General features: G+C 72.9%; 52 protein-coding genes (2 of these 52 cut by a window edge). 19 read left to right on the plus strand and 33 right to left on the minus strand.

What is annotated here, in order from left to right:
• The 3 genes in view from ACGFIO_RS03675 to ACGFIO_RS03685 are tightly spaced (each overlapping or abutting the next) and all read right to left on the minus strand, a layout consistent with a single transcriptional unit that may run on beyond the window.
• A protein-coding gene (locus ACGFIO_RS03675; RefSeq protein ID WP_392821517.1) for a class I SAM-dependent DNA methyltransferase crosses the window boundary here: on the minus strand, positions 1-426 show its 5' portion. The gene continues 183 nt to the left of window position 1, outside the view; 426 of the gene's 609 nt are visible here — the first part of the coding sequence; the start codon lies at positions 424-426; its stop codon lies off the left edge, out of view.
• The gene (locus ACGFIO_RS03680; protein WP_392821520.1) at positions 423-1148 is read right to left on the minus strand and encodes a PIG-L deacetylase family protein; all 726 of its coding nucleotides are present in this window, start codon (positions 1146-1148) and stop codon (positions 423-425) included. The genes ACGFIO_RS03675 and ACGFIO_RS03680 overlap by 4 nt, the downstream gene beginning before the upstream one ends.
• Positions 1142-2176 (minus strand): acyl-CoA dehydrogenase, encoded by a 1035-nt coding sequence (locus tag ACGFIO_RS03685; protein ID WP_392821521.1) that lies wholly within the window; start codon positions 2174-2176, stop codon positions 1142-1144. Before ACGFIO_RS03685 ends, ACGFIO_RS03680 begins: the two co-directional genes overlap by 7 nt.
• Positions 2177-2278: 102 nt before the next feature.
• Between ACGFIO_RS03685 and ACGFIO_RS03690 the strand changes: the two genes are divergently transcribed.
• Both ACGFIO_RS03690 and ACGFIO_RS03695 read left to right on the plus strand, forming a co-directional pair.
• Positions 2279-2863, plus strand: coding sequence for a TetR/AcrR family transcriptional regulator (locus tag ACGFIO_RS03690; protein ID WP_392821522.1), 585 nt, complete (start codon positions 2279-2281; stop codon positions 2861-2863).
• A 34-nt stretch (positions 2864-2897) separates the two neighbouring features.
• Positions 2898-3347 (plus strand): SRPBCC family protein, encoded by a 450-nt coding sequence (locus ACGFIO_RS03695; protein WP_392821525.1) that lies wholly within the window; start codon positions 2898-2900, stop codon positions 3345-3347.
• On the opposite strand, the gene ACGFIO_RS03700 is transcribed toward ACGFIO_RS03695, so the two are convergent.
• The 3 genes from ACGFIO_RS03700 to ACGFIO_RS03710 all read right to left on the minus strand — a co-directional run bounded on the left by ACGFIO_RS03700 (position 3317) and on the right by ACGFIO_RS03710 (position 4769).
• A complete protein-coding gene (locus ACGFIO_RS03700; protein WP_392821527.1) occupies positions 3317-3790 on the minus strand; it encodes an NUDIX domain-containing protein in 474 nt (157 codons plus the stop codon). The two genes, ACGFIO_RS03695 and ACGFIO_RS03700, sit on opposite strands and share 31 nt — an antisense overlap.
• Before the next feature lie 14 nt (positions 3791-3804).
• Complete coding sequence (locus ACGFIO_RS03705) at positions 3805-4215, minus strand: RpiB/LacA/LacB family sugar-phosphate isomerase (RefSeq protein WP_392821529.1); 411 nt, start codon at positions 4213-4215, stop codon at positions 3805-3807.
• 92 nt (positions 4216-4307) lie between these two features.
• Complete coding sequence (locus ACGFIO_RS03710) at positions 4308-4769, minus strand: VOC family protein (protein WP_392821531.1); 462 nt, start codon at positions 4767-4769, stop codon at positions 4308-4310.
• Between the two features lie 190 nt (positions 4770-4959).
• On the opposite strand from ACGFIO_RS03710, the gene ACGFIO_RS03715 reads away from it, so the two are divergent.
• Complete coding sequence (locus ACGFIO_RS03715) at positions 4960-5286, plus strand: hypothetical protein (protein ID WP_392821533.1); 327 nt, start codon at positions 4960-4962, stop codon at positions 5284-5286.
• 1 nt (position 5287) lies between these two features.
• On the opposite strand, the gene ACGFIO_RS03720 is transcribed toward ACGFIO_RS03715, so the two are convergent.
• The 7 genes from ACGFIO_RS03720 to ACGFIO_RS03750 all read right to left on the minus strand — a co-directional run bounded on the left by ACGFIO_RS03720 (position 5288) and on the right by ACGFIO_RS03750 (position 16400).
• A complete protein-coding gene (locus ACGFIO_RS03720) occupies positions 5288-6364 on the minus strand; it encodes an AAA family ATPase (protein WP_392821536.1) in 1077 nt (358 codons plus the stop codon).
• 138 nt (positions 6365-6502) lie between these two features.
• On the minus strand, positions 6503-9298 hold the full coding sequence (locus ACGFIO_RS03725) for an ABC transporter permease (protein ID WP_392821539.1): 2796 nt from the start codon (positions 9296-9298) through the stop codon (positions 6503-6505).
• Positions 9295-12447 (minus strand): FtsX-like permease family protein, encoded by a 3153-nt coding sequence (locus ACGFIO_RS03730; RefSeq protein WP_392821542.1) that lies wholly within the window; start codon positions 12445-12447, stop codon positions 9295-9297. Before ACGFIO_RS03730 ends, ACGFIO_RS03725 begins: the two co-directional genes overlap by 4 nt.
• A 4-nt stretch (positions 12448-12451) precedes the next feature.
• Positions 12452-13117, minus strand: a complete 666-nt coding sequence (locus ACGFIO_RS03735; RefSeq protein WP_392822573.1) for an ABC transporter ATP-binding protein — start codon at positions 13115-13117, stop codon at positions 12452-12454.
• 5 nt (positions 13118-13122) lie between these two features.
• Positions 13123-13977, minus strand: a complete 855-nt coding sequence (locus tag ACGFIO_RS03740; protein ID WP_392822577.1) for an ATP-binding cassette domain-containing protein — start codon at positions 13975-13977, stop codon at positions 13123-13125.
• A gap of 130 nt (positions 13978-14107) precedes the next feature.
• Entirely contained in the window at positions 14108-14830 is a 723-nt protein-coding gene (locus ACGFIO_RS03745) for an STAS domain-containing protein (RefSeq protein WP_392821545.1), read from the minus strand.
• A gap of 55 nt (positions 14831-14885) precedes the next feature.
• Positions 14886-16400, minus strand: coding sequence for a serine/threonine-protein kinase (locus tag ACGFIO_RS03750; RefSeq protein ID WP_392821547.1), 1515 nt, complete (start codon positions 16398-16400; stop codon positions 14886-14888).
• Between the two features lie 184 nt (positions 16401-16584).
• On the opposite strand from ACGFIO_RS03750, the gene ACGFIO_RS03755 reads away from it, so the two are divergent.
• Positions 16585-19938: a family 16 glycoside hydrolase gene (locus ACGFIO_RS03755; protein ID WP_392821550.1), complete on the plus strand. Its 3354-nt coding sequence runs from the start codon at positions 16585-16587 to the stop codon at positions 19936-19938.
• Positions 19939-20058: 120 nt separating this feature from the next.
• Here the strand turns inward: ACGFIO_RS03755 and ACGFIO_RS03760 are convergent, their stop codons facing one another.
• Both ACGFIO_RS03760 and ACGFIO_RS03765 read right to left on the minus strand, forming a co-directional pair.
• The gene (locus ACGFIO_RS03760) at positions 20059-21249 is read right to left on the minus strand and encodes a hypothetical protein (protein WP_392821553.1); all 1191 of its coding nucleotides are present in this window, start codon (positions 21247-21249) and stop codon (positions 20059-20061) included.
• Positions 21221-21751, minus strand: a complete 531-nt coding sequence (locus ACGFIO_RS03765) for a SigE family RNA polymerase sigma factor (RefSeq protein ID WP_392821556.1) — start codon at positions 21749-21751, stop codon at positions 21221-21223. Before ACGFIO_RS03765 ends, ACGFIO_RS03760 begins: the two co-directional genes overlap by 29 nt.
• Positions 21752-21979: 228 nt before the next feature.
• Here ACGFIO_RS03765 and ACGFIO_RS03770 point away from each other — a divergent pair, with 228 nt between their 5' ends.
• On the plus strand, positions 21980-22501 hold the full coding sequence (locus ACGFIO_RS03770; protein ID WP_392821559.1) for a sigma-70 family RNA polymerase sigma factor: 522 nt from the start codon (positions 21980-21982) through the stop codon (positions 22499-22501).
• A 112-nt stretch (positions 22502-22613) separates the two neighbouring features.
• On the opposite strand, the gene ACGFIO_RS03775 is transcribed toward ACGFIO_RS03770, so the two are convergent.
• From ACGFIO_RS03775 to ACGFIO_RS03785, 3 genes are read right to left on the minus strand one after another with little or no spacing between them, the layout of a single operon-like run.
• Entirely contained in the window at positions 22614-23831 is a 1218-nt protein-coding gene (locus tag ACGFIO_RS03775; protein ID WP_392821562.1) for a hypothetical protein, read from the minus strand.
• 30 nt (positions 23832-23861) lie between these two features.
• Positions 23862-26669: a BTAD domain-containing putative transcriptional regulator gene (locus ACGFIO_RS03780; protein ID WP_392821565.1), complete on the minus strand. Its 2808-nt coding sequence runs from the start codon at positions 26667-26669 to the stop codon at positions 23862-23864.
• Complete coding sequence (locus tag ACGFIO_RS03785; RefSeq protein WP_392821566.1) at positions 26666-27622, minus strand: methyltransferase dimerization domain-containing protein; 957 nt, start codon at positions 27620-27622, stop codon at positions 26666-26668. The genes ACGFIO_RS03780 and ACGFIO_RS03785 overlap by 4 nt, the downstream gene beginning before the upstream one ends.
• Positions 27623-27685: 63 nt before the next feature.
• Between ACGFIO_RS03785 and ACGFIO_RS03790 the strand changes: the two genes are divergently transcribed.
• The 3 genes from ACGFIO_RS03790 to ACGFIO_RS03800 are packed head-to-tail and all read left to right on the plus strand — an operon-like array spanning position 27686 to position 31326.
• Positions 27686-28399 carry a (2Fe-2S)-binding protein gene (locus tag ACGFIO_RS03790; protein ID WP_392821569.1) on the plus strand — a complete coding sequence of 238 codons (714 nt, stop codon included), beginning with the start codon at positions 27686-27688 and terminating at the stop codon, positions 28397-28399.
• A 45-nt stretch (positions 28400-28444) separates the two neighbouring features.
• Positions 28445-30808, plus strand: coding sequence for a glycoside hydrolase family 65 protein (locus tag ACGFIO_RS03795; protein ID WP_392821571.1), 2364 nt, complete (start codon positions 28445-28447; stop codon positions 30806-30808).
• Between the two features lie 23 nt (positions 30809-30831).
• Positions 30832-31326: a YcxB family protein gene (locus ACGFIO_RS03800; protein WP_392821574.1), complete on the plus strand. Its 495-nt coding sequence runs from the start codon at positions 30832-30834 to the stop codon at positions 31324-31326.
• A 166-nt stretch (positions 31327-31492) separates the two neighbouring features.
• On the opposite strand, the gene ACGFIO_RS03805 is transcribed toward ACGFIO_RS03800, so the two are convergent.
• The 5 genes from ACGFIO_RS03805 to ACGFIO_RS03825 form a co-directional block, all read right to left on the minus strand.
• A complete protein-coding gene (locus ACGFIO_RS03805; protein ID WP_392821576.1) occupies positions 31493-32638 on the minus strand; it encodes a S8 family serine peptidase in 1146 nt (381 codons plus the stop codon).
• Positions 32635-33417, minus strand: a complete 783-nt coding sequence (locus ACGFIO_RS03810) for a hypothetical protein (protein ID WP_392821578.1) — start codon at positions 33415-33417, stop codon at positions 32635-32637. Before ACGFIO_RS03810 ends, ACGFIO_RS03805 begins: the two co-directional genes overlap by 4 nt.
• A gap of 11 nt (positions 33418-33428) precedes the next feature.
• Positions 33429-33758, minus strand: a complete 330-nt coding sequence (locus ACGFIO_RS03815) for a hypothetical protein (protein ID WP_392821581.1) — start codon at positions 33756-33758, stop codon at positions 33429-33431.
• On the minus strand, positions 33742-34380 hold the full coding sequence (locus ACGFIO_RS03820) for a hypothetical protein (RefSeq protein WP_392821583.1): 639 nt from the start codon (positions 34378-34380) through the stop codon (positions 33742-33744). Before ACGFIO_RS03820 ends, ACGFIO_RS03815 begins: the two co-directional genes overlap by 17 nt.
• A gap of 113 nt (positions 34381-34493) precedes the next feature.
• Positions 34494-34751, minus strand: coding sequence for a hypothetical protein (locus ACGFIO_RS03825; RefSeq protein ID WP_392821585.1), 258 nt, complete (start codon positions 34749-34751; stop codon positions 34494-34496).
• Positions 34752-34822: 71 nt separating this feature from the next.
• Here ACGFIO_RS03825 and ACGFIO_RS03830 point away from each other — a divergent pair, with 71 nt between their 5' ends.
• Complete coding sequence (locus ACGFIO_RS03830; protein ID WP_392821587.1) at positions 34823-35569, plus strand: SDR family NAD(P)-dependent oxidoreductase; 747 nt, start codon at positions 34823-34825, stop codon at positions 35567-35569.
• Positions 35570-35598: 29 nt separating this feature from the next.
• On the opposite strand, the gene ACGFIO_RS03835 is transcribed toward ACGFIO_RS03830, so the two are convergent.
• From ACGFIO_RS03835 to ACGFIO_RS03855, 5 genes are all read right to left on the minus strand, one after another.
• Positions 35599-36357, minus strand: coding sequence for a hypothetical protein (locus ACGFIO_RS03835; RefSeq protein WP_392821590.1), 759 nt, complete (start codon positions 36355-36357; stop codon positions 35599-35601).
• Complete coding sequence (locus ACGFIO_RS03840; protein ID WP_392821593.1) at positions 36344-37885, minus strand: substrate-binding domain-containing protein; 1542 nt, start codon at positions 37883-37885, stop codon at positions 36344-36346. Before ACGFIO_RS03840 ends, ACGFIO_RS03835 begins: the two co-directional genes overlap by 14 nt.
• A complete protein-coding gene (locus ACGFIO_RS03845) occupies positions 37882-39120 on the minus strand; it encodes a hypothetical protein (protein WP_392821596.1) in 1239 nt (412 codons plus the stop codon). Before ACGFIO_RS03845 ends, ACGFIO_RS03840 begins: the two co-directional genes overlap by 4 nt.
• A gap of 72 nt (positions 39121-39192) precedes the next feature.
• A complete protein-coding gene (locus ACGFIO_RS03850) occupies positions 39193-40596 on the minus strand; it encodes a dihydrolipoyl dehydrogenase family protein (RefSeq protein WP_392821598.1) in 1404 nt (467 codons plus the stop codon).
• Position 40597: 1 nt separating this feature from the next.
• A complete protein-coding gene (locus tag ACGFIO_RS03855) occupies positions 40598-41113 on the minus strand; it encodes a hypothetical protein (protein WP_392821601.1) in 516 nt (171 codons plus the stop codon).
• Between the two features lie 104 nt (positions 41114-41217).
• Between ACGFIO_RS03855 and ACGFIO_RS03860 the strand changes: the two genes are divergently transcribed.
• Genes ACGFIO_RS03860 through dmpG form a run of 5 tightly spaced genes read left to right on the plus strand, consistent with a single transcriptional unit; the run spans position 41218 to position 45258 of the window.
• A complete protein-coding gene (locus ACGFIO_RS03860) occupies positions 41218-41775 on the plus strand; it encodes a TetR/AcrR family transcriptional regulator (RefSeq protein ID WP_392821604.1) in 558 nt (185 codons plus the stop codon).
• 9 nt (positions 41776-41784) lie between these two features.
• Entirely contained in the window at positions 41785-42534 is a 750-nt protein-coding gene (locus ACGFIO_RS03865) for an IclR family transcriptional regulator (RefSeq protein ID WP_392821607.1), read from the plus strand.
• A 50-nt stretch (positions 42535-42584) separates the two neighbouring features.
• Positions 42585-43343, plus strand: a complete 759-nt coding sequence (locus ACGFIO_RS03870) for a 2-keto-4-pentenoate hydratase (protein WP_392821610.1) — start codon at positions 42585-42587, stop codon at positions 43341-43343.
• Entirely contained in the window at positions 43343-44260 is a 918-nt protein-coding gene (locus tag ACGFIO_RS03875; protein ID WP_392822580.1) for an acetaldehyde dehydrogenase (acetylating), read from the plus strand. The genes ACGFIO_RS03870 and ACGFIO_RS03875 overlap by 1 nt, the downstream gene beginning before the upstream one ends.
• Positions 44257-45258, plus strand: coding sequence for a 4-hydroxy-2-oxovalerate aldolase (dmpG, locus tag ACGFIO_RS03880; RefSeq protein WP_392821611.1), 1002 nt, complete (start codon positions 44257-44259; stop codon positions 45256-45258). Before ACGFIO_RS03875 ends, dmpG begins: the two co-directional genes overlap by 4 nt.
• Positions 45259-45392: 134 nt before the next feature.
• Here the strand turns inward: dmpG and ACGFIO_RS03885 are convergent, their stop codons facing one another.
• Both ACGFIO_RS03885 and ACGFIO_RS03890 read right to left on the minus strand, forming a co-directional pair.
• A complete protein-coding gene (locus tag ACGFIO_RS03885) occupies positions 45393-46307 on the minus strand; it encodes a catechol 2,3-dioxygenase (protein WP_392821614.1) in 915 nt (304 codons plus the stop codon).
• 2 nt (positions 46308-46309) lie between these two features.
• Positions 46310-46648: a 2Fe-2S iron-sulfur cluster-binding protein gene (locus ACGFIO_RS03890; protein ID WP_392821616.1), complete on the minus strand. Its 339-nt coding sequence runs from the start codon at positions 46646-46648 to the stop codon at positions 46310-46312.
• A 119-nt stretch (positions 46649-46767) separates the two neighbouring features.
• Between ACGFIO_RS03890 and ACGFIO_RS03895 the strand changes: the two genes are divergently transcribed.
• From ACGFIO_RS03895 to ACGFIO_RS03910, 4 genes are all read left to right on the plus strand, one after another.
• Entirely contained in the window at positions 46768-47616 is an 849-nt protein-coding gene (locus ACGFIO_RS03895; protein ID WP_392821618.1) for an alpha/beta fold hydrolase, read from the plus strand.
• Between the two features lie 22 nt (positions 47617-47638).
• The gene (locus ACGFIO_RS03900) at positions 47639-48397 is read left to right on the plus strand and encodes a FadR/GntR family transcriptional regulator (protein WP_392821621.1); all 759 of its coding nucleotides are present in this window, start codon (positions 47639-47641) and stop codon (positions 48395-48397) included.
• A gap of 112 nt (positions 48398-48509) precedes the next feature.
• Positions 48510-51329 (plus strand): ExeM/NucH family extracellular endonuclease, encoded by a 2820-nt coding sequence (locus ACGFIO_RS03905; protein ID WP_392821623.1) that lies wholly within the window; start codon positions 48510-48512, stop codon positions 51327-51329.
• 67 nt (positions 51330-51396) lie between these two features.
• Positions 51397-53679 (plus strand): FdhF/YdeP family oxidoreductase, encoded by a 2283-nt coding sequence (locus ACGFIO_RS03910; RefSeq protein ID WP_392821626.1) that lies wholly within the window; start codon positions 51397-51399, stop codon positions 53677-53679.
• Here the strand turns inward: ACGFIO_RS03910 and ACGFIO_RS03915 are convergent.
• Positions 53655-54011 carry a nuclear transport factor 2 family protein gene (locus ACGFIO_RS03915; RefSeq protein WP_392821627.1) on the minus strand — a complete coding sequence of 119 codons (357 nt, stop codon included), beginning with the start codon at positions 54009-54011 and terminating at the stop codon, positions 53655-53657. The two genes, ACGFIO_RS03910 and ACGFIO_RS03915, sit on opposite strands and share 25 nt — an antisense overlap.
• A 98-nt stretch (positions 54012-54109) precedes the next feature.
• Positions 54110-54697, minus strand: coding sequence for a TMEM165/GDT1 family protein (locus ACGFIO_RS03920; protein ID WP_392821630.1), 588 nt, complete (start codon positions 54695-54697; stop codon positions 54110-54112).
• Positions 54698-54828: 131 nt separating this feature from the next.
• On the opposite strand from ACGFIO_RS03920, the gene ACGFIO_RS03925 reads away from it, so the two are divergent.
• Positions 54829-55026, plus strand: a complete 198-nt coding sequence (locus ACGFIO_RS03925; protein WP_392821632.1) for a hypothetical protein — start codon at positions 54829-54831, stop codon at positions 55024-55026.
• Positions 55027-55137: 111 nt separating this feature from the next.
• Here ACGFIO_RS03925 and ACGFIO_RS03930 read toward each other — a convergent pair whose 3' ends face one another.
• Positions 55138-55682 carry the 3' end of a VWD domain-containing protein gene (locus tag ACGFIO_RS03930; protein ID WP_392821634.1) on the minus strand. 1255 nt of this gene lie beyond the right edge of the window, so only the last 545 of its 1800 coding nucleotides appear in the window; its start codon lies beyond the right edge, outside the window — the gene reads right to left on this strand; it ends in the stop codon at positions 55138-55140.

Consider the following 55682-nt stretch of genomic DNA (forward strand, 5'->3'; position numbering starts at 1 on the left):
CGCGACCAGGTCGCCGCCCGGCTCGAGAGCGCGGCGCGTGTTGGTCAGCAGGGTGGCCAGGTCGGCGTCGTCGAAGTAGTAGCCCAGCTCGGAGAGCACGATCAGGTCGAAGGACTCGTCCGGCCAGTCGTGCGGCATCGCGGCCTGGCGTACGCGTACGTGTGTATGGACCTCGACCCGCTCGGCCGCCGTCGCGACCGCGGAGGGCACCACGTCCACCGCCAGCAGCCGGTCGGCCCGGGCGGCCAGACGGGCGGTCAGCATCCCGGTCGAGCAGCCCGGCTCGAAGGCCGACCGGTACCGCCGCCGGGGCAACGCCGCCACCGTCAGGTCGTGCTTGCGGGCGTCGTACCAGCGGTTCTCGAAGTCCCACGGGTCGGTGCGGGCCGCGTACATCCGCTCGAAGTAGCTTCTCGGCGTGGTCACGCGAAGACCACCTCGAACGGGCGGGCGAAGCGGGCCAGCACGTGCGGCGGCAGGATCGCGGCGTCCGCCTCGGCCGGCCCGAGCGGCGCGATCTGACTCTCGAAGGCGGCGATCGCGGCGGCCTTGGCGGCGATCGCCGCGGGCGTGAGATCGACGACGCGGGCCCGGCGCCACGGCACGGAGGGGTCTCCGGGGTGGGCCCAGTGCCAGGTCCAGATCGGATATTCGAGCAGCCGCGCGCCGGTCACCTCACAGGCCCGGGCGGCGGCCCGGCCGACGATCTCGTGATCCGGGTGCCCGTCCCCGCGCCACGTGGCCAGGCACCACCGGCCCGGCGCCAGCAGCGGGACGAGCGCGTCGGTGACCGCCTTCGCGTCGATGCCGCCGTCGGGCTGGCCCAGCCGGTGCACCCGGGACGCGCCCAGCCCGAGCCGATCCAGTGCCTCGGTGGTCTCGGCCCGGCGGATCGCGGCCAGTTCGGAGCGGCTGTGGACGGTCGAGTCCGGGTGCGACGCCTCGCCGTCGGTGACCGCCACCAGATCGGCCGCGCCGAGCATCGCCATCAGGCCGGCCACCCCGAGGATCTCGTCGTCCGGGTGCGGCGCCACCACCAGCGGCGGGCCCGGCGGGTCGAGGTCCAGCGCGGGCCACGCCTTGACCGCGGGCCAGGACGTCCACTCCCGCTCGTCGGTGCCCTCGGCGACGACTATCGGTTTCACCATGTCGGCTCCTCTCCCGTGGCCAGCAGTCGGCCGAGCTGTTCCAGATCACCCTCGGCGTGGCTCTGCCGCAGGTAGACGGTGAGGTCGGCGACCCGGCGGGCGTGGTCGCCGTCGCGGGCCAGCGGTCCCGCGCCCAGGGCCCGGCCGACCCGGTCGAGCACCTCGGTGGCGGCGGCTTCGACGGTCGCGCGTACCCGCAGCGCCAGCCGGTGCGCGTCGGCCCGCGGGTCGGCGTCGATCGCGGCGGCCGCCTCGGCCAGCACCGCCCCGGCCGCCCCGAGCGCGACGTCCACCGCCCCGAGGTGGGCGTACGCGTGCGGTCCGATGTCCTTCGCCGGCCGTGGGGAATTGGCCGCCGCCGGAAAGCCGGCCGTGCCCGGTGAGCCGGCCGTGCCCGGTGAGCCGGCCGCCCTCGGCGAGTTGGCGGGGCGGGGGGAGTTGGCGGGGCGAGGGGCGCCGGTGGCCGCCGCGAGCAGGGTGTCGGCCACGCCGAGGGCGCCGCCGTACCAGCACGCCGCCACGCCGACGCCGCCGTGCCAGAAACCCGGGCGGCCCACGTAGTCGCCGGGGCCGCCGACCGGCTCGGCCGGCGCGTCGGTGAAGCGGATCGTCCGGCTGTCGCTGGCCGCCATGCCGACGGCGGGCCAGGTGCCGTCGAGCGGGAACGCGTGCGGCGCCTCGTTGGCCACCGCGAACAGCCGGATGCCGTCGTCCGCGGCCGCCGTCACCAGGGCGTGGGTGCACCAGGCGGCGCCCGAGCACCACGGGCGGTCGCCGGTCAGGCGCCAGACGCCGCCGGCGTTCTCCGCGCGTACCGACGAAGGAGCCGCCGCCCAGACACCCCAGCGCTCCCCACCGCCAGGTGGTCCCGCGCCGAGCTCGGCGCGGATCGCCACCGCGTCCGCGTGCCCCTCCAGCAGCCGCACCTCGACCAGGTCGCGCCGGCCGGTCGCGGCGAAGTGGCGGAAACGTTCCGCGGTCCCGCCGTGCCCGGGAAGCGGCAGGTCAGGAAGGTTGATGGTCGACACCGCCGGCAGATACCCGGGAGCGCTTCCACTAATCACCCGGGTCGGTTAACTTCTAACGGTGGTAGAAAACCTAACGACGTTCGGCGTACGGGGACCGCGCGCGTGACCCGAGAGGAGCGCCGCGAGGCGAACCGGCGGCGCATCTTCGAGGCCGCTTGGCAGACCGTCGAACGGGACGGCGCGGCGGCGGTGACGATCCGCCAGATCGCCACCGACGTCGGCTACTCCGCGCCCGTCGTCTACCAGCACTACGCCGGCAAGGAGGCGCTGCTCGGGGCGGTGCTGATCGAGGGGTACGCCCGGCTGCACGCCCATCTGGCAGCCGCGGCCGAGCACAGCCCGCCGGCCGAGGCGCTCTATGCCGTCGGGCAGGCGTACCTCGGCTTCGCCGAGCGCAACCCGCACCTCTACCGGCTGATGAACGGCCTGGCCGCGGTGGCGCTCGACCCCGGCGCGCGCAACGCCGCCGCCGGCGGAGTGATCGCGGTGACGAACAGCGTCATCGAGGCCTGGGCGGCCGCGACCGGTGCCCCGCGCCCCGACCCGGCCCTCGCCTGCGACCTGGTCTGGGGCGTCGTGCACGGCATGACCGGGCTCGGCCAGCTCGACGACATCGGCTTCGACCGCGCCCGCCGGCTCGCCGACGAGGCCCTGCACGCCATCACCGACCGATGGGCCCGGTCATGAACCCACCGTCAATCCTATTCGTGAGGAGCATCCGATGACCGTCGACGTCGACCGCGACGCCCAGGTCGTGGTGGAGCACACCACGCTGATCAACGCCCCGCTGGACACCGTGTGGCGGCTGCACACCACGATCGGCGACTGGCCGTCGTGGCAGCCGGACATCACCTCGGCCGCCCTCGACGGCCCGCTCGTACCCGGCTCGAGCTTCCGCTGGGAGACCAGCGGGCTGGACATCACCTCGACGATCAAAGAGGTGGTACCGGGCGAGCGGATCGTCTGGGGCGGCCCGGCCCGCGGCATCGACGGCGTGCACGTGTGGGCCTTCACCGAGGGCCCGGACGGCGTGACCGTGCACACCACCGAGTCGTGGGACGGCCCGCCGGTCGCCGCCGACCCCGGCGGCATGCGCGCGGCCCTGGACGCCTCGTTGGTCGCCTGGCTGGCCGCCCTCCGTCAGGCCGCCGAGAACCCATCCTCCAGGTAGGCCACCGACTCGTCCGCCCGTGCCGTCAGCGCCGCACTGATCCGCCGGGCCAGCAGGCCGGGCAGGCGTTCGGCGGCCTCCCGCTCGGTGCACCACGCCCAGCCGCGCAACTCGTCGGCCGGCAACCGGATCCGGCCGGTCTGCGCCGGCGTCAGCATCCCGCCGTCGAACACCATCATCAGGCCCTCGGTGCGGTCCGGGCGCGGTGGCACCCAGTCGACCACCAGCAACCGGCCCGGCCGCACGGTCAGGCCCAGCTCCTCGTCGAGCTCGCGCACCACCGCCGCGCGGGGCGACTCGCCGGCCTCGACGGCGCCGCCCGGGATCTCGAAATACGGCTGGTAGGTCGGCTCGACCAGCAGCACCCGGCCCCGATCGTCGGTCAGCAGCGCGCCGGCCCCCATCCGTTTGCGCGGCAACGTGGCCGTGTAGTCGCCGGTCACCCGGGCCGGCCCGGTCAGCCGAGGGCGGCGATGTTGGCGGCCTCGTCCGGGTCGGGCTCGGACGTGTCCAGGAACGCCCGGAGCACCTCGACGGCCACGTCCGGTGCGAGTCGTTTGAGACTCATCGCCAGCACGTTGGCGTCGTTCCAGAGGCGGGCGCCGCGGGCGATCCACGGGTCCCAGGCCAGTGCCGCGCGGACGCCCGGCACCTTGTTGGCCGCGATCGCCGTCCCGGTGCCGGTCCAGCACATCACCACGCCGTAGTCGGCTCGCCCCTCGACGACCGCCCGCCCGACGAATCGACCCAGGTCGGGCCAGCTCTGCCCCGGCTCGGGCCGGACGATCTCGTGGCCGCCCTCGGTCAGGGCCCGGACGACGGCCGCGGTGGTCTCGTTCTCGTCATCACTGGCGAAAGCAACCCGCATCCGTTCAGCCTAGGCGGCGTTACGCAGTCCAGCCGGGGCCGCGGCGTGACCCAGAGCGCGCTGGACCGCGAAACACGGCTCGGGCGGCTGGGTCAGCCGGCGTGGGCGGTGTTGACCTGCAGGATCCAGGTGACGCCGAAGCGGTCGGTGAGCATGCCGAAGCCGGGGGAGAACGGCGACGGACCGAACTTCTCGACGATCTCGGCGCCGTCGGCGAGCTTGTCCCACAGCGCGCCGACCTCTTCCGCGGTCTCGCCGCCGATGGCGACGAAGAACCGCTCGCCGGTCAGGGTCACGCCGTTCTCGCGGGTCGTCGCGGTCAGCGGGGCGGCCGGGACGGCGTGGCCGGGGACGTCGTAGCCCATGACGCTGAAGCCGTTGCCGGCGGTGACCTGGCCGAAGACGATCTTGTCGGCGCCGGGCAGTTCCGCGGGCATGCCGAAGTCGCTGTACGCGACCAGGGTGAGGTGGCCGCCGAACACGGACTGGTAGAACTCCAGCGCCGCCCGGGCATCGCCGCGGAAGTTCAGGTGCGTGGTGGTGGTGATCGTCATGGCGATGACTCCCTGTCGGTGTTCTGGGCCGGTGTTGTCCGGCGCTGAACCAAGGGTCGCAGCCATAGGTGTCAGGTTGTGGCACCTTCTTCCGGGACGGTAAGGATCTCCGCGCGCAAGGTCTCCAGTTGCCGCACGGCGGGTGTGCCGGGGGCGGCGAGCAGGGTCAGGAGCTTGAGGTCGGCGCCTGGTGGTGGGCCGGCATCCGCTGGACAACGCCGACCTGTCGGCCGACCTCGACGGGGTGATGCGTGCCCTGGCCGCCCGGCTCGGCATCGATGTTCCGGCCGATCGGTGGGCCGCCCTGGTCGACGCGGCGACCCTTCCCCGGATGCGGGCGGAGGCCGACCGGCTGGTCCCGAACGTGGTCCCGGTCAAGGACCGGAGCGCGTTCTTCCGGGAGGGCCGGTCCGGCGCCGGGGCCCGCGCGCTGAAGGAAGCGGAGCTGGCCCGGTTCCGGCGGCGGACGGCCGGCCTCGCCCCGCCGGACGTGGTCGACTGGCTGTGTCGGCCCTGAGTCACCAGCCCACGTCGCGGGCGATCCGCCGCGCCACGTCGAGGGCGGAGAGATCGTCGGTCGGCACCGGCCGGCCCGCCCCGGAACGGTCGAGTGCCTCCGACTGCCGGACGGCGGCTTCGTGCGCCGCGGCGAGCACGGTGGCGGACGCGCCGCGGAGCTCGTCGCCGGCGATGAGCGGACCGTGGCCGAGGCCGCGCAGCCGGATCCGTTCGCGCAGGGTGCGGGAACTCGCCCGGAGCCGGATGACCGTGACGGTCGCGGCGGGCAGCGCGTCGAGGTAGGGCCGGGGATCGGTGATGTGGCCGTTGACCACCAGGCGGCGGGCGCCCCACCGGTGGAAGAGGGACCACAGGGAGGCGACGTTGGCCGCCTCGAGCCGGACATCGGCGCGATCACCGAGGAAGCCGATCTGCCGCAGATCGACCAGGCCGGCGATGTGCCCGTCGCGGCGGGCCAGCCGGGACAGCTCCCAGCCGACCGTCGACTTGCCGGCCGCGGCCGGGCCGCACAGCAGCACGACCTCGCCGGGTGTGGCCTCCGGATCCGGCCACGGGAGGGCCGCGCGCGGTGGCTGATCGGGCCACCGCTCACGGACCGTCGCCAGCACGTCGGTGACGTCACCGCGGGTGGTGTCCACAGTGGGGTACGCGAAACCGGCGCGATCCAGCGACTCCGCCATCGCGAGAGCGGCCGCGCGGTCCTCGCCCGGCCGGCCCCGGAGCGCCAGCCGGCGGCTCAGCACCGGCAGGTCGCAGCGCAGACGCAGAACGGTGAGGGCGGCCCCGGAAAGAACCTCGGTGCGGATGCCACGCCGCGCGTCGACGAGACCGGAGACGATCAGCGACGTGGCGCCGGCCGCCGCGACATTCGTGACGACCCGGCCCAGGGCGCGGGTCTGCAGCTCGGTCCGGCCGGGGTCGGCGGGAATCTCGGGGTAGCACAGGCCGAGCTGGTCCAGGTCGACATAGCCGGCGCCGGGCCGTTCGCGGAACAGCTCCCAGGCGGCGGTGGACTTGCCCACTCCCGGTGGCCCGCACAACCACAGCACCGGAAACCGGACGACCGGCGCGCTCAACTGACGTCTCCCGGTGGCCCGCACAACCACAGCACCGAAAACCGGACGACCGGCGCGCTCAACTGACGTCTCCCGGTGGCCCGCACAACCACAGCACCGAAAACCGGACGACCGGCGCGCTCAACCGACGTCCGAGTCTCATTCGCCGACGCGCAGGAGTTCGCCCAGCCCCTGACGCCGGCGGGCGGCCGCCTCGGCCCAGCCGGCCACCGGGACCGCCGTCACCAGCACCACGGCCAGAAGCACCAGCGGCCACCACGGCACGGCCAGGACCGGGTCGCTGTCCCAGCCGACCAGCAGCCGCAACGCCAGCGAGCCGAAGGTCAGAACGGCCAGGGCGACACCCAGCAACGGCCCGGCCAGCGCGGCCACGAGCACCGGCGGCAGAAGTTCGACGGCGGCGACCGTACGCGTGTCCCGGAGCCGCAGACCCAGCGTGCGCAACCGGCCCATGGTGGCCCAGCGTCGCGGTGCGCCGGACGCCGCCCCGAGGGCGAAACCGAGCAACCCGAGCGCGACCAGCGTCCCGGCCGACACCCAGGTCAGCGCGATCAGCCCGGCCGTCACCGGCGTGGTGCGCCGCTCCCGGGCGACGTCGGTGCGCGACGTGACCCGGACACCCTGGGCGCCGGCCAGCACGCCGGCCGCACCGGGACCGGACGCCCACAGCGTGTTGGGCTCGATCGGGACCCCGGCCGCGGCCAGCGCGGTGGCGTCCACGTAGACGGCGTCGCCACTGTCGCCGATGGCCGGTGCCGTTCCCACGGCGGTGAGCGCGACGGCTGCCCCGTCCTTGCGCGGGACCTGCAGGGCCACGCCGGGGCGCAGGGTGCCGTCGGCCGATCGGACCAGGGCGGCAACGGCGCCGCCGGAGTGGGCCGCCCCGAGCCGGTCGAACGCGGGGCCGTCGGGCACCGGGGCGTCGTCGAGCAACCGCCGGTACGCGGCCGCGTCCAGCACCACGAGCCGGGTGGTGACCAGCTTGGTCGGGGCGGCCACGCTCGCGCCCTCGGTGATCTGGGCGGTGGCGACGTGCTCGACGCCGGGCGCGGCGGCCACCTTCCGGGCGAGGGCGGTGAGGTCGACACCGGCGGACGGCACGGCGTCCACGCGTACGTCGGCACCGACCGTGCGCCAGGCCGCGTCGGTCAGGCCCCGGCCGGCGGTGGCGCCCGTGGTCAGCGCGAAGGTCGCCAGGCCGGCGGCGGCCACCATGACCAGCGCCGGCAGCGCCTGTGCGGCCCCGGCGGCCTGGGCCGTACCGAAGACGACGAGGGGCCGGCGCGAGCGCAGCGCCCGGCGCAGCAGGAACCGCAGTACGGGTGGCAGCAGCCGGACCAGGACCAGGGCGCCGGCGATGACACCCAGCGCGGGGGCGGCCGCGGCCAGCGCCGACGTGCTCTCCTGGCCGGCGAACGGGTCGAGCGCCCCGGCGGTGGGGCCGGCCGACGCCGGCAGGATCCCGCGCTGCCGGAGGGCGACGACCGCGCCCGCGGCCACGATCAGCACGGCACCCTCGATCGCGGCCCGGCGCAGCGACGCCGTGCGCCGGAGCCGGCGGCGGGCGGCCCGGTTGGCGGGCACGCGGCGGTCGCGGGTGGCGCGGGCGGCCACGGCGATTCCGTACGCGGGCCCGGCCAGCAGCGCCGCGGCGGCCACCGGAAGCGACCACCACAGGGCGATGCCCGGCGTCACCAGCCGGGCCGCGACCAGTCCCACCAGCGTCGCGACGAGCGCCAGCGCGGCCGACTCGATCAGCAGCTCGGTGGCCAGCCCGGGCAGCCCGGCGCCGCGGTGCCGGGCCGCGGTCAGGGCCGGGGCGCGCCGGCGGGCCAGCAGCGCCGCCGCGAGGGCCAGCACCAGCACGGCGCCGGTGAGTACGCCGGCGAGCAGGACCGAGGCCTGGGCGGTGGCCGCGTTGACCCGCATCTGCACGGTCCGCAGCACGTGGTCGAGCTGGGTCAGCCACTGAAGGGAACCGTCCTGTGCGGAGAACGAGCCGGACGTCGCCTGGAGGGTGACGAGCAGGGCGTTGATCGGCCCGGCGGTGGCCGAGTCGAGCTTGGCCGGGTCGGCGTCGAAGTGGGCGAGGCGGTCCAGTTCGTCCTGCTCGACGGCGAGCCGGGCGTCGGGCAGCGACTCGGGGGAGAGCAGGCCGCCGAGCCGGGTGCTGCCCAGGCCGTCGAGCCCGGGCAGCGGGCGCAGCACCCACGGCGTGAGCCGCCACGCCGGGTCGGCCGGGTCGACCGGCCGGAAGATCCCGCTGATCGTCACGATCTTGACCCGCAGCAGTTTGTCCTTCAGCGGGATCCGGTCGCCCGGCTTCAGGCGCAGCGCGGCGGCGGTCGCCTCGGTGACGCCCACCTGCACCGGCCACGGCGGGCTGCCGCTCCGGACGACGAGGTCGGGTTCGTCGGCCGGTGCCGATCCGCGGGGCGGGCCCCCGGCGATCCAGGTGACCCGGCCGGCGCTGAACGCGCCGCGGTTGTCGGACAGGTACGAGTACTGGAACGTGCGGAGCAGGCTGCCGTCGGTGACGTTGAAGCTCGGGCCGCCGGCGGTCATCACCGGTGGTCGAAGGGCCGCGCGCAGGTCCGGGTCCAGGGAGGACTCCGCGCGCAGGCGAAAGACGTCCATCTCGGCCGCCAGGTCCGGTTTCCGCTGGCGGCCGCCCAGCGCGTCGTCGTAGTCCCAGCTGGAGTGGGCCACCACGGCGCCGTCGTCGCCGGCCGAGCGGACCGCGTCGCGGATGGTGGCGTCGGTGGTGGAGCGCAGCAGCGCCGGTGTCGCCCCGGCCAGCAGCGCGGACACCGCGACGACCACGGCGACCAGCAGGAGCAGTCCGACGTCGGCGCGGGCCCGGCCGCGGACGCTGGGCCAGTGCACGACGGGCAGCCGCCCCGCGGCGAGTCGCCACACGACCGGGAGTCTCATGTCGCCACCCGCAGGTGGGCGGCGTCGGCCCGGCGGGTCTGGGCGATGACCACGACGGTCACCGCGAGCGCGCACGCGACGACGAGGAGACCGAGCAGCGCTCCCTCGGCGGCCCACGGCCAGACGCCGGCCGGTGCCGGTATCGGCGTGGCCCCGGTCTCGGCCCGGACCATCGGCGGCGCCACCACCGCGGTGGCCAGCGCCCCGACCAGGGCGCCGGCCAGCAGCAGGGGGAGCAGGACCCCGGCGTGCTGGCCGAGCAGCATCGCCCGGACCTCGCGCCGGGTCACGCCCAGCCCGCGCAACCGGGCCACCTCGACCGCGCGGACCCGCAGGTCGCTGTTCACGTGCAGGACGACGCCGGCCAGCAACAACAGGACGGCGACGAGTACGAGCAGCTGCAGCGACGGCCGCACCCCGGCGCGCGGCGCGCTGCCGGTCAGGCGGGCGGTCTCGGCGTCCCGGGTGGTGACCTGGCCCAGGTGCAGGGCGGCGACGCGTTCGGCCGCGCCGGCCCGGGGCTGCCCGGCCCACCAGGCGTCGATCGGGTAGGTCAGGTCGCCGGCGGCGATCAGCGACCGGGACAGGGTGTCGATGTCGGCCAGGACCGCCGGCGCACCGGGGGCGGCCGGCACCTCGGGGACGACCGCGGTGACCACGATCGGCACCGGGGTGACGCCCACCGGCATGCTGAGCCGCGCGCCCGGGCCGACGCCGAGCTGCCCGGCGACGCGGGCGGCCACGGCCACCGGCACTGGGCCGGGATCGGGGAAGGCGGTGGCGACCAGGGTGCGGGCGGCGGCCTCGGAGCTGACCAGCTGGACGCCGGCCGTCATGGTGAGCCGGCCGGCGGTGGCCGACACGGCCGGATCGGTGAGCATGCCCGACTGCGGCGGCGCCGAGGTGGCCGTCCACGGCGAGCCGGTCGCGGCCCCCGGCACGGTGACGGTCACCGACACCCTGGTGGTCGCCGTGTCCGGCGCCGCCGCGTCCGGGCTGATCGGCAGCGCGATCGCGACCAGCCGCTGCCCGGTGGCGGTGGCGCAGTCCGGCAGCCGGTGGATCCGTCCGTCCAATGTCACCCGCTCGCCGATGCAGGTGCCGCGCAGCCCGGTGGCGTCCTGCAGCACCAGACGCGGGGACACCGCGATCGGAACGTCGCCGGTCGCGGTCCCGGTGATGGTCAGGGCCGTGCCGGGCGCCACCGGGAGGCCCTCGACGCGGTTCTTCGGGGTGAGGCCGGCGCCGACCTGGGACCAGGTACGCCCACCGTCCAGCCGCCCGCGCAGCAGCGTACCGGCGCGCGCTGTGTCTACCGCGACCAGCCGCGGTGGCTGGGTCGCGCCGCCGGTCCACTGGCCCAGGCCCACGCCCCGGTCGACCGCCGGGCTCACCGATCCGCCGGTGGCGGCGGCCAGCGCCGGTCCGTCCCCGGTCACCGGCGGGCCGGTGACCGACACCCGCAGGTCGGTGCCGACGGCCAGGTCGGCCTGGTCGTGCTGGGACCGGTCCCAGGTGGCGCCGAACGCCAGCCCGAACGTGCCGGCCGAGCAGGCCAGGCTGACCAGCAGCCCGGCCGCGACCGCGTGCGGGCGGCGGGCGGCCTCGAACACGGCCAGCGGCAGGACCAGGCCGCGCGCCTTGCGGGCGAGCCGGTCGAGCCCCCGCAGGGCCGGTGGGACCAGCCGCAGGGCCAGGGCCGCCCCGGCGGTGAGCACCAGCGCGGGCGCGGCCACCCGCACGACGTCGGTGCGGGAGGTGGCCGTGTCCGGTTGCCCGGTCAGCTGCCACCACCCGATCGCGGCCAGCCCGGCCAGCAGCAGGTCGACACCGGACCGGGCGACCAGTTCGGCGCGGCGGTGGCGTTCCCCCGGCGCGGTCACCGGCCGGATGGTCAGGACGGCGAGCAGGACCGCCAGCGCGAGCGCGCCCCCGGTGACCGAGAACAGCTGGGCGGCGTTCGTGCCGGGGCCGACGGCCAGCCCGGCGCCGGCCAGCGGCGGCAGGTGGGTGAGGCCGGCGTGCAGCCCGGCCGAGGCCGGCACGGCGATCGCGGCGGCCAGCACGGCCAGCACCGCGGTCTCCACGGCGGCGAGGACGGTGAACTGGCCGCGGCTGACACCGAGCGCGGACAACAGGGTGGTCTCGCCCGCGCGTACCCCCGCGGTCAGCCGGCCGGCCAGGACCAGCGCGGCCGCCGTCAGCCCACAGCCGAGCAGCGCGACCGCGATCACCACGGCGCCGGCCACCCGCCGCTGCTCGCGGGCCTGCTGCATGGTGACCGGCAGCCGGGCGTCGACGCGCTGGATGTTGACCCGGTCGCCGAGGACCCGGCCCAGCCGCCGGCCGGCGTCGTCGAGGCGGATGTCGGCCCTGTTCAGGCCGCGCAGGTCGGCGCGGCTGAGATCGGGTACGGCCACGACCTCCAGCCGGTCCACAACCGAGGGGGTGGCGTACAGGTCGGGGAGGTTGACCAGGAACGGCCCGTACGAGAGAACCAGCTGGTCGGAGACTCCCTCGGAGAAGAAGCTGACCAGATAGCCCTGGCCGCCGAGGGTGTCGCGTTCCCAGCCGGTGCCGGGCCGGGGCCGCACGACACCGACCACGGTGACGTCCAGGGCCGGTGCGGCGTCGAAGGCGCGCTCCTGACCGATCCGGACCCGCTGACCGACAGTGATCCCGAGCATCCGGGCGGTCGTCTCCAGCAGCACCGCCTCGACCGGTGCGGCGCCGGCTCGCGGCCACCGTCCGGTGAGCAGGGTCGCGCGCTGTCGTAGACCGTCCACCCCGGAGAGGTACGTTTCGGCCGGCAGACCGTTCACCTCGGGCGCGGACGGCAGCACCCGCATCCGCGACGACGCACGGACGGTGGTGGTGATCGGGTAGGGCGCGTACGCCTCGGTCAGCACGGCCCGGGTGTCGGCGGCGACCGAGGCGGCCGCCCGGGGCTTCACCTCGACCGTGTACGCGGTGGCCCGCACCTGGTCGGCCGGCCCGCGGGTGGCGACCGACGTGAGGGCCTGCTCGGCCGTCCGGGTCACCAGCAGGGCACAGGTGCCGGCCACGGTCGCGCCGATCGCGAGCAGTGCCACCAGCGTCGCCAGCAGGGGCCATTGGGTGCGTACCCGCCGGATCAGCAGGCTCAGCACGACATCACGCGTCGACCCGCCCGTCGTGCATCCGCAACACCCGGTCGGCCAGCGCCATCATCACCGGATCGTGGGTGGACAGCAGCACCGTGACGCCCTCGGACTCGACCACGCCGCGCAGCAGCGCCATCACGGCCAGCCCGGTCTCGGCGTCGAGTTGCCCGGTCGGCTCGTCGGCGATCAGCAGCTTGGGCGAGGCGGCCAGGGCCCGGGCGATGGCCACGCGCTGCTGCTGGCCGCCGGACATCTCGTCCGGGCGGTGCTCGGCGTGGCCGGCCAGACCGACCAGGTCGAGGAGCATGCCGGTGCGTCGCTCACGCTCTTCGGCGGGTACGCGGGCCAGCCGCAACGGCACGCCGACGTTCTCGGCCGCCGACAGCACCGGGATGAGCCCGAAGGTCTGGAACACGTACGACGCGGTGTCGCGCCGCAGCCGGGACAGCCCGTCGTCGTCCAGGGCGGTCACCTCGATGCCGTCGGCCACGACCGTCCCGGAGTCCGGCCGGTCGAGCCCGCCGACCACGTTGAGCAGTGTCGTCTTGCCCGACCCGGACCGGCCGACCAGGGCCACCATGGTGCCCGCCTCGACGTCGAACGACACGTCGCGCAGCGCGTGCACGGCCGACGGGCCCTCGCCGAAGCTGCGGTGCACGCTCCGGACGCTGAGCAGCGGGCTCACGCGTCGCCCCGGATCTCGACCCGGTCGGCCTCCAGCACCAGGCGTACCCGGCGGGTCAACTCGAGCGCCTCGCGGTAGTCGCGCGGGATCTGCACCCGGCCGGCCCGGTCCATCACCGCGTACTCCTCGGCGATCACGTGTTCCTCGCCGTCGTCCCGGGTGCCGGTCCGGCGCAGCACCTCGGAGCTGGTCCGGCCGTCGCGGATGGCCACGGTCCGCTCGACCCGGTCACTGACCTCGGGGTCGTGGGTGACGATGACGATCGTGACGCCGTACTCGCGGTTGACCGTACGCAACGCCTCGAAGACCTCGGCCGAGGTGGCGGTGTCGAGCTCGCCGGTCGGTTCGTCGGCCAGCAGCACCTGCGGCTGGTTGGCCAGCGCGACGGCGATCGCCACCCGCATCTGCTGGCCGCCGGAGAGCTGGTCCGGCCGCCGGTCGGCGCACGGGCCGACGCCCAGCGTCTCGAGTAACTCGCCGGTCCGTTGCCGGCGGGCCGGCGCGGGGGTGCGGGCGGCGGCCATCGGCAGGTCGACCATCTGGGCGGCGGTCAGGTAGGGGACCAGGTTGCTCGCGGTCTGCTGCCGGACGAATCCGACAGTGTGCCGCCGGTAGCGCACCCGGTCGGCGCGGGTCATGGCGAGCAGGTCCCACGGGCCGACGGTGGCTTTGCCCGCGGTCGGCGCGTCGATCCCGGCCAGGATGCTGAGCAGCGTCGACTTGCCCGACCCGGACGCGCCGACGACGGCGATCATCTCGCCCCGGTCGACCGCGAGGTCGAGTCCCTGCAGCGCCTGGACCTCGATCGAGCCGGTCTGGTAGATCCGCACCAGGCTCTCGCAGACGATCATGGCCTCCGGGCCCTGCACGCGTCCTCCCGAACTGTCGAGCCGGAATCCTACGGCGATGATCGCACCCGTCAAGTGGTGGACGGGTGCGTTCTCCCGGCGGCGGCGTCGACAGTCGGCGCGGAGCGAGCGGTCAGTCGGCGGCCAGGCTGGCCCAGACCACCTTGCCGTCCGGTGCCAGCAGGCAGCCCCAGCGGTGCGACAGTTCCTCGACCAGCCGCAGACCTCGGCCGGTGGCGATCTTCCCGGCCGGGCCGGAGTCGAGCCGGGGCCGTTCGGTCGAGCCGTCCCGGACCGCGATCATCAGGTAGCGGTGGCCCATCGACAGGCGCAGCCCGATCATCGTGTTCGCGTGCTCCATGGCGTTGGTCACCAGCTCACCGGTGACCAGGATGGCCGCGTCGGTCAGCTGCGGCACGATCCAGCGGTGACACGCCTCGCGGGCCAGGGCGCGTGCGCGGGCGGCGGCGCCGGTCACCGGCAGCAGCGCCTCGCTGAGCATCGGGATCCGGTTGTCCGGCTTGGCGATCAGGGCCTGCGCGGCGGAGGCGAAGACGGCCAGCCGCCCGTAGCGCCCGCCGGCCAGCTGGGCTGCCTGGTCCGGGTCGGGCGCGGCGATCAGCAGCGGGGTGCCCGGCCAGACCGCGGCCTGCCGGACGACGGCCGAGAACACCGCAAGCGCGGCCGGCTCGCGCACGCTGAGCCCGGTCAGTTCCACCACGACCGCGTCGGGCTGTTCGACCAGGCTCTTGAGCAGCGCCATCCGGACGTGGGGAGCGGTTTCGGCGGACAGGTCGCCGCTGACCCGGACGAGCACCCGGGGGCCCAGCTGACGGGTTTCGCAGCGTACCGGCATCCACGCATCTTCTCCCTGTACCACCACCTGTTACCAGCCGGTCACCCAACCGGGGTCAGTCGGCCGGACGGAAGCTCTTGAAGATCACGTCCAGGTCGTCGCGCGCGCCGGTCCAGTCGCTGTCCGTCGTCTGCCACCAGATGCCGTACGCCTGGTGCTTGGACGTGATGAACCCACGGTTGTTGACGTGCTGGCGGACGCCCGAGCGGCTGAACGTGAACTCCCAGTCGGCGGCCTTGACGAAGTAGTCGGCCGACCGGATGTGGATCTGGCGGTAGCCGGGGAAGTCGCCGCGGTTGCGCCGGTACTCGGCCTTGCCCTGCCAGTCGGCGACCGGGTCGGGCGCGGGTGTGTCGGTCTGGTCGATGCCGAGCACGTGGCCCTTCGACCGGAAGTAGACCATCGACTTCTCTTTGGACCGCGTCCAGCCGTCGGGGACGTACAGCGAGAAGCCGGTCGGGTCGGTGTACTTGTGCCAGCCCTTGGGCGGACCGGCCGCGGTCTTCGTCGTGGCCGTGGCCGTGGGTGACTGCGCCGGGCCGCCGGGCGGCGCGGACGGCGCCGAGGGCGATGGCGCGGCGCCCGACGGTGCCGCCGGCGGAGCGGCCGCCGATGGCGCGGTGCCCGACGGCGCGGCGGCGGGCGGCGCCGAGCCGTCGTCCCGGGTGGTGATCCAGACGACCACGCCGGCCAGCAGGAGCAGGACGACGGCGGCGGCGACGACCGGTCCGAGCCGCCGCCGGGCGTGGGCGGGCGGGGCGATCGCGGCCCGCAGCAGGCGCTCCGCCTCGGCGGCGTCGATGCGTTGGGCCGGGTCCTTGACCAGCAGGCCGTCCAGCACGGGCAGGAGCGGCCCGGCCCGGGTGGGTGGTGGCGGTTCCTCGGCGGCGATCGCGGTGACGGTCTCCATCACCGAGGCGCGGCGGTACGGTGGCTGGCCTTCGACCGCGGTGTACAGCGTGGCCCCGAGCGACCACAGGTCACCCGGCGCGTTCCCGTCGCCGTCGCGGATCCGTTCCGGGGCCATGTACTGCGGCGATCCGACCACCAGGCCCGAGCTGGTGGCGATGCTCTCGCCGTCGACCGCGGCCACGCCGAAGTCGGTCAGCACGACCCGGCCGTCGTCGGCCAGCAGCACGTTCGCCGGTTTGACGTCGCGGTGCCGGACGCCGTTGGCGTGGGCCGAGGTCAGGGCGGCGAGCACGGCCAGCCCGACCTGGGCGGCCTGCTCCGGTGGCAGCGCGCCGTCGGCGTCCAGCACCTGCTGCAGGGAGCGGGACGGTACGTACTCCATGACGATCCAGGCTCGTCCGCCGGCCTCGAACGCGTCGTAGACGCGGACCACGTTGGGGTGGGCCAGCCGTGCGCTGGCCCGGGCCTCGCGCAGCATGTGCTTGCGCAGCGCCTCGCGGTCGGCCTCGACCAGTTCGTCGGGCAGGAGGATCTCCTTGATCGCGACGTCCCGGTCGAGTTTTTCGTCGGTGGCCAGCCAGACCCGGCCCATGCCGCCGGCGCCGAGCGCCCGGCCGAGCCGGTACCGGTCCTGAATCGTCGCAGGCCGGGTAGTCATGAACCCCGATATACCCGGCTGGCCCCGAGATCACGCGTTCAGATGTGAGTGTGATCCGGCAGGGGGCTTTCGTACGCGAGATGCAAAAGTTCACACGGAAAGCGTCGAAGTTGTTTACTTTATTTACGAAGCGGCCTAGCGTATCGAGGCATATCGACAGGCTTCGATAAGTCTGGAGTGCCTCATGAGAAGGCTCGTGCTGCTGTCCACCGCGGCGGTCGTCGCCGCCCTCCTACCAGCCCTTCCGGCCCACGCCGACGTACCGCCCCAGGAGCCCGGCGTCACGCTGCGCACCTACGACCTGCAGGCGGCACGGGACTCGATCTGCACCCTGAAACCCGGCCAGACACCCAACGTCGACAAGAAGATGTCGACGATCAACTGGACGACGTCCGGGGACTTCGGCATCGAGGACCACTTCCAGTCGGAGGTCATCGGCAACATCAACATCACCTCGGCCGGTACCTACCAGTTCCGGCTGACCAGCGACGACGGTTCGCGCCTGCGGATCGACGACAACCTGGTCATCAACAACGACGGGCTGCACGGCGCCACCGCCGTCGAGGGTGCCGCCAACCTGACCACCGGCTACCACGGGCTGCGCATCGACTTCTTCGAGCGCGACGGCGGCCAGCAGCTCACCCTCGAATGGAAGCCGCCGGGCGCGAGCGCGTACACCGTCATCCCGAACACCTCGCTGAGCACCGACTCCGGCGTCGTGCGGGTCACCGCGCCCGGCACCAAGCAGTGCGAAGGCGCCGCCGACAGTCCCGGCGACGGCCTGCCGCTCACCTCGGTGCACCCTGGCTACACGCTGACCAACCTGCGCCCGTCCGGCTTCCAGCCGCAGGTCAGTGCCATGGACTGGTTCCCCGACGGCCGGCTGGCCATCGCCACCTGGGGCGGCAGCGACACCAGCGTCGGTGAGGTCTACATCCTCAGCAACGTCACCGGCAACACGTCGCCGAGCCAGGTCACGTACACCAAGATCGCCTCCGGCCTGCGTGAGCCGATGGGCCTGAAGATCGTCGACGGGAAGATCTACGTCTCCCAGAAGCACGAGCTGACCGAGCTCAACGACACCAACGGCGACGGCACCATCGACCAGTACAAGCGGATCGCCACCTGGCCCTTCGACGGCAACTTCCACGAGTTCGCCTTCGGCCTGCTCTACCAGGACGGCTACTTCTACCTGAACCTGTCGGTGTCGATCGACCTGGGCGGCGCGACCACCGTGCCGCAGGGCTCGCCCAACCGCGGCACCACGCTGAAGATCAACCGGTCCACCGGCGCCGTGCAGTACCTCGCCGGCGGCCACCGCACCCCGGACGGCATCGCCTGGGGTCCCGAGGGCGACATCTTCGTCACCGACAACCAGGGCGGCTGGCTCCCCGCGTCCAGGCTCGTGCGGATCAAGCAGGACCGGTTCTTCGGCCACTACACCAACCCGGACGGCCCGTTCGACAACCAGCCGGTCACCCAGCCCGTCCTCTGGCTGCCGCAGAACGAGATCGCCAACTCGCCGAGCACCCCGCTGCTGCTCAACTCCGGCCCGTTCGCCGGGCAGATGCTCTTCGGTGACGTCACCTACGGCGGCATCCAGCGGGCCTTCCTGGAGAAGGTCAACGGCGAGTACCAGGGCGCGGTCTTCCGCATGACCCAGGGCCTGGAGATGGGTGTGCTGCGGCTCAGCCAGGGCCCGGACGGCGCGTTCTACGTGGGCGGGCTCGGCGCCGGCGGCAACTGGGGCCAGGAGGGCAAGCTCACCTACGGCCTGCAGAAGCTGACCGCTAACGGCACCACGGCGTTCGAGATGAAGGCCATGCGGGCGATCGCCGACGGGTTCGAGATCGAGTACACCCAGCCGGTCTCCGACGCGACCGCCGCCCAGCTGGCCTCGCGGTACCGGGCCGAGCAGTGGCGCTACGTGCCCACACCGGCCTACGGCGGCCCCAAGGTCGACGAGGAGACGCTCTCGGTGGCCTCGGCGACGCTGTCGTCCGACAAGCTCAAGGTGACGCTCAAGCTCAACGGTCTCAAGCCGGGCCGGGTCGTGCACGTGCGCTCACCGCGCCCGTTCACCTCGTCCTCGGGCGCGTCGCTGTGGAGCACCGAGGCCTGGTACACGCTGAACAGCCTGAGCAACGGCAGCACGTTCAAGACCGGACAGGTCGAGGCCGAGAACGCGGGCCTGAGCGGCAACGCGGGCGTCGCCTCCGACCACAGCGGCTACACCGGGTCGGGCTTCGTCGCCGGCTACAACGCGGCCGGCGCGGCGACCACCTTCACCGCCAACGTGCCGACGGCCGGTTCGTACCCGCTGTCGCTGCGGTTCAGCAACGGCCCGAACCCGTCGGCCGGGGCCAAGACCCTCAGCCTGTACGTCAACGGCACCAGGATAAGGCAGGTCAGCCTGCCCGACACCGGCAACTGGGACACCTGGGCGACCAAGGCCGACACGGTGACCCTGAAGGCCGGCGGCAACACCATCGCCTACAAGATGGACAGTGGAGACATCGGCAACGTCAACCTCGACAGCCTGACCGTCGGCAACCCGTCGGTCGCCTCCACGCCGCACACCGGGACCATCACCGGCATCGGCGGCAAGTGCCTGGACGTCGACGGCGCCAAGAACGCCGACAAGACCAAGGTGCAGCTCTACTCCTGCATCGGCACCAGCGCCCAGAGCTGGACCCGGGACGGTGACACGCTGCGGGCGCTGGGCAAGTGCCTGGACATCGACAACGCGGGCACCGCCGACGGCACCAAGGTGCAGCTCTACACCTGCAACGGCAGCGCCGCCCAGGCGTGGCAGGAGCAGGCCAACGGCGCGTTGCTCAACCCGGCGTCGGGCAAGGTGCTGGACGCGGCCGGCGGGTCGAGCGCGGACGGCACCCAGGTGCAGATCTGGACCCCGGGCGACGTCGCCCAGCAGCGCTGGACCCACAACCCGGCCGGCCGGGTGACGCTGTTCGACGGCGCCAACCTGAACGCCTTCCAGAACAGCGACGGCAGCGCACCGACCTGGCCGGTCTCCGGCGGTTCGGCCGAGGTGCTGGGTGGTGACCTGCGGACCAAGCAGACGTACGGCGACTTCAAGCTGCACGCCGAGTTCTGGCTGCCGAACCTGCCGAGCGACGTCACCGGCCAGCAGCGGGCCAACAGCGGCCTCTACCTGCAGGACCGCTACGAGGTTCAGGTGCTCGACTCGTTCGGCAAGGCGACCCTGGCCAACGACGACGCCGCCGCGATCTACCAGAAACGGACACCGACGTCGAACGCCGCCACGGCACCGGAGACGTGGCAGACGTACGACATCACGTTCCGGGCGGCCCGCTGGAACGGCAGCACCAAGACCGAGGACGCCCGGGTCACGGTCGTCTGGAACGGGGTGACGGTGCAGAACAACGTCACCATCGACGGCCCGACCGGCGCCGGCGCGGCCGAGAGCGCCGCGTCCGGTCCGATCCGCCTGCAGGACCATGGCGACGCCGGCGCCAACGTCCGCTACCGCAACATCTGGATCGAGCCGGTCTAACCAACCAACGTCCGGATGCCGTCGGCCAGGCGGCCGAGCTGGGACAGGAACGGCGAATGAGCCGAGTCCAGCTCGACGACCCTGGTCGGCGTGGGCCGGGACGCCGGTCGGGTCGCGCTGCTACCCGACCGGCTTCCAGGTCTTCTGGTCGGCGAGATCGGTGAACTTCAGCTCACGCATGATGTGCCGGGCGTCCTCCATGGTCAGCCCCTTGCCGATCTTCTGGAACTCCAGGTGGTACTCGTCGTTGATGACCATCGCGCAGTAGCCGTTGACGTCGACGCACTTCACCGTCTGGCCCTTGGCCGGGGCGTTGCTGGGCTTCGGCCGGCCGTGCCAGACCGAGATCTCGGCGCCGGCCGGGTAGAACTGGGCCGGGTAGACGAGTTCCCGGCCGGTCGGCCCGTTCTTGTCGATGATGACCTTGGAGACGAGCTCGTCCAGGTCGGCCGGGTTCTGCATCGCGGCGATGGCCTTCACGCCGGAGCGCATCCAGCCGAACGTGTACGGCGCCCGGACCGGGCCGGCCGCCTGGGGGCGCAGCGCCTCGGCGATGGCCAGCGAGTCGGCCCGGCTCAGCGGCTCACGCCCGGACGAGGGAAGGAAGGTGGCCCAGGCCGTGCCGTCGTACTTCCAGGCCAGTGCCGTACGGGTGAAGTGCTCCTGCTTGATGCTCGAATCGCTCGGGTTCAGCTCGGGGTTGGCCTTGAGCTTGGCCCGCATGTCGGCGATGTTCGGCAGGCTGTACGAGTACTCCCGCTCGACGCCGGGCCGCCCGGCCACGGTCAGGTCCCGGGCCGGGCCGTACTTCTCGCTGGCGATCTCGGAGACACCGAACGCCTCGAGGTTGTAGATGCCGGGCCGGTAGACCGTGATCAGGCCGTCGGCCACCGGGTAGGGCACGCCGTCCATGTCGATCGTCTTGCCGTCGCGGTAGACCGGGATCTCCTGGTGACCGTAGGACACGGTCTGCGCCGGGCCGATCTGGAACGGGCCCGTCCGCGACTCGGCGACGGTGGACTCGAGACCCTTGGGCTGGGTGAACTTCTGCGGCACGGCCGCCCGGGGCGGTGCCTTCGAGGGCTTGACCGCAGCCGGCGGGGCCGGGGCGGACGCCTGGGGCATCGTACCCATCAGACCGGCGACCACCGTGACCGTCACCAGCGCCGCGCCCCCCGCACCGGCGACGGCGGCCCAGCGGCGGCGGGTCTGGATCCGGCGCGCGCCGGCGATGATGTCGGCGGTGCTGGTCCGCGGCGCGGGCGCACCCTCCTGCACCGACTCAAGCACGTCCTCGATGCGATACGACATGGTCAACTCCCTTCTCGGTGATCTCGGCGGCCAGGACGGCGCGCAGGGTGCCCAGACCACGGCTGGTCTGGCTCTTGACGGTGCCGGGCGAGCACTTGAGAACCTCGGCCGTCTCCTCGATGCTCAGCCCCTCCAGATAGCGCAGCACCAGGGCGGCACGCTGGCGCGGCGGCACCTGCCGCAGGGCGGCGCGCATGCGTAGCTTCTCGTCGACGTCGCCGGATCGGTCCGGGACCGGCACGTCCGGGAACGCCTCGCCGACCGCGTGTTCCCGGTGCCAGGGCCGGCGCTTCTCGCCGATCGCCGCCCGGATCACCGCCGTCCGCGCGTACGCCTCCGGCGAGGCCACCTTGTCCCATCTCAGATACAGCCGCGACAGCACACCGGACACGGCGTCCTCCGCGGCCTGCCAGTCGCCGCAGGTCACATAGGCGAGCGCCCGGAGCGGCTGGAACCGGGCCCGGGCGAACTCCCGGAAGCCCTCTATCGATTCGGCATCCACTCGGCCGATCTCCTCTCGTCGAGAGCTAGAGGAGGCGTGGCGCTTCCCGGGTTGCATCCACGGCGAAACAGATTTCCGGTGACCCGCACGGTAACTGTTGGTCACTCCCGGCGATGGGAGCGTGGCCACCGGGCCGAGCCCACTGTTCCTCCACTCGATCGCCACAGCAAGCCCGTTGACTTCGAGTGACGCTGGTCCGCCCGAGGCCGGCTCGACCTGAGGTTACGGATGACCATCACAGCGTGTGACGACAGGCTCGCCGCGGAAGCGCGGATGACCGCCCTGCACGACGAGCACGCGCCGGCCCTGCTCCGGTTCCTGCTGCGGCTGACCCGGGGCGAGCGGCAGACCGCGGAGGACATGCTGCAGGAGACCATGCTGCGGGCGTGGCGGCATCTCGACTCGCTGCCGACCGAGCACGACGACTCGCGGCGGTGGCTGTTCACCGTCGCCCGGCGGATCGCCATCGACACGGTCCGGCGCCGGCAGACCCGCCCGGTCGAGATCGGCCTGACCGACCTGACCTGGGTGCCGGACAGCGTCGACTCGATCGGCACGGCCGACGCGGCCGAGGCGATCCGGCTGGCGTTCCAGGCGCTCACGCCCACCCACCGGACCGTACTGACCGAGATCTACGTCCACGGCGCCGGCCTGGACGAGGTGGCCGAGCGGCTGGGCATCCCGGTTGGCACGGTCAAGTCCCGCGCCCACTACGCCCTGCGCTCGCTGCGGGTGGCGCTGGGCGCCTGAGGCAGGTGCCCGTCACTCACCGGGGGGCTGGGTGGCGGGCACCTTCACAGTGGTCGCCCTGAGCGGTATCCGCGCCCCGGATACCGCTCAGGGCTACCACTGTGTTCACGTCTCACATCTCCGCCGCGATCAACGAACGGGTGGCGGTGAGCAGGCCGGGCAGCGGCTCCCGGCTGGTGTAGAGCATGGTCAGGTTTCCGTCGACGGTGTTCACCCCGACCACGTGCTCGTTCGCGAACCCGACGAGCCCGGCCGGCCCCCACATCTCATCCAGCCGCAACGGCCCGTAGCGCAGCGGGATCGGGAGCGCGCCGAGATTGGTCAGCACGATGTCGTACGCCAGGGTCTGCGCGATCGCCCGCACCCAGCCCGCCGGATCGTCGCGGTCCGGCAGCGCCCGGCCGATCTCGCCCAGCCGGGCCAGCGCCTCGGCCATCCGAGTGGGCTGCCGGAAGATGTCCAGGTCGTCCTTGAACCGCCGGGCCGACGCCCACAGCCCGTCGTCGCGCCGCGGGCTCGGACCGACCACCGGGATCGAGTAGAAGCCGACGCTGTCCCCGATCTCCGGCAGCGTCCGGCGCAGGTGCACCTGGCTGCCGAAGCGCAGCTCCCGATCGTCCGGGCCGGGCCGCAGCCGGTGCATCACGGCGGACAGGGCGGCCGCCAGCACGGTGTGCACGGTGACGCCCTCCTGGTGGGCGCGGTCGCAGACCAGCTCGGTGAGCTCCCGGCCGAAGGCCAGCCGGTCGACGTACGGCGGGATCGCGGGGGAGTCGGGCCGCATCGCGGCCGGGGCGGGCGCCGGCTGCGGCTCGGGCCGCGCCGGAACCGGGCCGCCGTTCATCAGGTAGTGCTCCATCGGCAGCGCCTTCGTCTCGCCCGGCAGCTCCCGGCCGGCCGCCGCGCGCAACAGGTCGCGCAACACGACGGCGACCGAGAGCGCGTCGGTGGCGGTGTGCCCGGTCAGGATCAGCGTGCTGCGGCGCCGGCCGGGCAACAGCCGGACGCGCAGCAGCGGAGCGGGGTCCGGCGGGAACGGGGTGCTCACCTCGGCCACCAGCTCCGGCAGCCAGTCGCCGGCCGGCGACACGGCCAGCGGGACCGGCACGCCGGGCAGGTCGCGGAACTCGGGGCCGTCGGCACCGGGCACCACCGCGGCCCGCAACAGCGGGTGGCGTCGCTGCACCCGGGCCAGCCCGTCGCGCCAGCCGGCCTCGTCCGGTCCGCCGGACACGACGGCCACCATGGCGAAGTGCAGCGGCTGCGGCCGCCGAGCGAGCGCTCTCAGGGCCTGTTCCATCATGCCCAGAGGACGTTCAGGTGGTGTCACGGCAACTCCCTCGCGGTACGGCGCCCCACGCTAGCCATCCCGAGTGCCGAATTCGTGGAGTACCGGTGGAAGCCGGCGCAGCCGCTCGCGAAGCTCGGCCGCGGTGGCCGAGCGGGTTTCCTCGTGGATGCGCAGGCTCTCGGTCCACGCGTCGCGGGCCTCGACGGCCCGGCCCTCGTCGAGCCGGGCGTGGCCGAGCGACAGCAGCGCCGCCGCCGCACCGGCCTGGTTGCTGGCCGCACGGTAGAGGTCGGTGGCCCGGCTCAGGCAGCCCGCGGCCCGGCCGTTCTCGCCGGCCCGGCGGTAGAGATCGCCCAGGCCGCGCCAGCAGTCGGCCTGGATGACCAGGTCGCCGCTGTCCCGGCCGATGGCCAGCGAGTCGCCGAACAGCCGGATCGCCGCCTCCCGCCGGCCCATCCGCCCGGCGCAGGTGGCCAGGCCGTGCAGAGCGTCGGCCTGGCCCCGGCGGTGACCGGCGCGTACGTGCATCCGCAGCGCCCGCCGCTCCTCGGTCACGGACTGCTCGTAGTCGCCGGTGTCACGCAGGATCGAGGCCATCCCGCAGTGCACCGAGGCCACCTCGGCGTCCCGGCCGAGCAGGGTGAACATGCGCCGCGCGTTCTCCAGGTGGACCCGGGCCCGGTCGAGGTGACCGAGGTGGTGGTAGGCCGCGGCCAGGCTGCGGTGGGCGAAGCCCTGCCCGGTCAGGTCCGGGGAGGACTGTGCGGCGCGCAGCGCGGTCCGCATGGTGCCGGCCCAGTCGTGCCACAGCCCGCGGCTGCGGTAGAACGGCTCCAGGGTCAGCGCCAGCTGCCAGGCCGAGGTGTGCGCGTCCTCGTCGGTGGCCCGTTGCACCGCGGCGCTCAGCACCGCGTGCTCGGCGGCGAACCAGGCCAGCGCCGAGCTCCGGTCCGACGCCACCTCGGGGACCACGCCGGGCGGGGGTGCGCCGGGCGAGATCGGGTCCCAGTACGGGCCGAGGAGCAGATGCATGGCGTACGCCGAGTGCCGGTAGTGGGCGAGCAGGCGGGTCGAGGCGGCCTGCCGGTCGGTGCTGCCGTCCTCGGTCAGCTTCTCGGTCGCGTACGCCCGGACCAGGTCGTGGAACCGGTAGCGGCGCGACTGGTGCTCGACGACCAGATGCGCCTGGGTCAGGTCGGCGAGCAGCCCCCGGGCCTCGCGCCGCGGCAACCCGGCCAGGCCGGCCGCCGCGGACAGCGAGATGTCCGGGCCGACGTGGGTCGCCAGCAGCCGGAAGAGGGCCGCCGCGGGCTCCGGCAGCACCCGGTACGACCAGGAGAACGCCGCCCGCACGTCCACCCCGCCGTCGGTGAACACCCCCAGGTCGGTGTCGGCCTCACGCAGTTCCTCGGCGATCGCCGGCAGCGGGAAGTGCGGCTCGGCGGCGGCCCGGGCGGCCACCACGGCCAGGGCCAGCGGCAGCCGGGCGCAGGCGGCCACGATCTCGTCGGCCGCGGCCCGGTCCTCGGCCGCCCGCTCCGGCCCGAGCCGCCGGGCCAGGAACTCGCCCGCCTCGGCCGCGGTCGGCACGGTCAGCGTGAGCAGCCGGGCGCCGCCGGTCGCGGCCAGCGCGGTCATCCGCCGCCGGCTGGTCACGATGACCGCGCAGCCGGCCGTGCCCGGCAGCAGCGGCCGCACCTGGTCCACGTCGTAGGCGTTGTCGAGCACGATCAGCACCCGCCGCCCGGCCAGCAGGCTGCGGAACATGCCGGTCTGCGCGGCGATGCCGGCCGGGACAGCGTTGTCGCGTACCCCCAGGGCATTGAGGAATCCGCGGATCGCCTCGCCGGTGCCGATCGGGGTGCCGGCCACATCGAAGCCGTTCAGGTCGATGTGCAGCTGCCCGTCCGGGAAGCCGGGGGCGAGCAGGTGGGCGAGGTGGATGGCGAACGTCGTCTTGCCGACCCCGGGCATCCCGTCGACCGCCAGCACCGGCGCCCCGCCGTCGGCGGTCAGCACCTCGCGGGCGGCGGCCAGCTCGTCGGCCCGCCCGGTGAAGATGCTCAGGTCCGGCGGCAGCTGCGCCGGCCGCACGGTGCCGGCCGCGGCGGGCTCGCCGGTCTGCGGGCGCAACACCGAGAGGTACGCCGCCTGTAGCTCCGATCCCGGGTCGACGCCCAGCTCACCGGCGAGGACCGCGCGCTTCCGCTCGTAGAGCGCGAACGCCTCGCTCTGCTTGCCGTCGGCAGCCAGCACCAGCATCAGCTGCGCCTGCAGCGACTCGTCGAGCGGGTTGAGGTCGGCGATCGGCCGCAGCGCGGTGAGCATCGCCCCGGCCTGCCCGGCCCGCAGCGCGGCCTCGGCGGCGGCCCGGGCCGTGGCGGCCACCTCGTGATCGATCGCGGCGAAGGCCGGCGGCCGCCGCCCGCCGCTCAGCTCGCCGGCCGCGCACGGGCCGTGCACCAGCCGCAACGCGTCGGCCGACAGCCGTGCCGCGGTCGCGTGGTCGCCCTGGTAGGCGGCCGTCCGGGCCTCCGCGGCGTGCGCCCGGAAGGCCAGCAGATCGGACCCGCCCGGTGCCACGGTGAGCCGGTAGCCGGAGCGGGACCGGACCAGCCAGCGGCCCTCCGAGCGGGTCGGCAGGTCCGGTTCGAGGACCCGGCGCAGCACGCCGATGTAACGGTGCACGCTGTTCACCGCGCTGGTCGGCGCGTCCTCGCCCCAGAGCAGGTCGACGAAGTCGTGCACGCCGACCGGGCCGGTCGGATGGGCCAGCAGCAGCGCCAGCATCAGCCGCTGCTGGCGGGCGCCCAGGTCCACCTCGGTGCCGTCCCGCCAGGCCCGCAGCGGCCCGAGCAGGGCGAAGGTCACTGTCATTTCGCGCCGATCACCGCCGACCAGCCGTGGCCCAGGTCCTCGGCGGACACGGACCGGAATCCGGTCTCGCTCAGCGACGCCCGGCATTCGGTGGTGGTGTCCTGCCGCCCGGCCGGCGTCTCCAACAGCAGGCCGAGCGAGGCGAGCAGGGCGGTGGGGTTGCGGCGGCGGTCGTCGTCGGCCATCGTGTCGAGCACGATCAGCAGGCCGCCGGTGGGCAGCGCGGCGTACGCCTCGTTCAGCAGCGCCGTCCGCCCGGCCGGGTCCCGCCGGGACAGCACGCCACCGAGCACGTACACGTCGGCCGGCGGCAGCTCGTCGTAGGCGGTCAGCCGGTCGGCCAGGAACAGCCGCTCGACGTTCTCGGCGAACTCGGGCGCGGCCCGCACCACCCCACCGCTGATCCCCGGGTACGCCTGCGCCAGCCGCGTCACCAGCAGCCCCGCGCCGCCGAACTCCACCACCCGCTCGAAGCGCCGCCAGTCGATCCGTCCGGCCAGCTCCCGGGTCACCGGCGCGAGCACCCAGGCCAGCCCGTCCTGATAGTCGCGTCCGGCACCGGGTTCCGGTGCCGCCGCCCGCGGTTCCCCGCTGCGCAAGGCCTCGGTCAGCGACGCCCACATCGGATAGTCGCGGGCACCCATCCGGGTCAGCACCCCGCCGACATAGGTGGGTTTCTCGCGATCCAGGTAGAGGTCGGCGTCGAGGCTGTTCCGGTACGTGTCACCGTCGCGTTCGAGCAGCCGCAACGCCACCAGCGAGTCGAGGAAGTCGGCGGTGGCGCGCGCGTGCAGCCCGGCCTCGCCGGCGATCCGGGCGCCGGTCCGCGGCCCGTCGCCGAGCAGAGTGAACACGCCCAACTCGACCGCGGCCAGCAGAGTCCGCGCCGCCATGAAGCCCGTGGCTACGGACAGTAACGAGTCGAGCCCAGGGTCGCCGATCTCGCTCGTCATGCCCGTTACCAACGTACGAGAGGTACCCCAAGTTCACCCGCGGCCCGTTTGTACCCTGAGGGCATGTCCGCCGCACTCCGGTCCGCCGCCACGCTCGGGCCGTACTTCACCTGGGAGCCCTGGGACGGTGACGCTGCGTGGCGCCCGCTCGACGACCTGCTCGATCCGGAGGTGCTCGGCGAGCGGGTCGAGGTGGCCCGGCGAACCCTGATGCGGATGTCCGGGCTGGGCCGCGACGAGATCGGCGAACGCGAGGTCGCCTCGATCACCTTCCTCGGGCTGGCCTCCCGCCTGCTGTCGCCGCCACTGGGCGCGGCCGTCCTCACCGGCACCCCGGTCACCGCCCGGCTGTGGTGGCGGCCGGTGGAGGGCGGGCCGATTCCCTTCGCGTACGCCGAAGCCGTCGACGCACCCCTGACCACCGACCTGGTCGCACCGATCCTCGAGGCCTATCGCCGGCGGTTCACCCTGTCGACGCAGGTGCTCTGGGGCAATGTCGCCTCCGCCCTCGGCGGCGCCGCCGGCATGATCGCCGACCAGCACCGGGCCCACACCACGCGGGCGTTCGCCCTGGTCGCGGAGTTGCTGGCCACGCCACCGCTGGAGGGCGCGGCCGACCTGGTCCGTCCCGACCCCGGGAAAGAACGTGCTTTCCTGGTACGCCGCAACTGCTGCCTCTACTACCGGATCCCCGGCGGCGGGACCTGCGGCGACTGTGTCCTGACCCCGGCCGACGTCCGGTCGCGCTCGTGGCAGGCGGTGCTGAGCAGGCATTAACCGGCCCGCCTGGTGGAATTCACCGAGCTGGGTGAGTCTGAGCTGGTGCTGGAACAACGGAACTTCGGAATCGAGCCGTGGGCGATCCGGGAAACCGGCCTCGACCTCGGCCGCCTGGGCCACACGGAGTCGGTCTTCGCCCTGGCCAACGGGCACATCGGGCTGCGCGGCAACCTCGACGAGGGCGAGCCGCACGGGCTGCCCGGCACCTACCTGAACTCGTTCTTCGAGTACCGTCCGCTGCCCTACGCCGAGGGCGGCTACGGCTACCCGGAGTCCGGCCAGTCGATCCTCAACGTCACCAACGGCAAGGTGTTCCGGCTCATGGTCGACGACGAGCCACTCGACATCCGGTACGGCGACCTGCGCTCGCACGAACGCGTGCTCGACTTCCGCGGCGGCACGCTGACCCGCGAGCTGGAGTGGGTCTCGCCGGCCGGCAAGGCGGTCCGGGTCCGCTCCGAACGGCTGGTGTCGCTGGTGCAGCGGTCGGTCGCCGCCATCCGTTTCACCGTCACTCCGGTCGACCAGCCGGTGCTCGTCGTGGTCCAGTCCGAACTGGTCGCCAACGAGGATCTGCCCAGCGGCGGCAACGACCCCCGGGTCGAGGCCGCGCTGGCCCACCCGCTCACCCCCGAGGCGCACTACCTCGACGACTCCGGCGTCACCCTGCTGCACCGGGTCCAGCAGTCCGGCCTGCGGATGGCGGCCACGATGGCGCACGACATCGACGGCCCCGACGGCTTCCAGGTGCACTCCTCGGCGCACGAGAACATCGGCCGGACCACCGTCATCTGCCGCCTCCAGCCCGGCCAGCACCTGCGCGTGGTCAAGCACCTGGCCTACGGGTGGTCCTCGCAGCGGTCCATGCCCGCCCTCAACGACCAGGTCCGGGCGGCCCGCACGGTCGCCCGCTACCACGGGTTCCAGGGCCTGCTGGACGAGCAGCGCCGCTACCTGACCGACTACTGGGCCAGCGCCGACGTCGAGATCGAAGGCGACCCGCAGCTGCAGCAGGCCGTCCGGTTCGCGCTGTTCCACGTGCTGCAGGGCGGCGCCCGGGCGGAACGGCGCGCGATCGCGGCCAAGGGCCTGACCGGGCCCGGGTACGACGGGCACACGTTCTGGGACACCGAGACGTTCGTGCTGCCGATGCTCAGCCACACCGTGCCCGACGCGGCCGCCGACGCGCTGCGCTGGCGCCAGACCATCCTCCCGCAGGCCCAGGAGCGCGCCGACCAGCTCGGCCTCGAGGGCGCGGCCTTTCCCTGGCGTACGGTCCGTGGCGCCGAGTGTTCCGGCTACTGGCCGGCCGGCACCGCCGCCTTCCACATCAACGCCGACATCGCCGACGCGGTGATCCGGCACATCGACGCCACCGGCGACATCGCCTTCGAACGCGAGGTTGGCCTGGAACTGCTGGTCGAGACGGCCCGGCTGTGGGCGTCGCTGGGCCAGCACGGGCCCGGCGGCAAGTTCCGGATCGACGGGGTCACCGGCCCCGACGAGTACAGCGCGGTCGCCGACAACAACCTCTACACCAACCTGATGGCGCAGCGGAACCTGAACGCCGCCGTCGCCGCTTGCGACCGCCACCCCGACGAGGCCCGCGACCTCGGCGTCAACCACGAGGAGCTGGCCGCCTGGCGTGACGCCGCCGAAGAGATGGTCATCCCGTTCGACGACAAGCTCGGCGTACACGCGCAGTCCGAGGGCTTCACCAGCCACGCCCCGTGGGACTTCGCCGCCACGCCGGCCGACCGGTACCCGCTGATGCTGCACTTCCCGTACTTCGACATCTACCGCAAGCAGGTGGTCAAGCAGGCCGACCTGGTGCTGGCCATGCAGCTGTGTCCCGAGGCGTTCACACCGGAGCAGAAGGCGAGGAACTTCGCCTACTACGAGCGGATCACGGTCCGCGACTCGTCGCTGTCGGCGGCCACCCAGGCGGTGGTCGCGGCCGAGACCGGGCACCTGGCGTTGGCGTATGACTACCTGTGCGAGACGGCGTTGCTGGACCTGGGCGACCTGGCCGGCAACACCGAGCACGGCCTGCACCTGGCCGCGCTGGCCGGCGCCTGGAACGGGGTGGTGGCCGGGTTCGGCGGCCTGCGCCACGTGTCGACCGGCCTGGCCCTGGCCCCCCGGCTGCCCGAGCAGCTGACCCGGATCGCGTTCCGGCTGCGCTGGCGCGGCCGCCGGCTGCAGGTGCAGATCACCCCCGGCGAGGTGACCTACCGGCTGCTGGACGGCGAGGAACTGGAGCTGCGGCACCACGGCGAGACGGTCACGGTGCCCCGCGACGGTTCGGCGACCCGCCCGATCCCGCCCCTGGCGGCGGTCGAGCCGGTCCACCAGCCGCCCGGCCGGGAGCCGCTGGCCCGCCGCGTCCGGGGGCAGCGCGTCTGACACCGGTGCACTACGCTGCGCCGGTGCGGATCTTGATCGAGGTGCGGTATGACGCGGAGCGGGTGCGCCGCACGGTGACCCACCTCCTGGCGCCCCAGTTCAAGCTGGTGCGGGTCCTCGGCGGCGTCCTCGTGGTGCTGGGCGCGCCACTGATCTGGCTCGAGCCGACCGGTCCGTTCGGTTACGCCGCCCTCATCCTCGGCGTCTTCTTCCTGGTCGCGATGAGGCCGATCACCGTCCGGCGGACGATCGGCATGCAGCCCGCGGCGTCCCGCCACAACTACCGGATGACCATCGACGACGAGGGCGTGGCGTCGTCGTTCCCGCTCTTCGAGAACCGCTACCGGTGGCCGATGGTCCAGCAGATCGTCGAGACGCCCGAGGTCTGGTACCTGATGATGGGCCGCGTTCAGGCGGTCGTGGTCCCCAAGGAATCCATGACCCCCGACCAGCGGACCGAGTTCGCCGCGTTCCTGGCGACCCTCGGGCCGGGCCTCAGCTCCGTCACCGGCTCCTGACCACCACGGTTCCGCCCAAGGCGTCAGCGCCTGCCGTTCTCCGGTGGTAGGCCGGGGCGGTATCCGCGCCGGCCAGGTGCACAAATGGGGTCACCCACAGCCGATGCCCGCCGGCTCAGCCTGGTCGGACCCCGACTCGCGGTGAGACGTCACCGCCGGGCGCCGATCACGGTGTGCCGCTGGGCACGCTTTGCTCAGGGCCCAGACGCCGGCGTCGGGTGCGGATCATCACGACGGTCAGCAGGGCGGCCGCCAGCAGCAGCACGATCACGGCCACGACGGTGACCAGTTGCCAGGTCAGCCAGGTCGCGTGTGGCTCGCCGGGGTCGCCCAGCGGGTTCGCGGCGGCCGGGGGAGTGGGCGTGGACAGCGCCCTGCCCGCGTCGACCTGGCCGTACCCGTAGACGTTGTCGCGGCCGGGAGCGCCCAGGTCGGTGGCGGTCTTCAGGATCCGGTCGATCGCCGAGGGGGCGGTCATCGCCGGGTCCTGCGAACGGACCAGCGCGACCACGCCGGTGACCAGCGCGGCGGCCGAGCTGTCACCGTTCAGGATGACCGGGTGGCCGTAACCGCCGGCCGATCTCGGGTCGAGGGTGACGATCTGGTCGGCCGGCGTGCTGTGGACGATGTCGCCGCCGGGGGCGCGGACGGTGACCCGGCGGTCGGGCTCGCCGTCGCCGGCCGGCTGGGTGTCCTTGTTGCTGCCGCCGACCAGGATCACGCCGGTACGCAGCTCCGCCGGCAACTCGGCCCCGTCCGACAGCGACATCACCACGACCACGTCGTGGGCCAGGGCGTACCGCATGCCGTCGAAGCCGGGGTCGAGGGCGGTGAACAGCGCCTGGCTCAGGAAGATCACCTTGGAGCCGTTGTCGACCAGCCAGCGCATGCAGGTCTCGGTGTCGTCGCCGGTGCCGGGGCAGATGACCGGCTGCACCTTCGCGGCCGGCGCCACCCCGAGCAGGCCCGGCCCGCCGCGCGCGGCCATCAGCCCGGCCCGGGCGGTAGCCACGTCGTCCTGGAGCGGGTAGTCCGTGGGCGCGTCCACGACGCTGCCGCCGCCGAGCCCGTTCTTGAACCGCTTGACCGGCAGCATCGCCCCGGCGACATCGGGGTGGGCGGCCGGATAGCCGTTGGTCAGCAGGCCGATCGTGACCCCGGCCCCCTTGGCCACCTGCTGCGCCTGCGGCACGTCCATGGCGTCGAGATACCACTGCTGGTCGCGCGGACCAGCCAGGGCGGGCGTGGCGGGCAGGAAGGTCGCGGTGGCCAGAACCACGAGGGCGGCCGCGACCCGCGCCGGCAACGTCACAGCGTGACCATCTGCGGCCAGGAGTCGCCCAGCTCGCCGGTGACCTTCTTGGCGTCCACCATCTTGTTGATCACGCCGGTGACGTGGTCGACGCCGTTGGCCAGGGCGTCGTACAGCGAACTGATGGCTTGTCCGACCAGCTCCCCGCACTTGCCCAGGGCCTCCAGCGCGCCGGCGATCGTGCCGGCGTCGACGATCGCCGCGACGATGATCGCGGCCATGTCGAACAGCGGCTTGAACATCGACACGATGTAGGCGGCGTTGGCCGCGGCCAGGTCGGACAGCCAGCTGGCCATCTCACCACCCGCGCCGGCCAGACCGTCGATGGCCTTGACCTGGATCGGGACGCGCTGGTCGTACGCCCGCTTGGCCGGGCCGTCCCAGTTGTTGAGGTTGATCGTGAACTGGGCGGCGGTGTCGGACATGGCGGTGACCGGCGCGTGCACCGTGTTGAGCCAGTCGAACGCCTTGTTGATCAGCGAGAACACCGGGATGCCCTTGTCCAGGATCTCGCGGACCTTGGCCAGAACCTCCTCGATCTTCTTCTTGATGTCCTCGAGCGCGTCGTGCACCTTCCCGGCGTACTTGTGGGCGGCCCACATGCCACCCAGGCCGCCGAGGAACGACCAGTCGGTCAGCGTGTTCAACGTGTGGTTGACCGTGTCGATCAGCTTGTTGAGCCCGTCGTGCACCGCGTCATGCTGCTCGGAGACCTGCTGGGAGGCCTTCTTCAGCTGCGCTTCCGACTGACTGACGGTGCTGGCGTCGGCAGGTGGCATCGGAGTCTCCGTCAGTTTCCGTAGATCTTGGACAGGTCCGTGGCGTTCTTGCCCTCCACGGCGTCGTAGTCGTCGTGCGCCCGCTTGAGGGCCTCGGCGATCTGGTCGAACTCGGTCTCGGCCTCACCGGCGAGCTTCTGCACCAGCGTCAGCACCGGGTCGTAGGCGCCCTTGCCCATCTGCGCGGTGACCGCGTCGCCGGCGAAGAACGCCGACACGTACAGCGCCAGGTCACCCAGCCCGGCCTTGACCGTGCCCATGTCGTCGGACAGCTTGCGCCACTTGGCCGCCTCGTCCAGCAGAGCGTCGCGGACGAGCTTGACCTCATCGTTGCCCGGCATGAGAAAACCCCTCCGTCGCGCGGAACGCCTCCATCGCCTCGCGGGCGATGGTGCCGTTGGTGCTGTCGGCCGGAAGCCGGCTGGCCAGCACCCGGATGTCGGCGATCCGCCCGTTCCGCACCGCGATGATCACGAACTCGCCGGGGCCGGTCACCTCGGCCTCGCCGGCGAACCCGCGCGCGGCCGGGGGCTGATCGGCGAAGCGCAGCAGCATGTCGTTCTGTTGCAGCTGGCGGTCCAGCTGGTATTTCATCTCGTCGACGTCCGCGTCGGTGTAGACCGGGGCCGGCCGTGGCGGCGCGGGCTCGACCGGCGCGACCGGCGGCGCGGCCCGGGCCTCGTCGAAGGCCTCGCTGTCGGCGTCGAGCAGAGCGATGACCGCCTGCGAGTACGCGGCCGACAGCGCCGGGCCGAGCTCGGTGCGGGCCAGCCGCTGGTCCCAGCGCATGTCGACCCGTACGTCGACCACCCGCTGACGGCCGTCGAGCACGACCGTGATCGTGCCGGTCGCGTCACTGCCCTCGTATCGCGCGTCGGGCCGGCTCGCCGCCCGCGCCGCCCGACCCAGCGCGATCAGCTCGGCGCCGATCACACGCAGATCGGCGACCGGATCGTCACTCATGGAATACGTCAACGACTTGTCACCCCGCCCCCGTGTCCAACAGGGCGGATGCCGCCCTGGCCGTCAGGGAGGATACGAGATATCGGTGGGCGGCGCTGCCCCCTGTCCCTCGGTCAGCGCTTGCGCCGCAGGCAGATCAACTTGCCGCCGGAGTCCACGGCCACGATCTCCCAGCCCTGGTCCTCGAGCATCTCGGCCGCCGACAGCAGCACGTCGACCCGGGGCAGGTCGGACGGATGGATCTTCACGTCGGCGAAGAACGACGACGACGCGATGACCAGATAGATCAGATTGAACGGGTACTGCTCCAGGGAGACCCGGCCGGAAAGAATGTCATCGGCCTCGAAGAGGCGAGGCGGGCGCGGCATCATCGCACCAATATCGCATCGCCGGGCCACCACCGGATGCCCCGGGTCCCGGGGTTCGACAGGGGAGCGACGCGATGACACCGACCATCCTGATCACCGGCGGCGGTTCGGCCCGCGGCATCGGCCGGGCCACCGCCCTGCGGTTCGCCCGGCTGGGCTACGCGGTCGCCGTCCTCGACCTCGAGGGCGCCGGCGAGACCGCGGGGCTGGCCGGGCGGGCCGGCAGTCCCGCCACGTTCGCCGCCCGGTGCGACGTCACCGAGCAGGCGTCGGTGGCCGACGCGGTGCGTGCCGCCGAGGCCGCGCTGCCGCCGGTCACGGTGCTCGCGAACATCGCCGGCATCTCGTCGCCGACCCGCTTCGAGAACATCACGCTGGACGAGTGGGAACGGATCTTCGCGGTCAACGTACGCGGAACCTTCCTGGTCACCCAGGCGGTGCTGCCCGGCCTGCGTGCGCGCGGGTACGGCCGGATAGTCAACCTCTCCTCGGTGTCCGGCCAGCGTGGAGGTGGCGTGTTCGGCGCCTCGCACTACTCGGCCAGCAAGGCCGCCGTGCTCGGCCTGACCCGCTCGCTGGCCCGCGAATGCGCCGGCCAGGGGGTGACGGTCAACGCCATCGCGCCCAGCATGGTCGACACCGACATCACCCACGGTGCGATGACCGAGGACCGCAAGGCCGAGCTGGCCGCCACCACGCTGGTCGGCCGCCTGGCCACGGCCGACGACGTGGCCGGCGTGGTCGCCTTCCTGGCGTCACCCGAGGCCGCCTACCTGACCGGCGCCACCATCGACGTCAACGGCGGCTCCCACCTGCACTGAGGTCAGGCCGTGGCCACGACCCGCACGACCTAGTTGAAGACCGCGACCGGGCGGATCAGCAGCGTGTGGTCCGGCTCGTTCCAGGCCTGGACGCGGCCCAGGCAGCGGGCCATGAACGGGCCGTCGGCAACGTCGTCGGGGCTGACCTCGTCGAGCGGGCAGGTGAAGACGACGCGGACGGCCTGGTCGCCACCCGGTGGGGACGCGGTGAAGGAGATGGCGGTGCCGGTCCGGGCGTACTCGCGGAAACTGCCCCACACCGAGACGAACGAGCCGTGCCGGCGCAGCCGGTCGAACGGCAGCTCCCGGTCGTTGCGGGTGAGCCGCTGGGCCAGCGACCGGTCGGGCTCGACCGCGCCGTCCATCAGGTCGATGTAGAGGATGTCGCCGTTCTCCTCCAGGACGTCCATCACGACCCGGATGACCGCGATCGGTTCGGCGTTCTGCACGAACTTCTCGGCCACCTGCTCGTTGACCTCGCGGCCGGCGCCGAGCTGGAAGCCGTACAGCTCGGCGGCGACGTTGGCGTTGGTGGTGGCCGAGATCTGCTTGGTGAACTCGCGGCTCATCGCCGGCTGGTAACTGTCGCGCAGGTAGAGCTCCATCACCCGCTTGCGGTTGAGGTAGACGCTGATGCCGGGGGTGGGGTGGCGGGTGCGGCCGCGGCGGCGCCGCCGCAGGAACAGGGTGACGAGGACGCCGACCGCTCCGGCGAAGGCGACGGCGGTGACCGTCCAGACGATCGCGTACGGCCAGAACACGCTCCACCACAACTCATCCACAGCCACGCACATCCTTGAAGGCGTCCCGCAGGTTGTCGGTCGTGGCCTCGGCGACCCGGCCGCCGGTGGCCGAGGCGGCCCGGCCGAGGTCGGGCGGCGCGGCCCGGGCCAGGCTGATCGCGTACGTGGGCACGCCCACTTCCCGCCACCGGGGGAGGAGCCCGTCGATCGCGGCGCCGGCGTTGTTCTCGCCGTCGGTCATCAGCACGATGGACACCGGCCGGTCCGATTCGGCCCGCCGTGCGGTGGCGGCGATCCGGTACGCGTGGTCGAGCGCCGACCACACCGCGGTCCGCCCGGCCGGCTCGGCCCCGCCCAGGAACGCCCGCATCGCGTCGATGTCGGCCTGGTCCTCGACCGTGAAGGTCCGCTCACCCAGGACCGTCCGGCCGAACCGGATCAGCGTGATCCGCTCGCCCGGGTAGAACCGGGCGAACTTGCCCGACGACGTCCGGTCCACGCCGCCCAGCCCGTCGAAGGTGGCCCGCAGCTTGGCCAGCCGCGCGCCGCGCATCGACCCGGAGTAGTCGAGCACGAAGATCACGTGCCCGGGGCGCCCGCCGGCCCGGTAGTTGGCCAGCAGCCGGTCGATCGTCTCCTGCTGGTCGGGGAAGTAGAGCGAGTTCCCGATGGCCGGGCCGAGCCGCGGGTCGCGGGTGACGGCCGGGTCGACCGGCCGCCGCAACGTGGTCCGCATGATCATCCGCTGGCCGTCGGCGCCGGTCAGCCAGGCCACCGCCTTGTCGTAGGCGGCCCGCTGCCGCGGGTTGAGCAGCAGCAGTGGGTATTCGGCGAGCACGATGCCGTCGCGCGGGTAGACGATGCGCAGCGGCTGCCGCAGCCGCCCGCCGGCGTTGACCGACAGCAGCACCGACTCGTACGAGATCAGCGCGTCGACCGAGTCCTGTCCGGCGACGAAGCGCGCGACCAGGTCGGCGGTGCTGGTGGCGGTGATCCGCCGGCCGGCGAAGAACCCGCCGAGCCGGTCGCAGGTGACGTCCTCGGGGCGCAGGGCGCGGCCGGCGCCGGTCGCCGCGGTGGCCACCCCGATCAGCGCGGCCAGCCCGCTGCCGGCGTGCCGGGGATCGGCCATGGCGAACCCGAGCCGGCCGGCGGCGGCCGCGTCGGCGATGTCGGCCCAGGTCGGGCGGTCGGGGAGCCGGTCGGCGGCGGCCGGGGTGAGCCCGATCGCCACCGGCGAGTCCATGATCTTGGTGGAGAGGGGCACCGGTCCGGTGTAGCCGGCCGCTTTCAGCTTGAGCCGCAGGTAGCGGTCGGAGGACAACCAGGCCAGGTCGTGCTCGTCGGTGGGCGGGGTGAGGGCGTCGCCGGCGTCGACCGTGCCGCGGTAGTCCATCACCAGCCGGACCCCGGTCTCGTGTTCCAGCCGGTCGAGGACGGGCCGCAGGTCGGTCAGGTCGGAGCTGGCCAGCACCCGCAGTGTCACGGTGGCCGGCTTGTCGGCGGTGCATGCGGCGGTCACGGCCAGCAGCAGGACGGCGAGGAGCGTGCCGGCCCGGCGTACCCGGCTCATCGGGCGCACCCACCGACCAGCGCGATCATCTTCTCCAGGGCGGCCAGTTCGGGCAGGTCGGCGCGGGTGTCGTCGCCGCCGCTGTCCGGCGCCGGGATGCCGCGCTCGGCCAGGTAGCGCCACAGCGCGTCGCTGGTGTGCTCGCCGGACGGGTCGAGCACCCGGTAGCCGAGCTCCATCGCGCGCCGCCGCAGCTCGCGGTCGTCGGTGAGGAGCCGGGCGAGCCGTTCCGCACCGGCGTCGAGCGCGATGAACTCCGGGTCGGCGAGCATCTGCTGGGCCGGGTAGAGCAGGACCCGGTCGGTGTCCGGCGCGCCGCGCACCTGCCGGGACCGCACCTGGTACGCCAGGTATTGATGCTCGTAGACGACCACGATCGGCGCCTTGCCCTTGCCCTCGGGCGTGACGTAGGAGTTGAACAGGTCGGCGTCCTGCAGGCCTTCGAGGGTGAGCAGCGGTTTGACCCGGGCGGCGACGGCGGGCGCCTCGGCCTCGGTCGGTGGCGCGTTGCGTCCGGTGCTGACGTACGCGGCCAGCGCCAGGTAGGCCTCGCCGGAGTTGGCGAAACACATGTTCGGGCTGTGCGCCAGCACCCGGTTGCCGTTGCTGACGGTCCCGCCGCCCGGGTCGCGCCACTTGCCGATCCCGAGGTCGTCCCAGGTCCGGCCGGACCGCATCAGGGCGAAGAACTTCGCGATGTCGAGCGTGTAGTACAGCGGCCGTCCACCCAGACCGTTGGGTTGCGGCCGGGCCACCCCGGCGGCGACCAGGGTGTCGGCGTACTGCCGGAAGCTGGCCAGCACCAGCGGGCTCGCGAACGGCCGGGTGGCCCGGGGCCAGTGACCCTGCGCGGCCAGCCGGCCCTTGATCATGTACGCCGCCGGCCGCCCGGACGGGAACAGGAAGTCGTACCCGTCGAAGGAACCGGTCGCCGTCTCCCGGGAGCCGGTTTGCGTCAGCTCCACCCGGATGTTCCGGTCGAGCAGGATGCGCCGCATCTCGGCGTCGAGGAAGAGGTCGCCTCCGGAGCCGCTCTTGCCGTGCAGCACCGTCGGTGTGTCCAACGGCAGCAGCAGGTGGCCGTTGAGGTAGAGCACGATCAGCCCGGCGATCCAGGTCGTGGCCGCGGCCGTGAACCAGGACCGGGATCGGCGGGTCCAGAACGAGGGGCGGGGGCGGACGGTGAGCCGGGGCTGAAGAACCAGCTCGGGTGGGGCTGTCAGGCGGCCTTCCACGTACGCCAGTGTCCTGCACCGGCGCAAGTGGACGGTGGCTGTGTCAGCTTGTTGCCACCGCCCGGGGGACGGTTATCGGCCGTAGGTCTCGAGCAGGCGGAGCCAGACCTCGCTGACCGTGGGGTACGACGGCACCGCGTGCCACAGTCGCTCCAGCGGCACCTCGCCGACCACCGCGATCGTCGCCGACTGCAGCAGCTCGGCCACGTCGGGCCCGGCGAAGGTGACGCCCAGCAGCACCCCGCGGTCCTCGTCGACCACCATGCGGGCCTTGCCGGTGTAGCCGTCGGCGTGCAGGCTCGCCCCGGCGACGCTGCCGATCTCGTAGTCGACGACCCGCGTGCGGTAGCCGGCCTTCTCGGCCGCCGCGGCGGTCAGGCCGACCGAGGCGACCTCGGGCTCGGTGAAGGTGACCTGGGGTACGGCCTGGTGGTCGGCGGTGGCCACGTGCCGGCCCCACGGCTGGTCGTCGACCGGCTTGCCCTGGGCCCGGGCCGCGATCACGTCGCCGCAGGCCCGCGCCTGGTACTTGCCCTGGTGGGTGAGCAGCGCGCGGTGGTTGACGTCGCCCGCCGCGTAGAGCCAGTCGTCCAGCACGAGCATGGTGTCGTCCGCGTCGAGCCACGACCCCGGCTCCAGCCCCACCGTCTCCAGACCGAGATCTCGGGTCCGGGGGGTACGCCCGACAGCGACCAGTACCTCGTCGGCCAGGATCTCCTCGCCGCCGGGCAGCGTCAGGTGCACCACGCCCTCGTCGTCCCGGCGTACCGCGGTGGCGGTCGTGCCGGTCCGGACCGCCGCGCCCGCCTCGGTCAGCGCCGCGGCCACCAGCTCGCCGGCGAACGGCTCATTGCCGGCCAGCAGGCCGCCCCGGGCCAGCAGGGTCACCCGTGAGCCGAGGGCGGCGTACGCGGTGGCCATCTCGGTCGCGACCACCCCGCCGCCGATGATGGCCAGCCGGCCCGGCACCTCCTGGGCCGACGCCGCCTCGCGGCTGGTCCACGGGTCGCTGCCGGCCAGCCCCGGGATGTCCGGCAGCAGCGCGTCACTGCCGGTGGCCACGACCACCGCGTGCCGCGCGGTCAGCGTGACCCCGCCGACCTCGACCTGGCGGGGCCCGGCGAGCCGGCCGTGCCCGCGGACCAGGTCGATCCCGGCGCTCTCGAGCCACGCGACCTGCCCGTCGTCGTGCCAGTCGGACGCGAACCCGTCCCGCCGCTTCAGCACCGCGGCCACGTCCAGCGTCCCGGTCACCGCCTCGCGCGCGCCGCCGACCGCCCGGGCCGCGCGCAGGGCCGACGAACTGCGCAGCAGTGCCTTGGTCGGCATGCAGGCCCAGTACGAGCACTCGCCGCCGACCAGCTCCTTCTCGACGATGACGGCACTCAGTCCGCCCTTGACCGCCCGGTCGGCGACGTTCTCGCCCACCGGCCCGGCGCCGATCACCACGACGTCGTAGGTCTTGCTCTCTGCCATGTCAGACTGCCTTCGCTGCGCGTGCCGCCCGGCCGAGACGCAGGGCGGAGATGAGGAACAGCACGCCGCCGACCACGGCGTACCCGGCGATGTTGCTCAGTGAGGCCCCCTCCCGCCCGGCCCCGGCGATGAAGGTCGACCCGGCCGCGACCGAGCCGGCCCCACTGAGGATCATCGCCCACTGTCCGCCGAGCTTACGGCGGCTCGCCCCGACCACGAGCTGGATCACACCGGCGACGACGGCCCAGGCGCCGAAGACCCGCAGCACGGCCGGGATGCCGTTGCCCGCCGCGACCGCCAGCCCGATCGCCGCCAGCGCGCTCATCGCGATGTTGAGGTAGAGGCCCTTGTTGCCGGACGAGCGGACGTCGACGACCGCCGCGGCCACGTCGACCAGCGGGTAGAGCACCAGCAGCGCGATCGCGAACGGGCTGAGCTCCTTGGCCGTCACCGCCAGCAGCCCGGCCCAGACGACGGCGAAGCCGAAACGGGTGAGGTACAGGTTCCGCAGGGTCATGGGGGCCTCTCGGTTAGTAGAAAGAACGTTCTATCCACTAACTCACGCCGGCCCGGACTTGTCAAGAACGAACGTTCTTTCTACTAACTGCTACGCTGGTCGGCATGCCGAGACCGCCCGGGGACCAGCGCGACCGCCTGCTGCGGCGGGCCAGCGCGGCCTTCTACACCGAGGGCATCCACGCCGTCGGCGTCGACCGGATCATCGCCGACGCGCAGACCACCCGGGCCACGTTCTACCGGCATTTCCCGAGCAAGGAAGACCTGATCGTGGCCTACCTGCGGGCCGCCGACGCGCAGATCAGGGCCGACCTCGCCGCCGGGGTCGAGGGCGCCTCACCGGCCGACGCCGTCCGCCGGGTCGCCGCCTCGATCGCCGGGCAGGTCAGCGGGCCCGGGTTCCGCGGCTGCGCTTTCCTCAACGCGGTCACCGAGTACCCCGACCCCGGCCACCCGGTGTACCGCGTCGTGGTCGAGCACCGGGACTGGTTCCTGCGTACCGTCACCGAGCTCTTCGGCGACGAACCGGCCGCGCGGCAGTTCGTCATGCTCCGCGACGGGGCGATGACCTCGGGCTGTGTCGCCGACGCGGACGCGGTGCGCGAGACCTTCCTGGCCGCCGTCGAGGAACTCCTCGCGGCGCACCCGATCCAGGACCGCTGAGGCACGACCATGTCGGTGATCGACAAGGTGTCCTCGATCCTCGACGCCTTCACCGCCGACGACCGCGGGGTCGGGTTCGCCGAGTTGCAGCGGCGTACCGGGCTGGCCAAGGCGACCCTGCACCGGCTGACCACCGAGCTGGTGGCGGCCCGGCTGCTCGACCGGTCGGACGGCCGGTTCCATCTCAGCGGGCACCTGTTCGAGCTGGGCATGCGCGCGTCGGTCGAACGGGGCCTGCTCGAAGTGGCCACACCCTTCCTCGAGGACCTGTACGAGCGCACCCACGAGACCGTGCACCTCGGGCTGCGTGAGGGCACCGAGGTCGTCTACGTCGCCAAGATGGGCGGCCACCGCCAGGCCCGGGCGCCGTCCCGGCTCGGCGGCCGGATGCCCCTGCACGCGACCGCCATCGGCAAGGCGCTGCTGGCCTTCGCCCCCGATCAGGTCCGCGCGGACGTGCTCGGCGCGCCACTGACCCGGGTCGCGCCCCGGACCGTGACCTCCGCCCTGCTGCTGCGGCGGCAGCTCGACGCGGCGGTGGAGGCCGGGGTGACCTTCGAGGCCGAGGAGTCGGCCGTCGGCGTCGTCTGCGTCGGCGCGCCGGTGCTCGACGCTCACGACGTCGCGGTCGCCGCGATCAGCGTGGCCGGCCCGGCCGCCCGGTTCGAGCCCCGGCGCCACGCCGCGTCGGTCAAGGCCGCCGCCGCCGGCATCGCGGCCACCCTGGCCCGCCGATCCGCCCTGCTCGGTTCCGCATAGCGGAACCTTTTGATGGAAGCGGCACCCGGTCCGGCGGCATCCTGACCGGCATGACCTCACCTGCGGCGCAACGCCTGCTCGACGCGGCGCGAAGCGCGACACCCTGTGCCCCGGTCCGGGACCTGATCGGCGCGGACGACATCGGCGCGGCCTACGCCGTGCAGCAGGAGATCGCCGCCGTGCGCGTGCGGTCCGGCGCCCGCGTGGCCGGCCACAAGATCGGCCTGACCGCGCCGGCCGTCCAGCGGCAGCTCGGCGTCGACCAGCCCGACTTCGGCCTGCTCTTCGACGACATGGACGTCAGCGGCCTGGCCGAGGTCCCGATCGACCGGCTGCTGCAGCCGCGCATCGAGGCCGAGGTCGCCTTCGTGCTCGGCGCCGACCCCGATCCGGACCACGTGGCCGAGTCGGTGGCGTTCGTGGCGCCGGCGCTGGAGATCGTGGACAGCCGGATCGCCGGCTGGGACATCAGCATCGCGGACACCGTCGCCGACAACGCCTCCAGTGGGCTGTACGTGCTCGGCCCGGCCCGGGCCGGCCTGGACCAGGTGCGGCCGGTGGACGTGCAGATGGAGATGAGCGTGGACGGCGAGGTGGTCTCCAAGGGCTCGGGCGCGGCCTGCCTGGGCGACCCGCTGGCCGCCCTGGCCTGGCTGGCCCGTGCGGCCCGCGATCAGGGCGATCCGCTGCGCGCCGGGCAGGTGGTGCTGTCGGGTGCGCTCGGCCCGATGGTCCCGGTGACCGCCGGCATCGCGGTGTCGGCCACCCTGACCGGCCTCGGCACGGTCACGACCAGGTTCGGTTCGTGATGGGTACGAAGGTCGCCGTGATCGGATCCGGCAACATCGGCACCGACCTCATGATCAAGGTCCTGCGCCACTCGGCCGGGCTGGAGATGGGCGCCATGGTCGGCATCGACCCGAACTCGGACGGGCTGGCCCGCGCCGCCCGCCTCGGCGTACCGACCACCTCGGACGGAGTGGCCGGCCTGCTCGCCCTGCCCGGCGCGGACGAGATCGGGATCGTCTTCGACGCCACGTCGGCCGGCGCGCACCGGGCCAACACGGCCGCCTTGGCCGGCCGGGGCATCCGCATGATCGACCTCACCCCGGCCGCGGACGGGCCGTTCGTGGTGCCCGCGGTCAACCTCGACCAGCACCGGGACGCGCCCGAGATCAACATGGTGACCTGCGGCGGGCAGGCGACCATCCCGATCGTGGCGGCGGTGTCCCGCGTCGTCCCGGTGCCGTACGCCGAGATCGTCGCCTCGATCGCCTCGCGGTCGGCCGGTCCGGGCACCCGCGCCAACATCGACGAGTTCACCGAGACCACGGCCCAGGCGGTCGAGTCGGTCGGCGGGGCCGGCCGGGGCAAGGCGATCATCGTGCTCAACCCGGCCGATCCGCCCCTGATCATGCGCGACACCGTGCTCTGCCTGGTCGGCGCGGAGTCCCCGGAGACCCGGGACGCGATCCGGGTGTCGGTCGAGGAGATGGTGGCCGTGGTCGCCAAGTACGTGCCCGGCTACCGCTTGAAGCAGCGGGTGCAGATCACGCCGGTGCCGGCCGGGCAGCCGGTGCACACGCTGACCGCCGGCGAACCGGTCACCCATCAGGTCACGGTGTTCCTCGAGGTCGAGGGCGCGGCGCACTACCTGCCCGCGTACGCCGGGAATCTCGACATCATGACGTCCGCGGCGCTCGCGGCGGCGGAGGCGATCGCATGACCAAGATCTTCATCCAGGACGTGACGTTGCGGGACGGCATGCACGCGGTCCGGCACCGGATGACACCGGACACCGTCGCGAAGATCGTCGGCGCGCTGGACGCGGCCGGGGTCGGCGGCATCGAGGTGGCGCACGGCGACGGGCTGGCCGGCGGGAGCCTGACCTACGGCCCCGGCTCGCACACCGACCGGGAATGGATCGAGGTGGCCGCGGCCAGCGTCCGCCGGGCCCGGCTGACCACCCTGCTGCTGCCCGGCATCGGCACCATCGCCGACCTGCGAAGGGCACACGAGCTGGGGGTACGGTCGGTGCGCATCGCCACGCACTGCACCGAGGCCGACGTCGCCGCCCAGCACATCGCGACCGCCCGCGAGCTGGGCATGGACGTGGCCGGCTTTCTGATGATGAGCCACCTGGCCGAGCCGGCCGCGCTGGCCGCCCAGGCCCGGCTGATGGAGTCCTACGGCGCGCAGTGCGTCTATGTCACCGACTCGGGCGGCCGGCTGCTGATGGACGGCGTCCGCGAGCGGGTCCGCGCCTATCGCGACGTGCTCGACCCGGCGACCGAGATCGGCATCCACGCCCACGAGAACCTGTCGCTGGCCGTGGCCAACTCGGTGGTCGCGGTCGAGGAGGGCGTGACCCGGGTCGACGCGTCGCTGGCCGGGCAGGGTGCGGGCGCCGGCAACTGCCCGATCGAGCCGTTCGTGGCCGTCGCCGAGCTGCGCGGCTGGGAGCACGGCTGCGACCTGTTCGCGCTCCAGGACGCGGCCGAGGACCTGGTGCGGCCGCTGCAGGACCGGCCGGTGCGGGTCGACCGCGAGACGCTGACCCTGGGGTACGCGGGCGTGTACAGCTCGTTCCTCCGGCATGCCGAGGTGGCGGCCGAGCGGTACGACGTGGACGTACGCCGGATCCTGGTCGAGGTCGGCCGGCGGCGGCTGGTCGGCGGCCAGGAGGACCTGATCGCCGACATAGCGTTGGACCTGGCCGGCTGAAACCCGGCCGGGGCGAGCAACCAGGGGCTCTCCCCCGGCCGCTCGCCCCGGCCGCTCGCCCGAGCCGGCGCCGGCGATGATGCATCGGTGTGCTCAGAGCGCTCTGAGCACACCGATGCATCACCGGGCGTGCGTCAGGTGACCACCTGCAGGAAGTCCTGGTCGATCTCGCGGTGGGTGTAGTTGATGCCGCGCGCCGCCTGGTCCATCGTCCAGGTGATGGGCCGGAAGTCCGGCCCGGTGCGGTAGCCGCCGGAGAAGACCTCGTTGCGGTTGCCCGACGGGTCGAAGAAGTAGATGGTGCCGCCGCGGGTGATGCCGTGCCGGGCCGGTCCGAAGTCGATCGGCACGTCGTCCATCGACATCACGTCGCCGGCCCGCAGCAGGGCGCTCCAGTCGTCGATCTGGTAGGCGAAGTGGTGCAGCTTGCCGTTGGGCCCGTTGACGAAGGCGATGTCGTGCGGGTTCTCGCCGCAGAACATCCACGAGCCGACCAGGTCGTCGGGCTCGTCCCCGGAGACCAGGCGTTCGGCCGGCCGGAAGCCCAGCGCGTCGGCGAAGAACCGCTCCAGCAACGCCGGGTCCTCGGTGGTGATCAGCGCGTGGTTGATCCGGGGCACGCCGATGCCGCGCAGGCCGGTGCGGGGCCACGGATCCGGGTTGATCTTGCCGACCGCGGTGCCGAGGTACTCGACCTCGGAGTACAGCTCCAGGACGTGCTCGCTGGGCAGGGTGACACGCAGCCCGTCGCCGATGCCGGCGTTGTCGCCCTTGCTCATCCGCTCGGCCGACGCGCCGAAGGCGGTGACCCGGTTCTCCAGGTCGGCCAGGGAATCGTCGCCGGTCACCTTGTATCCGAACTTGACCAGGCCCACGCCGCCCTCCTCGAGCACGACCGAGTGATGGTCGTCCTCGTCCCAGGACTTGAGGTAGACCCGGCCGTTCTCCTCGTGGACCGCGTCCATGCCGAGGGTGTTCTGGTAGTGGTGGCGGGCACGGGCGAGGTCGGTGACGCGGACGTGCACGTAACCGAGGCGGACGACGGACATGGCTACCTCTTCTCGGGGTTCCGGAACGCCGTACGCGGCCCACTGGCCAGCATCGGGCGCAGATCTCTCTCGCGTTGCTCGACGACGACGTCGCCGAGCGGGACGGCCTGGCAGGGCAGGCAGAGCCCGGCCGCGCGATCGGCGGCGCTGAGCGCCGACTCGGCCACCGGGACGGGATAGGTGACGGCGCCGGACAGGACGCGGCACTTGCAGATCCCGCAGCCGCCGCGCCGGCACCGGTAGCGGCTGCGCCACCCGGCCCGGCGCAGACCCTCGACGATCGTCTCGCCGGAGCGGACGCCGACCGTCGTCCCGGCCGGGGCAACGGTGACCAACGGCATGACCCGCACCTCCCTCGACCTAAAAGTTCATCAGGTTTCGAGAGTGTAACCACCGCTCAACGCCGCTTGCCAGAAGGCGGGCGCTATAAAGTTTCTAAAAGTTGTGGAACTATACGGCGATGAGCGAACAAGGTCTGAGCATCGACGTGAACGGGGTACGCACCAACTACCACGACCGCGGCGACGGTCCTCCGCTGCTGCTCATCCACGGCTCCGGTCCCGGAGTCTCGGCCTGGGCCAACTGGCGTACGGTCCTGCCCGTCCTCTCCGAGCGGTGGCGCGTCGTCGCGCCCGACATCCTCGGCTTCGGCTACACCGAGCGCCCGGCCGGCGCCGTCTACCACCCGGACGCCTGGCTCGCCCACCTGACCGGTTTCCTCGACGCGCTCGGCCTAGACCGCGTCTCGGTGGTGGGCAACAGCTTCGGCGGCGCGCTGGCCCTGCGGCTGGCCGTCGAGGCGCCGGAACGGGTCGACCGGCTGGTGCTGATGGGCAGCGCCGGCGTGCGCTTCCCGATCACGCCGGGTCTGGAGGCGGTGTGGGGGTTCGAGCCGTCGCTGGCCGCGATGCGCGCCCTGCTCGGCTGGTTCACCTTCGACACCGCCGGCCTGGCCGACGACCTGGCCACGATCCGGCTCGCCGCCGCCTCCCGGCCCGGCGTCCAGGAGGCCTACCGGCGGATGTTCCCGGCGCCCCGGCAGGCCATGGTCGACACCCTGGCCGTGGCCGAGGACCGGGTCGCCGCCCTGCCGCACCGCACGCTGCTGGTGCACGGGCGCGACGACCAGGTCATCCCGCTGAGCACCTCGCAGCGGCTGCTCGACCTCATCCCCGACGCCGAACTGCACGTCTTCGCCCGGTGCGGGCACTGGGTGCAGATCGAGCGGGCGGCCCGGTTCGCCGCCCTGGTCGGCGGCTTCCTGACCGCGGACGCGCGGCCCCGCCCGCATGCCATGATGTCCCGGTGACGCCGACCCCCGCCCGACGCTGATGCCCTCGGTCGCCGAACGCATCGCCGCCGACCTCGAGGACGAGATCCTCCGGCGGCGGCTCGACGCGGGCGCCCGGTTCGCGCTGCGGACCGAGCTGATCGACCGGTTCGGGGTCAGCGCCAACGCCATCAACGAGGCCCTGCGCATCCTCCGTGAGCGCGGCGTCATCCAGGTCAAGCCGGGCGTGCAGGGCGGGGTCTTCGTCGCCCAGCCGCCGCCGCAGCTGCGGCTCGGCGCCATCGACGTGTGGTTCCGCGGCCTGCTGGCCGACCCAGTCGACCTGTTCGAGGCCCGGTCCCGGCTGGAAGACAGCCTGGCCGGGGTGGCGGCCGAGCGGGCCACCCCCGAGGACTGCCGCGACCTCGACTGGGCGCTGGAGGAGTTGCGGGAGGCCCGCGACGACCCGCGCCGCTACCTCGACGTCAACCTGCGCTTCCACAGCGCGGTGGCCCGGGCCGCCCGGGTGCCCGTGCTGGCCGGCATGTACGAGTCCATCGTCGTCCTGGTGCGCGGCACCCTGGTGCGGGCCGAGTTCGCCGGCCCCGGTGCGGCCAAGGTGATCGACGAGAACATCACCGTGCACGCCCGGATCGCCCGGGCCATCCGGGAACGCGACCAGGCGGCCCTGGCCGTGGCGCTCATCGACCACCGCGCCGACCTGGTCCGCCTGCCCGACTCGTCGCGCTCACCCGGCGGCGCCGGCCGCGACCCCGACGCGTCGCATGCCATCGGCGCATCGTCCACGAAGGATGACTGAAGGACGACAGTCGGTGACGCATTCCTTCAGATAGCGTTCAGCTCGCGTCCGCTCGTATCCCGTACGGGCGTCCTATCGTGCGCTGAGCTGCTCGCTCTTACCTGGAGGGTTCGTGTCCCGATTAGCTGCCGCGGTTCTGTCGCTGTCTCTCGCCGGTGCCGCCGGTCTGCTCACCGCCACCCCGGCGGCCGCCAACCCCGGCGGCACCGGCCTGGTCATCAGTGAGGTGTATGTCAACGGCGGTTCGGCCGGCGCGACCTTCACCAACAAGTTCGTCGAGTTCCACAACCCCACCGCGGCGGTGATCCCGCTGACCGGCGACACGCTGCAGTACCGCGCGCCGGCCAGCACCGTCGTGCCGAGCGGGTCGCAGGTCTTCGCGCTCTCCGGTTCGGTGCCGGCCGGCGGCCGTTTCCTGATCCAGCTGCCCAGCAACGGCGCCAACGGGGCCGCGCTGCCCGCCGCCGACCTGAGCACCGGCAACTCGGTCAACCCGGGTGCGGCCGGTGGCACGCTCTACGTCGTGGCCGGGCTCTCGGGTGTGCTGCCGACCGACGCGTCGGTCATCGACAAGATCGGCTGGGGGACGAGCAACTCGCCCGAAGGCACCGCGCCCACCGGCAACTCGGTGACCCTCAGCTATCAGCGCTCGGCCGCCGGCGCCGACACCGACAACAACGCGGCCGACTTCACCACGGCCGCCCCCACGCCGCGGAACGCCGGCAGTCCCGACCCCGATCCTGACCCCGATCCTGACCCCGATCCTGATCCCGACCCTGATCCCGCGCAGACCACCATCGCCGAGATTCAGGGCACCGGCACCGACGCCTCCCCGCTCGCCGGGCAGAACGTGGTCACCGAGGGCGTCGTGACGGCCACCTACCCGACCGGCGGCTTCAACGGCTTCTACCTGCAGACCGGCGGCCCCGACACCACACCCGGCGCCTCTGACGCGGTGTTCGTCTTCGGCTCGATCTCGGCCGCACAGGTCGCCGCCGGCGACAGCGTCCGGGTCAGCGGCAAGGTCACCGAGTTCCAGGGCCTGACCGAGATCGGCAGCCCGGCGGTCACCGAGCTCGCCACGCCGCTGCCCGCTGTCACGCCGGCCGCCCTGCCGTGGTCCGAGCTGGACACCGCGGGCGAGAAGGAGGCCCACGAGGGCGAGCTGGTCGCGCCGCGGGGCGAATTCACGGTCAGCGACAACTTCGACGCCAACTGGTACGGCTCGTTCACGCTCGCCGCCGGCGACGAACCGCTGCGTCAGCCCACCGACGTGGCCGCCCCGGGCAGCGCCGAGGCCCAGGCGGTGGTGGCCGGCAACGCCGCCCGGGCGATCACCCTGGACGACGGCTCCAGCCTGAACTACAGCTCGGCCGCCAACTCGGGCAAGCCGCTGCCCTGGCTGACGCCGGCGCACTCCGTGCGTACCGGATCAGGGGTTTCCTTCGCCCAGCCGCTCATCCTCGACTACCGCAACTCGCTGTGGAACCTGCAGCCCCGGCAGCCGGTCACCGACGACGGCGCGGCGGTCGCGACGTTCACCGACACCCGCGCCGCCAACCAGCAGCCGGCCCCGCTCAAGGGCGTCAAACTGGCCACCTTCAACGTCGAGAACTACTTCCCGACCACCGGCCAGGAGTACGTCGCCCAGGGCCGCGGCACCTGCAAGTACTTCAACGACCGGGCCGGCACCCCGATCGGAGTGGACTCGTGCACCGGCTCCGGCCCGCGCGGCGCCGCCACCGAGGAGAGCTTCCAGCGGCAGCAGGCGAAGATCGTCACCGGCATCAACCGGCTCGGCGCCTCCATCGTCTCGCTGGAGGAGATCGAGAACTCGATCTGGTTCGGGGAGGCCCGCGACACCGCGCTGTCCGGCCTGGTCGACGCGCTCAACGCCAAGGCCGGCGCCGGCACCTGGGCGTACGCGCCGTCGCCGGCCGCCGCCGGACTGCCGCCGCAGGCCCAACAGGACGTCATCCGCACCGCCTTCATCTACAAGCCCGCCGACGTGGCTCCGGTCGGCCCGCCGACCGTGCTGACCAGCGCGTCCGACGACGGCGAGCCGTTCTCGATCGCCCGCGAGCCGCTGGCCCAGGGCTTCCGGAAGAAGGGCGCCACCGAGCTGGACACCTTCCTGGTGGTGGCCAACCACTGGAAGTCGAAGGGTTCCGGCGCCGCGCTCTACCCCGGCGACGAGCAGGACAGCCGCCCGGCGTACGACCAGGGCTCGTTCAACCAGACCCGGGTGCGCGAGGCCCGGGAGACGCACGCCTTCGCCACCAGCACGGCCAAGGCGCTGGGCACCGACCGCATCTTCCTGCTGGGTGACTTCAACGCGTACACCCACGAGGACCCGATGCAAGAGCTGTACGCGGCCGGCTACACGGATCTGGCCGGCAGGTACGACGCGGGGGAGCACTCGTACTCCTTCGACGGCCTGGCCGGCTCCCTCGACCACGTGCTGGCCAACGGTCCCGCGCTCAAGATGGTCACCGGCGCCGACATCTGGCAGATCAACGCCCAGGAGTCGGTGGCCTACGCCTACAGCCGCTACAACTACAACGCCACGCTGCTGTTCGACGCCGGCGACCCGTTCGCCGCGTCCGACCACAACCCGGAGATCGTCGGCCTGACCTTGCCGTCCCTCCCGGAGTGGCAGAGCAAGAAGATCTACAACAGCGGTGACCTGGCCGCCTACCAGGGCCAGGTGTGGCGGGCCCTGTGGTGGACCCAGGCCCAGCCGCCGGGCGACCCGTACGGCCCGTGGGAGCAGATCGCCACGGCCCCCGACGGAACCGCCCTGTGGACCCCGTCGCGCATCTTCACCGCGGGCGACATCGTCACCTACCAGGGCCACCGGTTCCAGGCCCAGTGGTGGACCCGCAACCAGGCGCCCGGCGCGGCCTTCGGTCCCTGGAAGAAGCTCAGCTAGCCACAACGAGGCGGCGGCGCGGGCAACCTCGCGCCGCCGCGGTCGGGCCGCGTGGCATGGTTGATCTATGTCTTCCCCCTCCGAGGACGCGCGCCTGACCGTCGGACCGCCCGCTGATCACGCCGCCGGGCTCGAAGCGGTGCGGGTCAGCATGGGCCGGGCGGTCAAGCAGATGGGTGTGGTCAAGGCCGCCCGCAACCTGCTGACCCTCAACCAGGCCGACGGCTTCGACTGCATGAGTTGCGCCTGGCCCGATCCGAAGGGGCACCGGCACACCGCCGAGTTCTGTGAGAACGGCGCCAAGGCGGTCTCCTGGGAGGGGCAGCGGGACACCGTCGGCCCGGCCTTCTTCGCCGCGCACCCGATCGCCGAGCTGGCCGGGCAGACCGACCACTGGCTGGAGAAGCAGGGGCGGCTCACCCACCCGATGGTGCGCCGGGCCGGTGGCACCCACTACGAACCGATCTCCTGGGACGACGCGTTCGCACTGGTGGGGGAGCACCTGCGGGCCCTCGCGACGCCCGACGAGGCGGTGTTCTACACCTCGGGGCGGGCCAGCAACGAGGCCGCCTTCCTCTATCAGCTGCTGGCCCGGGCGTACGGCACCAACAACCTGCCCGACTGCTCCAACATGTGCCACGAGTCGACCGGGACGGCGCTGGCCCGGACCATCGGCATCGGCAAGGGCTCGGTCTCGCTCGACGACCTCCACCAGGCCGACCTGATCGTGGTCTCGGGGCAGAACCCGGGCACCAACCACCCCCGGATGCTCACCGCACTGGAGATCGCCAAGCGGGACGGCGCGAAGATCCTGGCCATCAATCCGCTGCCCGAGGCCGGGCTGTTGCGCTTCGACAACCCGCAGAAGGCGCGCGGGCTGGCCGGGCGGGGCACCGCGCTGGCCGACACGCTGCTGCCGATCCGCTCCAACGGCGACCTGGCGCTGTGGCAGGCCATCGGTCACCTGCTGCTCGAGGCCGACGCGCTCGACCACGAGTTCATCGCGTCCAGCACCGTCGGTTTCGAGGCCTGGGCCGAGCACGTACGCCACCTCGACCGCGACGCCGTCCTGGCCGCGACCGGGCTGACCTGGGCCCAGATCGAGGACGCGGCGGCGATGCTGGCCGGCGCGAAGCGGATCGTGCACTGCTGGGCGATGGGCATCACCCAGCACCACAACGCGGTCGCCACGATCAAGGAGTTCGTCAACGTCGCCCTGGCCCAGGGGATGATCGGCAAGCCCGGCGCGGGGCTGTGCCCGGTCCGCGGCCACTCCAACGTGCAGGGTGACCGGTCGATGGGCATCTGGGAGAAGCCGCCGGCGTCGTTCCTGGACGCGCTGCGGACCGAGTTCGGGTTCGAGCCGCCGCGCGCCCACGGCTACGACGCCGCCGACGCGGTACGCGCGTTCCGGGACCGGCGGGCCAAGGTGTTCGTGGCGCTAGGCGGCAACTTCGTCGCCGCCATGTCGGACACCGACGTGGTGGCCGAGGGGATGCGCGGCGCCGAGCTGACCGTGCAGATCTCCACGAAACTCAATCGCAGTCACGTCGAACCCGGGCGTACCGCGCTGATCCTGCCCACCCTGGGACGCACCGAGCAGGACCGGACCGGGGGTCTGGTCCAGCGCGTCACCGTCGAGGACTCGATGTCCGAGGTGCACGCCTCGCGGGGCCGCGCGACGCCGGCCGGGCCGCTGCTGCGCTCCGAGGTCGACATCATCTGCGGGCTGGCGGCGGCGACGCTCGGTGACCGGCACGGCATCGACTGGGCCGGCTTCACCACCGACTACGACCGGATCCGCGACCGCATCGGGCAGGTGGTGCCCGGCTGCGCCGGTTATACCGAGCGGATCAGCACCGGCGGCTTCACCATGCCGCACCCGCCGCGCGACTCGCGGACCTTCCCGACGCCGGAGGGCAAGGCCGTCTTCACGGTCAGCCCGATCGAGGTGCTGCAGGTGCCGCCCGGCCGTCTGGTGCTGCAGACGCTGCGCAGCCACGACCAGTTCAACACCACGGTGTACGGGCTGGACGACCGGTACCGAGGCATCAAGGGCGGCCGTCGCGTGGTCTTCATCAGCGCCGAGGACCTGGCCGAGCTCGGCCTGGCCGACGGCGACCACGTCGACCTGATCTCCGAGTGGATCGACGGCCGCGAGCGTCGCGCGGACCGGTTCCGCCTGGTCGAGTACCCGACGCCGAAGGGTTGCGTCGCCGCCTACTACCCGGAGACGAACCCGCTGGTGCCGCTGGACTCGCAGGCCGCCGAGAGCGGCACACCGACCTCGAAGTCGGTCATCGTCCGGTTGTCGCGGGCCGGTGCTCAGGCGCCGTCGAAGAAGCCGTAGAGCTTGGCGAGCCGGCCGTTCGGAGTGTGGATCAGGACATCCATCCCGGTCCCGGTCGGGTCGCCGCCCTCGGGGCCGAACGCCCAGCCGAACCGCACCTGCCGGTGGTGGGCGTCGATCGGACCGAGGAGCCAGAACACCGAGCCCGGGAACCGCGCCTGGAAGTCGCCGATCATGGCGTCGATCTGGTCCGGGCCGGTCACGTCCTGGAACGGGTCGACGTACTGACCGTCGGGTTCCCAGACGGCCTCGATCTCGGCCCGGCGGCGGGCCGGATCGCTGTCGTTCCAGGTGCCGAGGTATCGGGCGACGAGCTGGTCGATGTCACTCATCCGGTGCACTCTCCTCGGCCGCGGTCGGTGCGGAAGGCCGGTCCCGATCCTGCCAGAGCGGCGGCGGCCGTGGCCGGGTCGGTTGCGTCCGCAAATGTTCAGACCAGCTGACCGATGGCCTCGACGACCAGCCAGACGCCGAAGACGGCGAACAGCGCCGCCGCGCCGTACTTGATGGCCTTTTCCGGCAGGCGGCGGCCGAGGAAGCGGCCGATCAGGATGGCCAGCGCGTCGGCGGCGACCATGCCCAGCGTCGAGCCGAGCCAGGTGCCGAACCAGCCGTGCTGGGTGGCCAGCGTGATCGTGGCCAGCATGGTCTTGTCGCCCAGCTCGGCCAGGAAGAACGCGACGCTGACGGCCACGATGGCCGACCGCTTGGTCAGCTCGGCCTTGCTCTTCTCCTCCTCGGTGAGCGTGTCGCCGCGCAGCGTCCACGCGCCGAAGCCGAGGAAGGCGACCCCGGCGACCAGCGCGATCCACCCGGTCGGCAGGGAGGCGCCCAGGCCGTACCCGATGCCGACGGACACGGCGTGCACGACCGCGGTGGCCACCGTGATCCCGATGAGGACCGGCAGCGGTTTGAACCGGGTCGCGAACGTCAAGGCCATGAGCTGCGACTTGTCACCGAGCTCGGCGACGAAGATGACACCGAAACTGAGCGCCGTAGCGGCGAGGATCCCATCCAACGGAGTGCCTTTCACCATCAGGCCGGGGCGGGCACGGTGACCTCGACCCGGCATCTCAGCCAGATCGAAGGTCTCGCCCGCCTCACCGAACCTGGTGAGGCCGCGTGGCCGGGTGCGAACCGCACACCAGTATGTCGACCACGACGTTGGGAGCTACTCCCCTTCGCGACATCCACCCTATCGGCCGGTTTGCCGAGGTCGCAAAGAACCTCGCCGGTGATCTCGGCCTCAGGCACGCTGACCGCATCGACCTGTGGGACGAGAAGTATCGGAGCGTGCACCGCCTGCTCAGCGGCGAGCCCAACGCCCTGCTCGGCGGTACCGGTTGACGACGAAGTCTCCCAGCCGGTACTCACCCGCAGCGGGTCCGTCGGTCAGCACCTCAAGACCATAGACGCAGGGCGCCGCCGGCCGGGGCCGGCGGCGCCCTTCACGAGGGGTCAGTTGCCGTCGAGGACGGGCGGGGGCTTACCGACGTAGAAGGCCGCCGCCTCCTTGCCGAGGACGGCCACGTCGAGGGTGCAGGCCTCGAGCCAACCGGCCGCGATCTCCTTCTGACGGCACACCGCGGCCGCGCGTTCGCGCAGCTTCGGGTCGAGGTCACGGGCGAAGAACGGCTTGTCGGGGTTGCTCTCCTCGGCCTTGCCGCCACACGGCGACAGCAGCGAGCCGTCCGGCTTGACGCGCCAGCTGTCGCCGTACTTGTGGTAGAGGTCGTCGAAGGTCAGCGGCACCGGGAAGATCGTGCCGTCCCGGGCCTCGAGGAGTTTGATGTTGTTGTCGGGGTTGCCGAGCAGCCCGCGGACCTTGGTCGGCCAGGTCCCGACGCCGACGTGGACGTCGAGGTAGGCGCCGCGCGGGGTGACGGTGACGCTGTTGCCGTCCTCGTCGGTGATCACGTACGAGCCGTCGGGCGCCCGGGTGACGTTGACGCCGGAGTCGAGGACCAGCGGGCGGTCCTTGAGCTCGACCTTCTCGCCGTCGA

This window comes from Actinoplanes sp. NPDC049265 (assembly GCF_043197135.1).
In the GTDB taxonomy this organism is placed as follows: domain Bacteria; phylum Actinomycetota; class Actinomycetes; order Mycobacteriales; family Micromonosporaceae; genus Actinoplanes.

What these genes read in the sequence shown, in the direction of transcription:
- ACGFIO_RS03870 (WP_392821610.1), top strand. Translation starts at nt 42,585, where the DNA reads ATGACCTCACCTGCGGCGCAACGCCTGCTCGACGCGGCGCGAAGCGCG.
- ACGFIO_RS03810 (WP_392821578.1), bottom strand. Translation starts at nt 33,417, where the DNA reads ATGCCACCTGCCGACGCCAGCACCGTCAGTCAGTCGGAAGCGCAGCTG.
- ACGFIO_RS03900 (WP_392821621.1), top strand. Translation starts at nt 47,639, where the DNA reads ATGCCCTCGGTCGCCGAACGCATCGCCGCCGACCTCGAGGACGAGATC.
- ACGFIO_RS03710 (WP_392821531.1), bottom strand. Translation starts at nt 4,769, where the DNA reads ATGACGATCACCACCACCACGCACCTGAACTTCCGCGGCGATGCCCGG.
- ACGFIO_RS03785 (WP_392821566.1), bottom strand. Translation starts at nt 27,622, where the DNA reads ATGACGAGCGAGATCGGCGACCCTGGGCTCGACTCGTTACTGTCCGTA.
- ACGFIO_RS03840 (WP_392821593.1), bottom strand. Translation starts at nt 37,885, where the DNA reads ATGAGCCGGGTACGCCGGGCCGGCACGCTCCTCGCCGTCCTGCTGCTG.
- ACGFIO_RS03705 (WP_392821529.1), bottom strand. Translation starts at nt 4,215, where the DNA reads ATGCGGGTTGCTTTCGCCAGTGATGACGAGAACGAGACCACCGCGGCC.
- ACGFIO_RS03860 (WP_392821604.1), top strand. Translation starts at nt 41,218, where the DNA reads ATGCCGAGACCGCCCGGGGACCAGCGCGACCGCCTGCTGCGGCGGGCC.
- ACGFIO_RS03820 (WP_392821583.1), bottom strand. Translation starts at nt 34,380, where the DNA reads ATGAGTGACGATCCGGTCGCCGATCTGCGTGTGATCGGCGCCGAGCTG.
- ACGFIO_RS03865 (WP_392821607.1), top strand. Translation starts at nt 41,785, where the DNA reads ATGTCGGTGATCGACAAGGTGTCCTCGATCCTCGACGCCTTCACCGCC.
- ACGFIO_RS03895 (WP_392821618.1), top strand. Translation starts at nt 46,768, where the DNA reads ATGAGCGAACAAGGTCTGAGCATCGACGTGAACGGGGTACGCACCAAC.
- ACGFIO_RS03770 (WP_392821559.1), top strand. Translation starts at nt 21,980, where the DNA reads ATGACCATCACAGCGTGTGACGACAGGCTCGCCGCGGAAGCGCGGATG.
- ACGFIO_RS03890 (WP_392821616.1), bottom strand. Translation starts at nt 46,648, where the DNA reads ATGCCGTTGGTCACCGTTGCCCCGGCCGGGACGACGGTCGGCGTCCGC.
- ACGFIO_RS03850 (WP_392821598.1), bottom strand. Translation starts at nt 40,596, where the DNA reads ATGGCAGAGAGCAAGACCTACGACGTCGTGGTGATCGGCGCCGGGCCG.
- ACGFIO_RS03825 (WP_392821585.1), bottom strand. Translation starts at nt 34,751, where the DNA reads ATGATGCCGCGCCCGCCTCGCCTCTTCGAGGCCGATGACATTCTTTCC.
- ACGFIO_RS03780 (WP_392821565.1), bottom strand. Translation starts at nt 26,669, where the DNA reads ATGACAGTGACCTTCGCCCTGCTCGGGCCGCTGCGGGCCTGGCGGGAC.
- ACGFIO_RS03750 (WP_392821547.1), bottom strand. Translation starts at nt 16,400, where the DNA reads ATGACTACCCGGCCTGCGACGATTCAGGACCGGTACCGGCTCGGCCGG.
- ACGFIO_RS03855 (WP_392821601.1), bottom strand. Translation starts at nt 41,113, where the DNA reads ATGACCCTGCGGAACCTGTACCTCACCCGTTTCGGCTTCGCCGTCGTC.
- ACGFIO_RS03745 (WP_392821545.1), bottom strand. Translation starts at nt 14,830, where the DNA reads ATGCCGGTACGCTGCGAAACCCGTCAGCTGGGCCCCCGGGTGCTCGTC.
- ACGFIO_RS03725 (WP_392821539.1), bottom strand. Translation starts at nt 9,298, where the DNA reads ATGAGACTCCCGGTCGTGTGGCGACTCGCCGCGGGGCGGCTGCCCGTC.
- ACGFIO_RS03695 (WP_392821525.1), top strand. Translation starts at nt 2,898, where the DNA reads ATGACCGTCGACGTCGACCGCGACGCCCAGGTCGTGGTGGAGCACACC.
- dmpG (WP_392821611.1), top strand. Translation starts at nt 44,257, where the DNA reads ATGACCAAGATCTTCATCCAGGACGTGACGTTGCGGGACGGCATGCAC.
- ACGFIO_RS03755 (WP_392821550.1), top strand. Translation starts at nt 16,585, where the DNA reads ATGAGAAGGCTCGTGCTGCTGTCCACCGCGGCGGTCGTCGCCGCCCTC.
- ACGFIO_RS03740 (WP_392822577.1), bottom strand. Translation starts at nt 13,977, where the DNA reads ATGATCGTCTGCGAGAGCCTGGTGCGGATCTACCAGACCGGCTCGATC.
- ACGFIO_RS03915 (WP_392821627.1), bottom strand. Translation starts at nt 54,011, where the DNA reads ATGAGTGACATCGACCAGCTCGTCGCCCGATACCTCGGCACCTGGAAC.
- ACGFIO_RS03680 (WP_392821520.1), bottom strand. Translation starts at nt 1,148, where the DNA reads ATGGTGAAACCGATAGTCGTCGCCGAGGGCACCGACGAGCGGGAGTGG.
- ACGFIO_RS03885 (WP_392821614.1), bottom strand. Translation starts at nt 46,307, where the DNA reads ATGTCCGTCGTCCGCCTCGGTTACGTGCACGTCCGCGTCACCGACCTC.
- ACGFIO_RS03875 (WP_392822580.1), top strand. Translation starts at nt 43,343, where the DNA reads ATGGGTACGAAGGTCGCCGTGATCGGATCCGGCAACATCGGCACCGAC.
- ACGFIO_RS03910 (WP_392821626.1), top strand. Translation starts at nt 51,397, where the DNA reads ATGTCTTCCCCCTCCGAGGACGCGCGCCTGACCGTCGGACCGCCCGCT.
- ACGFIO_RS03760 (WP_392821553.1), bottom strand. Translation starts at nt 21,249, where the DNA reads ATGTCGTATCGCATCGAGGACGTGCTTGAGTCGGTGCAGGAGGGTGCG.
- ACGFIO_RS03815 (WP_392821581.1), bottom strand. Translation starts at nt 33,758, where the DNA reads ATGCCGGGCAACGATGAGGTCAAGCTCGTCCGCGACGCTCTGCTGGAC.
- ACGFIO_RS03830 (WP_392821587.1), top strand. Translation starts at nt 34,823, where the DNA reads ATGACACCGACCATCCTGATCACCGGCGGCGGTTCGGCCCGCGGCATC.
- ACGFIO_RS03925 (WP_392821632.1), top strand. Translation starts at nt 54,829, where the DNA reads ATGTCGACCACGACGTTGGGAGCTACTCCCCTTCGCGACATCCACCCT.
- ACGFIO_RS03790 (WP_392821569.1), top strand. Translation starts at nt 27,686, where the DNA reads ATGTCCGCCGCACTCCGGTCCGCCGCCACGCTCGGGCCGTACTTCACC.